The following is a 57,671-nucleotide window of genomic DNA, read 5'->3' on the forward strand; positions in this document are numbered from 1 at the left end:
CCGTGAAGTTGAAGAGATTCTTTATGAACATGAAGATGTACAGGAAGCCTGTGTAATTGGTGTTCCAGATCCTTACCGTGGGGAGACGGTTAAGGCATTTATTGTTCCTAAAGAAGGAAGAACGATCACTGAGGAAAATCTTGATGACTATGCCCGTAAGCATCTGGCTGCCTACAAAGTTCCTAAATTCTATGAATTCAGAGAGGAACTTCCGAAAACGATGGTAGGTAAAATTCTGAGAAGAGTATTAGTAGAAGAAGAAAAGAAAAAAGCACAAAAAGACTGATATAATAAATAAAAAAGAAGCACCTGCTTAAAGAGTGCAGGTGCTTCTTTTTAATGATTTTAATAGAAGAAAAACTAAAAGTATAAATTTTCCTAAAACTCTTCACAATTGTAACCGATTTCATTAAAATGGTAGTGAGAGAGGATGAATGTCTTAATTGAAAGGAGCCCAAAGGAGGACCTTACATGGATGCCGAATTGCAACGCCCATGGCTTGCGAATTACCCGGAAGACATTCCTGAACATATCGAATATGAGAAAAAGCCACTGCAAGATTACCTGCGTGATGGGGCTGAAGAAGAGCCTGATAAAACCTTGCTTCATTTCCTGGGGAAAGAAATGACATTTCGTGAGGTTTATGACTCATCTCTTCGTTTTGCCAATGCCCTGAAAGATCTCGGCATAACAAAAGGCGACCGTGTTGCTATTATGCTGGCTAACACGCCGCAATCCGTGATCAGCTACTACGGTATTCTTATGGCTGGAGGAGTGGTGGTACAAACGAACCCGCTTTATGTTGAACGGGAGCTGGAACACCAGATGGTAGATTCAGGGGCAAAAGCAATTATTTGCCTCGACCTCGTTTACCCGCGGGTGATGAATGTGCTGGGGAGAACGAATTTAGAAAATGTTATTGTTACACATATTAAAGATTATCTGCCGTTTCCTAAAAATTTGATTTACCCTTTTATACAGAAGAGAAACACAGGGCTTAAAGTAGAAGTGAACTACAGCAGTAAAGTCCATTCTTTTATGGAACTGTTAAAAGCCTCCGATACGGAGGAACTTCCTCTGGACATAGACCCTGAAAATGATTTGGCTTTGCTTCAGTATACGGGAGGAACTACGGGAGTAGCAAAGGGTGTGATGTTAAGCCATTACAACCTTGTGGCTAATACGACTCAATGTATTAGATGGATGCATAAGATAGATCACGGTAATGAAGTGATTCTCTGTGCTTTGCCTTTTTTCCATGTTTACGGTATGACAGTAGGAATGAATTTCTCTGTTATGGACCGTTCGAAAATGGTTATACTGCCAAAATTTGATACAAAACAGACACTGCAGGCGATTGAAAAGCAGAAAGTCTCTATTTTTCCAGGAGCACCAACGATGTACATTGGATTAATCAACGATCCAAAAGTTCAAAAATACGATCTCTCATCAATTGAAGTGTGCATCAGCGGTTCTGCTCCTTTACCACTTGAAGTCCAGCAGCGTTTTGAAGATTTAACAGGAGGTAAGTTATCTGAAGGGTTTGGCCTGACGGAAGCCTCACCTGTTACCCATTTTAACCTGATGTGGGGGAAACGGCCGAACGGAAGCATTGGTCTTCCGTGGCCTGATACAGATGTCGCTATTCTGTCTGCTGAAACTGGTGAACCTGCTGAACCAGGAGAAGTTGGAGAATTAATCATTAAAGGTCCTCAAGTAATGAAAGGATACTGGAATCGTCCGGAAGACACTGATGCCACATTTTATGACGGCTGGCTCCTTACAGGAGATATGGGTTATATGGATGAAGAAGGCTTCTTCTATATCGTAGACCGCAAAAAAGATATGATTATTGCAGGCGGTTTTAATATTTACCCGCGTGAGATTGAAGAGGTTTTGTACGAGCATGAAGCTGTCCAGGAGGCTGTGGCGGTCGGGGTTCCAGACCCTTACAGGGGAGAAACTGTTAAAGCATTTCTCGTGCTGAAAGAAGGCAAAAAAGTGACTGAACAGGAACTTAATGAATTTTGCCGTAAGCACCTTTCTGCCTATAAAGTTCCAAGGCTGTTTGAATTCCGTGATGAACTGCCAAAAACTATGGTTGGGAAAGTGTTGAGAAGAGCGCTGCTTGAAGAGGAAAAAGAAAAACAAAAAGAGAAAAAAACGAGTTAGTGTATGAAAGAGGCTGAGACAAAAGAAGAGTAACCCGTAAAACATCCGAAACAATATTTTTTGACGGAATATTGTTCGGATGTTTTTTTATAGAATTATTTAATTCGCCAGAAGCTTTGGGGGGTGTCTTCAACTAACTTTCCCGAAGAGGTACCCGGGATAGTGGTTACCTGCCGTTGCTCCTGCGTTTACTCGTCGCAGAGAAGAGATTGCTCCTGCGATATGTCAACTCAGCTTACATTTCTATTCAAAACCGCCTTTTGATACCGGCTCTTCTGATAAATACGCAGGTTCATGTCTTTTTAATGTGTCAATAACCGGCTGTATTTGGCTGTCCTTCGCTTCAACAGTAATGACTATTTTTCCTGACTTCACATGGCTTTCTATGTTTTCTGCTTCATGCTGATTAATTCCGAGGTCGGTCAGCCCTCCAATAAACCCGCCAGCAGTGAGCCCGGCAATGGCACCGTAAACCGGTCCGGCGGCCAGAAGGATTCCTAAACCCGGAAACATCAAGGTAGTCATTCCGAAAAGCGCCCCGCCAGCCCCGCCTATAGCCCCGCCGGTTAATATACCGTTTAGAGGATGGTCCATAGAAACATCTGCTGTATCTCCACTGCTGCCATCTTTTTTATGGACAAAAGAAATACTCTCCCTGGGAACGATTGTAAGCAAGTCATGAAAAGCCTCTTCCGCTTCGTGTAAATTGTTGAACACAGTTACAAGATGTTTTTCCAATTTTATCACTCCTTTCTAATTGATGTGGGGAGCTATAAGGTCTGTACATAGTCTTTTACAGCTTTTATCTGTTCTGTATTTAAGCCGAGTGCAGGTAATGAAGGCATTTCGCCGATTCCATTTACGAGAATTAACTGCAGTTCTTCTTCTGTATATTTAAGGTGCACATCCTCGAGTCCAGGGCCTACTTTAGGTTCATCCGTAATCGAGTGGCAGCCAAGGCAGCTCTGTTCAAATATTGCCTCCCCATCGGCGGCTGTTTCAGCTGTTTGGTTAAGAGGAACGGCCATCATTCCATAACCGAATGCCCAAATCGCCAACACTAGGTATGTAACAATAAGAAACGGCGGAACCTTTGCATTGCCGATTCTAAATCCTCCAGATCCTTCCACTACTGAATGGACAGGCGGCTCCTCTTCTTTAGTTTCTCCATCAGGTTCTACGGTAGAAGATTCATTGATTTTTTCATCGTCTCGACTCATGGTTTCACCTCACTTCTAGCCGCGTATAATCATTTATTCAACAGGTCTTCCCTCCGTTTGCGGAGAGGGTTTTAAACTCATCAGATAAGCAATTAAATCTTCCAGATCCTGGTCACTCAAATAATCATACCGGGGCATGATAGACCCGGGCAGAACCTTTTGCGGATTCAATAGATGTTCCCGGTGCCAATCTTCGTTCCAGCGGTTTCCTACCCACATTAAGTCTGCCCCGGTCCGTTTAGTCCCAAGCATAGCAGGCGCATCATAATAATAGTCCGCCGGCTGTGAAATAGGGCCAAGGCTGCTGTCTGCAAGAACAGGCCTTACAAACATGGTATGACACGTATGACAGCCTTCCCGGATATACACTTCTCTGCCCCGGTATTCAGAAGATTCCACTGATAAATGGCGTAATTCTGCGTTCTGGTTGGGAGCCTGCATCTGGTCATCATAAAAAGGGAGATATGTCGTGCCTGCCGTACCCACAAAGAATAAAATAACAGCTCCGATGATATATGGCAGCATCGATTTCTCATCTTCATACCCGCTCATTAGCGAACCTCCTTTTAATTACCCGGCACTTATTTCTTCATTTTGTGAGTTACGATTTGCTTTTATAATGGTCATTGCAAGGTTGTAAATAAATACGAAAGAGCTTATTAACATGGCAACACCAGCCACCGCCCGAATGGCAAAAAACGGACGCATGGAAATAAGCATTTCTACAAACTGCATGCCATACTGCGCACCTTCAATCCAGGCAAACCCTTCAAGTACTCCGGCAGACCAAGTAGAAAACGCAAATAAAAACATCCCGGTTACGGCCAGGTAGAAGTGCCATTCCATTAGTTTATTGGAATAGAGTTTCGTTTTAAGCATCTTGGGCAGAAACACATACATAAAAGAAAAGGCAACAAAAGAGAAAGCGCCAAACAATGGTAAGTGGGCATGGCCCGGTACCCAGTCGGTGAATTTAATGACTGAACTCGGACCTTGCAAAGAGTGAAAAGGACCTTGAAGACAAGTCACCAGATAAAAAACTGCCCCAACAATTAAAAATTTCAGCGGTGTATTTCTGGATAGCGCATGCCATTTTCCTTTTAATGTTCCAAAAACATTGGCGAGAACAGACCATACAGGAATAATCAGCAGAACTGAAGGGATGACTCCTGCTTTCATAAGCCACAGAGGTATTGGGCCGTTCTGAAGATGGTGAGGTCCATTCCAGACGTAAAACGTGGCAATGGTCCAAAAGCCGATCAGGGATAATTTATGGCTGTATAAAGGGTTTCTTGTTAAATACGGCAAAAGGTAATAAATCAGGCCTACTCCTACAGTGGTAAACCACAAACCGATGACGTTATGGCCGTAAAACCAGAAAATAAGAAATTGAGGGACGCCTGATAAAAGTTTATAAGGCAAATTTCCAATAATATAAAGGCCAATAAGCCATATAAGAGACCCCATAAAATACCATAAGCTGACATAGAGCTGTTTTTCCTTGCGGGTAGCGATAGTGGCAAAACATACAAGGGCCACAGCAGCCATTCCCAGGATAACCAGGACATCTATCCATAAAGGCCACTCCGCATACTCGGTAGTAGTGGTAAATCCCATAGTTAAAGCGACTGTACCTGCAAGAACAATAATATTCCACACAATTCCCGTGCCTGCTGCAATTTTTTCAAAAGACAGTTGATTCCTGCACAATTTAGGAATAACATAAAAGAGAGCACCTATATTGGCCATGGTAAGCCATCCGAAAAGAACAAGATTTGTATGTACGGGGCGGATTCTTCCATATTGGAAAAAGACCTGAAAAGGACCAAAAGCCAGAAAGTTAGGCCACAGAAACTTTAAGGACAGAATCAAGCCGTATATCATTCCGAGAGCTAACCAGAATAATGACGAATAAAGATAGATTTTAGAAGGCAAATAAGGGTCTTTTTTAGTTGAAGGCGACGGCATTTTATTCCTCCTTATATTGTTTTAGTCTGAATATTAAGGTGCCCGTTATATTTTTCCTTATTCTTCAAAATATTAGAAACTACATTGTGCAATTGACAGAAACGACAGAATACTCTAAAATAAGAACATGAATGAACAATCATTCAGTAAAAGAGGAAATGTTTGAGGAAGTGATTGAATGGGGAAAAAACGGGGACAAAAATACGAGCAGATAATTGATGCAGCTGTAAAAGTCATTGCGGAAAATGGTTACCATCACTCCCAGGTTTCTAAAATTGCCAAAGAAGCCGGAGTTGCAGACGGGACGATCTATCTCTACTTTAAAAATAAAGAAGACATTTTAATTTCTTTATTTGAAGAAAAAATGGGTAGCTTTGTTGACGCGATTTCAGAAAAGTTAAATGAGGAATCATCTGTCGAAAAAAAACTGCTTATTCTGATCGAAATGCATTTTATGCAACTGGAGATGGATCATGATTTAGCTATCGTTACGCAGCTTGAGCTTCGGCAATCGAACATTTCCATTCGTAATAAGGTAAATGAAGTACTAAAGGGGTATTTAGGATTGGTTGATTCCGTTCTGAAAGAAGGGGTGGAAAAAGGCATTTTTGAAGAAAACTTAGACCTCAGGATTGCCAGGCAGCTGATCTTCGGGGCTATTGATGAGGTAGTGACCAACTGGGTAATGAAGGACCACCGGTATGACCTGGCTCCGCTTGCAGAAACGGTTCACCGCATGTTATTAAAAGGTCTCTCTAAAAATTAGCCTCTGTTAATAGTTGTTGCTTTCTCCACCGGGGTCTTTCCCACCGCTGGCTCAAGTCACCCGGTCATCTTAAGCTCCAACGTGAAAGTCGGTGTTTTAAAAAAACTCAGCTTTTTAACAGAGCCAAATTAATAGACTTTTTGGAAAGGGGTGTAGCATTTGTCAGAATTTAAGCTTATTAATGTTCATACTGAAGAGCGGATAGGCATAGTAACTTTGTCTCATCCCCCGGCTAATACGCTGTCACAACAAATGATTCAGGAAGTTGAAACAGCTTTTGACAGATTCTCTGAAGATGCCAGTGTGAAAGTGATTCTTTTACATGGAGAAGGACGTTTCTTTGCAGCAGGGGCAGATATTAAAGAATTTACTTCTGTGAAGCACGGAGATCAGTTCAGAGAAATGTCGAGGGAAGGCCAAAGGGTTTTCAGAAAGATTGAACTCATGACCAAACCTGTCATAGCTGCTATTCACGGCGCGGCATTGGGAGGCGGACTTGAGCTTGCTATGGCCTGCCATATAAGACTTGCGGCTCCTGACGCAAAACTTGGGCTGCCTGAACTTCAGCTTGGTCTGGTCCCTGGATTTGCCGGGACTCAGAGGCTCCCTGAATTAGTTGGAAAAGCAAAAGCGACTGAAATGCTGTTAACTTCAGATCCAATTACAGGGGAAGAGGCGGTGGCAGCGGGACTCGTTAACCGGACGTTGTCTGGCGAAAACTTTATGGAAGAGGCAAAAAAGTTTGCAGAAAATATAAGCAATAAAGGCTCTCATTCCGTCTCTTATGTCCTTGAACTTATTGAGAAATCAGGAAATGAGCCGATTGAAAGAGGCCAGGAAATTGAAGCCGTCCGATTCGGTGATGTCTCAGAAACCTATGATGCGTCCGAGGGGATAAAGGCATTTATGGAGAAGAGAAAGCCGAAGTTTGAAGACCGTTGATTAAAGAAGGTTTATTTAGCACTTTTATGAAAGCGTTTTACTGTAAAAGACAGTAAATAATAAACTTTGGGAGGGACATAAATGAACATTTATGTAATCATGAAACGAACCTTTGACACAGAAGAAAAAATTCAAATTGATAGCGGGGAAATTGTAGAAGACGGGGCGGAATTCATCATCAATCCTTATGATGAATATGCCATTGAAGAAGCGATCCAGCTGCGCGATGAGCACGGCGGTGAAGTGACACTTGTTTCGGTTGGAGACGAAGAAGCAGAGAAACAAATTCGTACCGGACTCGCGATGGGAGCCGATAAAGCTGTTTTAATTGAAGATGAAGATGTAGAAAACGGGGACCAGTTCTCTACGGAAGCTATTCTGGCAGCTTACTTTAAGGACCAGGAAGCGGACATTATTCTGGGAGGAAACATTGCTGTTGATGGCGGATCAGGCCAGGTAGGCCCGCGACTTGCCGAGAATTTGGGAATTAACCATGTAACTTCTATTGTAAATATAGAAATCGAAGACGGGAAAGCCAAAATTGAACGCGATGTTGAAGGGGATCAGGAATTTATTGAAATATCACTCCCTCTGTTAGTTACTGCCCAACAAGGACTGAATGAACCGCGTTATCCTTCGTTACCTGGAATTATGAAAGCGAAGAAGAAACCTCTGGAAACGCTCGATCTTGATGATTTGGATTTAGACGAAGATGAAGTTGAAGGAAAAACTAATACGGTAGAGCGGTATCTTCCACCTGAAAAAGAAGCAGGAAAAATTCTTGAAGGTGAAATTGATGACCAGGTAAACGAATTAGTATCTTTACTGAAAAATGAAGCAAAAGTGATATAACAGGAGGAGAGGATAATTATGTCTAAGAAATTACTTGTTATAGCTGAGATAAGAGACGGCGAATTCAGAAATGTTTCCTATGAAGCGATTGCTGCGGCAAAAGAGATAGATAGTGAAGGTGAAATTGTAGGAGTTGTTTGTGGTGATAGTGTCGCAGACAAAGCAAATGAGCTTTTTAAATACGGTGCGGACCGTGTTATCGCAGTCGAACATGCTAATTTATCGCAGTATACTCCAGAAGGCTATGCCCAAGCTCTTCAAGCAGTGATAGAAAAAGAAGATCCGGACGCCATTCTGGCAGGACACACATCAATTGGCAGGGACATCACGCCAAAGCTTGCCAGCCGTTTGAAATCCGGTCTTGTATCTGATGCAACAGCTATTGAAAGTGCCGGTTCCGAAGTTATTTTTACAAGGCCTATATATTCAGGAAAAGCTTTTGAAAAAGTAGTCGTTAAAGATGGACTAATTTTTGCAACTATTCGTCCTAACAATATACCTGCCCTTGAAAAAGACGACAGCCGTTCAGGCGACGCTGAAAGTCTTGAGGTGGAGATTAAAGATCTGCAAACCATCATAACTGATGTAGTTAAAAACACAACTTCCGGTGTGGACCTTTCAGAAGCTTCCGTTATTGTTGCTGGAGGAAGAGGGATGAAAGGAAAGGAAAACTTCTCAATCCTTGACGAACTTGCAGAAGTGTTAGGCGCTGCAGTTGGAGCTTCACGTGGGGCTTGTGATGCGGAATATTGCGATTATGCAATGCAAATCGGACAAACAGGAAAAGTGGTAACTCCTGATTTGTATATTGCAGTAGGCCTGAGCGGGGCGATTCAGCACGTTGCTGGGATGTCTAACTCTAAAGTAATCGTTGCAATAAATAAAGACCCGGAAGCAGAAATATTTCAAATTGCCGATTATGGCATCGTGGGAGATTTATTTGACGTCGTCCCTAAATTAACAGAAGAATTTAAGAAAGTGCTTGTTTAAGAGACAGTAAATTAATACGCCCCTGCAATTATTTATTTGCAGGGGTTTTAAGCATTGTTTTTGCGTCATTTATTAAAATTAGTTATGATATGGGTAGTAAGTTTAAATTTGGTTAACCTACTAAGGTAGCTGAGCAAATTAATTTCCTGTTCATTAAGGATAGGGTATAATACCTTGGAGGGTAATAATTTAAATGTAATTGTATGATTAATTAGAGGAGGAATAGTGAATGGCTATTGTAAATGTTACAGACCAGAATTTTTCGAGTGAAACAAACCAGGGGGTTGTCCTTGCAGACTTTTGGGCACCGTGGTGCGGACCATGTAAAATGATCGCCCCAGTGCTTGAGGAGCTTGACAGCGATATGGGCGACAAAGTTAAAATCGTTAAGCTTGATGTAGATGAAAACCAGGAAACAGCAAGCAAATACGGTGTTATGAGCATTCCAACACTACTTGTACTCAAAGACGGAGAAGTTGTAGACCAGGTTGTTGGTTTTCAGCCTAAAGATGCTCTCGCTGATACGTTAAATAAACATCTCTAATAGTGCAAATGAATACTCATCTAAAGAAATCCGGGCAAATATCGTCTTACGATATTTGTCCGGATTTTTCGCTTTTGTACTTAAAGAAGATTAACTCTGACTACGTTAACACGTGTACGGCCGCCGCTGCTTCCTTATTTGTGGAAACAAGCCAAATGACCATGATATAGTGGTAGTATCAGCCAGTTAAAGGAGTCTCATTATGGAGGAATTAAAAAAGAAAATTGAGCTTGTGCCTTCTCAGCCAGGCTGCTATTTGATGAAAAATAAACATGATACCGTTATTTATGTGGGAAAAGCTAAAGTTCTTCGAAACCGCGTCAGATCGTATTTCCGCGGCTCACATGACAAAAAAACCCAACGGCTCGTAAGTGAAATTACCGATTTTGAATATATTGTGACCTCTTCCGACCTGGAAGCTCTTGTACTGGAACAAAATTTAATTAAAAAATATGAGCCAAGATATAATATTCTTTTAAAAGATGATAAAACCTATCCTTTTTTAAAAATTACAAAGGAAGAGCATCCCCGGCTGATTACTACAAGGAAAGTGAAAAAGGATGGGGCTAAGTATTTTGGGCCTTATCCAAATGCCCAGGCGGCCAACGAAACAAAAAAGCTGCTTGATCGTCTTTATCCTTTGCGGAAATGCCGGACACTGCCTGACCGTGTCTGTCTTTATTACCATATAGGCCAATGCCTTGCCCCGTGTGAGTTTACCGTAACTAAAGAAAAAAATGACCAGCTGGTTTCCGAAATTGCAAAATTTCTTAACGGCGGGCACCAGGAAGTGAAGCAGAACCTGACAGAAAAGATGCTTAAAGCTTCTGAAGATCTGAATTTTGAACGGGCAAAAGAGTTGAGAGACCAGGTTCAGCATATTGAAGCTGTAATGGAAAAGCAGAAAATGACTCTCACCGATCAGGTCAACAGAGATGTCTTTTCATATTACGTAGACAAAGGTTGGATGTGCATTCAAGTATTTTTTATCAGACAAGGTAAACTTATTGAGCGGGATGTCTCATTATTTCCAACTTACCAAGACCCGGAAGATGATTTTTACACGTTTTTAGGACAGTTTTACCTTGAAGCCCATCATAAAAAACCATCGGAAGTTTTTTTACCTGACGGGACCAATCCTGAGATTGTCTCGCAATTTTTAGATGTAAAAGCTCTTCAGCCGAAAAGAGGACAAAAAAAGGAATTGGTGGAGTTAGCGACGAAAAATGCCAGACTCGCCCTTAAAGAAAAGTTTGATTTAATTGAACGGAATGAACAAAAAACAATTCATGCAATTGAAAGGCTTGGCCAGGCAATGAATATCGATACGCCTCACAGGATTGAAGCATTCGATAACTCAAATATCCAAGGCGTAGATCCTGTGTCAGCGATGGTCTCATTTGTAGATGGAAAGCCAGATAAGAAAAATTACCGTAAATATAAAGTAAGGACGGTAAAGGGCCCTGATGATTATGAATCAATGAGAGAAGTGGTCCGGAGACGGTATCTCAGGCTATTAAAAGAAGAAATGCCGCTGCCGGACTTAATTGTCATCGATGGAGGTAAAGGGCAGATTTCCGCAGCACAAAGTGTACTGGAAGATGAGTTAAATCTCTCTATCCCCGTCTGCGGGTTAGTCAAAGACGAAAAACACCGGACGTCCCAATTGATGATAGGCGATCCTCCGCAAGTAGTGGCTCTTTCTAAAACAAGCCAGGAATTTTATTTGCTGCAGCGAATTCAGGATGAAGTTCACCGATTTGCAATCAGTTTCCACCGGAATGTTCGGAAAAAAACAATGTTTACCTCTATTTTAGATAAAGTTGAAGGAATTGGAGAAAAGCGAAAACGCTTGCTGTTAAAGGAATTTGGTTCTGTGAAGAGATTAAAAGAGGCGTCATTGGAAGAAATAGAGAGTGTAGGGATACCTCAGTCCGTTGCTGAAACCTTAAGAAGAGTCATCGACGATGAAGGGAATAAATGACGATAGATCCGTGTTGCCATCATTATAGCCGTTTGTTAATCTATTAAATGAGTTTGGCAGAATTTTTGAAAAAGATTCCATGCTCTGGACGTTAAAGTATGGCAATCACTTGGATGGCGGACTTTCTATCTCTACGGACGGCTTAAAGTACTTTTGTTACAAAAGCCGAACGCGGCAGAAAGACACGTCTTCTGCCGCTTTTTTATTAAAGGGGAGTCCTAATCATTTTTTACAAAACCATCATTCTGTCCTGAAAAATCGGAACATTCATTGAATTATGAGTTTTTGGAAGCTTTCATCTTTGAAGGTCTTCTCAAAAGTGAGTGGCAAAAAGCTTGGTAAAAAAACTAAAATGTTTGCAATAGGTTGAGGAGGCGTTCATATTGACAACGGTTGTTCAGAAATTTGGAGGAACATCTGTAGGGAATGTGACAAAAATTAAAAGAGTAGCCGAAAGAATTAAGCGGAAAATGGATGAAGGCAAAAAAGTAGTGACGGTCGTATCTGCCATGGGAAAGTCAACTGATAAACTGGTTGAATTGGCGAATGATATTACAGATTCGCCTGATCCGAGAGAAATGGATATGCTGCTGACAACAGGTGAACAAGTAACAATCTCACTTGTCGTCATGGCGTTGAAAGAAATGGGAGTAGACGCAGTCTCCTTAACAGGGTGGCAAGCTGGAATAGAAACGGAAGATGTTCATCAGGATGCACGCATAACGGATATAAAAACCGAAAATGTTCAGCAGCACTTGGATGAGGGGAAAGCTGTACTGGTAGCAGGATTTCAGGGAGTGAGTGAAACCGGTGATATCACAACTCTTGGACGCGGAGGGTCAGATACAACAGCAGTGGCCTTGGCAGCTGCACTAAAAGCGGAGAGCTGTTCCATTTATACGGATGTTACAGGAGTGTTTACCGCTGATCCCCGCTACGTTAAAAACGCTAGAAAATTAGACGGAATTTCTTATGATGAGATGCTTGAACTGGCAAACTTAGGAGCCGGAGTTTTGCACCCAAGAGCAGTTGAATTTGCTAAAAACTACAACGTTTCTCTTATTGTACGTTCAAGTATGGAGGACGTTGAAGGTACGATCGTTGAGGAGGAAGCACCAATGGAACAAAACTTAATTGTAAGAGGTCTGGCGTTTGAAGAAGATGTAACAAAGATTACGATAGAACGCTTGCCAAACCAGTATGATACGATGTCAAACCTTTTCTCTCTGCTTGCAGAGCAGGGAATCAGTGTAGATATTATTATTCAGCAAATGACCGCTGACCACGGGCTTAATGTCTCTTTCTCAATTGATACAGCAAGTCTTGGTAAAGCGCTTGATGTTTTGCATAACAATAAAGTCAACCTTTGCTACAGTACAATCCGCCATGAGAGTACTTTGGCCAAAGTTTCAATTGTGGGTTCAGGTATGGTGTCCAACCCAGGTGTAGCCGCAGACATGTTCACTGTACTGTCAGACGAGGAAGTGGCCATTAAAATGGTAAGTACGTCTGAAATTGCGGTGTCAGCTGTAGTGCCGGAGCAGGATATGGTGAAAGCGGTAGAGGCGCTTCATTCGTTCTTCGGATTAGATGCAAAAGAAAAAGCTAAAATTGAAGCAGTTAAAGCTTAATTAAGAGGCTTAGACAAAGAGAATAGTAACCATAAAGAACTCCGGACAAATACTTGTTCGGAGTTTCGTTTTTACAGTTAAAGAAGATAGCCTCTGAAAAAGAGTATAAGCAGTAATTTCAGTCCGCCAGGCGGGCGCTTGCCCAGGGGCTTGTCTTCAGCTAAATTCTACTCAGCTAGGAGCTTCGTTGAATTGGATCTTCAGCCTTAACCCTTCGGGCGTCGCCGCCTTCTGTCCTTCAATGAAAGAAGTTAAGGCTGTTAAATAACTTAATTGACCGAGGGAGGAAGGCCTGGAGGAGCAACACAGTCGAACCCCCTATATAAAAAGGAATGGATACCGTGAGGCCCATTCCTTTTTATATAAGTGTATCGCACCCTCGTTCGGTTAAACTCCGCCCTCTGGATTGGAAGGGTCTTTTTTATCCCATCTTACTGTAATGGCAGCAGTCAACGGTTTTTTTCGCTTAATTTCCCAGGATGCTTCAGAAACAACCCCTTTTTCCATTTCAAGGAGCTGAGCCAAAAAGCCTGCTTCCAGAGAAAATGGCCGTTCGCTATTTTGATGCGGAGCTTCCAATTCATAAATTCTTTCGTTTCTTTTTTCTTTGGCCGGCTGTACCTTTCCCCAGTTTGCCTCTTTAAAAAAATTCTCTATCCCTAACGATTCTATGGCAGACATTTTATTTCTGGCAATGGATTTTCCCGCCCAGTAAAGAATAACCGTTTCATCATTGCCTAACAGTTCCGGCAAAAGTTCATGCCTTAATAAATCATAGCTGTAAGCAGGGACTTGAGGTGTCCGTTCTTCTTCTTTAGAATGCTTGTTATCAGTCATTTTTCTCATCCTTCGTCTCTCGTTGTTTCATCTGAAAACTACATGATATTTATCTTATCATAAAAGAAAAAATCTGTTGGTTATTTTTATAAAAGACTGGTGAAAGACTTTTGCTAAGAAATAAAAATTGGAGAAGCATATGGAAACGGACTTTCGTGCGTGGTATACTAAAGCCCGTATTTATTGGGAGGTACTGGCTAATGAAAATGAAGATGGGAAAACTTTTAACCCCTTTTAGAATTATAGTAATTTCATACATAATAGCCATGTTTTTTTTCAGTGTCTTTCTGTTCTTACCGGTCTCCGCCCAGGAAGGAGTTTCGGTCAGCTACTCTGAAGCTTTATTTACGTCTGTCAGTGCTGTAAGTGTCACAGGACTCACAGTTGTCAACGTTTCAGAGACATACAGCAGTCTTGGGATCTTTTTCCTAGCTGCAGCTATCCAGCTCGGAGGTATAGGAGTCATGACGCTTGGGACCTTTGTATGGATGGTTCTTGGTAAGACAATCCCTTTATCCCAGCGAATGCTGATTATGGTGGACCAGAATCAGATTTCATTTGCCGGCCTCGTCAAACTGATGAGAGGTATTTTGCTGGTCGCCCTACTTATAGAAATTATCGGTGCGCTTATATTGGGGACTTATTATTTAAATTATTTTGACACTGTGGGAGAAGCGTATTACCAGGGGGCCTTTGGCGCCCTGTCAGCCTTTACAAACGCTGGATTTGATGTGACTGGGCAGTCGCTTATTCCTTTTGCTGATGACTATTTTGTCCAGCTTGTAAACATCCTGCTAATATTTGCGGGAGCAATCGGCTTTCCTGTTTTAATGGAGCTGAGGGCTTATTTTTCAAGTAAAGATCCTAATTTCAGATTCAGCCTGTTTACAAAGATTACAACAGCCACTTATTTTATAGTTTTTGTTGTAGGAATGGCTGTACTCTGGATTATTGAGCGTAACGAATTTTATGATGGTCTCAGCTGGCATCAGCAGCTTTTCTTCTCAATGTTCAATTCAGCAACAGCGAGGAGCGGCGGACTGGCGACGATGGATGTCTCCCAGCTCACGCTGGCAAGTTTACTATTCCTTTCTGCCTTGATGATTATCGGAGCAAGTCCATCGAGTGTAGGCGGCGGAATACGAACAACCACCCTTGCTGTTATGTTTTTGACTATCAGAAGTTTTGCCATGGGGAGAAGTGACGTGAAAGTTTTTGGGAGGGAAATCCATCAGGAAGACCGTCAGAAAGCTTTTATTGTACTTTCTGTGTTTATAGTAGGGCTTTTCTTATCAATTATACTCATCGCAGCTTTTGAAGGGAGCAGGGAACTGGAATTAATGGCGATTATATTTGAAGCCAGCTCAGCTTTCGGGACTTGCGGACTGTCAATGGGAATCACACCTGACCTGACGCTTCCGAGCCAGATCACTTTAATGGGTCTGATGCTTATAGGACGGGTGGGGCTTGTAGCGTTCCTGTTCTCGATCCGGGCACGTGAGAAGAAGACCCTTTATAAATATCCAACCGAAAGAATTATTATAGGTTAAACTGTCAGAAAAAATATTTTGGTAAAATACCATGCTAACGTCTGAACACAGGGAGTTAAATTAGCATTTAAATAAATGAAGGCGCCTCTTTCGCATGAAAGGGCGTCTCTCTTATAATTATGTTTTTTTTCTGGTAAAATACTATTATATTAATCAGAAAATTTGTAAGATTGTGCTGCTATGAACGCTTTTCTGTTAAAATAATAGGTGTATCCGCTTTCTTGACGAAGCTGGTCGAGAGGAGTAAAATGAAATTGTCATATTTTTTTCAAACTTGTGGCGATTTCGCCTGTTGACAGAGTACTAATTTAATAATTTTAGAAAAGGGGGCTCGCTTTTTTGTACGTGATAAATCTCCAGAAAACTATATTACAGGGGGAGAGTTAGATGTCCGTAAAACAAAACCGAGAATTTTTCTACAGAAGGTTGCACTCTTTATTAGGTGTTATTCCAGTAGGGGCTTTTTTGATTGTCCATTTATCAGTTAACTATTTTGCTGTAAGAGGTCCTGAAGCTTATAATCAGGCTACTCATTTTATGGAAAACCTTCCATTCCGATATTTCATGGAAATTACTCTTATCTTTTTACCGCTTATTTTTCACGCCGTTTACGGTCTTTATATTGCATTTGAGGCGAGGCATAATACCTCTACATATAGCTATTTCAGAAACTGGATGTTCAGGTTTCAAAGAGTTACAGGAGTTATTGTCCTGATTTTTGTAACATGGCATGTATGGGAAACAAGAGTGGCGGCAGCATTGGGGACAGAAGTAAACTTTAATATGATGGCTGAAATTGTTGAAAACCCACTCGCATTAATTCTGTATATTATCGGGATTACGGCAACAACGTTCCACTTTGCGAACGGACTTTGGTCATTTGCCGTCACTTGGGGCATTACAATTACCCCAAGATCACAGCGGATTTCAACTTTCGTTACTGCGGCAGTGTTCGTGGCATTAACGTTTGTTGGAATTCGTTCAATCTTAGCTTTTGTCGGATAGCTAAATAGAAGGAGTGTTAATAATGAGCAAAGGAAAAATTATCGTTGTTGGGGGAGGCCTGGCAGGTCTTATGGCAACGATTAAAGCAGCAGAAGCAGGAATGAATGTGGATTTATTTTCAGTTGTCCCTGTAAAACGGTCCCACTCCGTCTGTGCTCAGGGAGGAATTAACGGGGCTTTAAATACAATGGGTGAAGGAGACTCCACCTGGGAACACTTTGATGATTCGGTTTACGGCGGGGACTTTTTAGCAAATCAGCCGCCGGTAAAGGCGATGTGTGACGCAGCGCCGGGAATTATTCATCTGCTTGACCGGATGGGAGTTATGTTCAACAGGACAGCAGAGGGATTACTTGCTCTAAGAAGATTCGGAGGAACCCAGCATCACCGAACAGCTTATGCGGGGGCCACAACTGGCCAGCAGCTTCTTTACGCGTTAGACGAGCAGGTACGCCGCCACGAAGTCAGCGGGCTTGTAAATAAATATGAAGGCTGGGAGTTTCTTCACGCAGTCCTTGACGATGACGGCGTCTGCAGAGGAATAACCGCCCAGGACCTTAACTCTTCTGCGATTGAGTCTTTCCGCGGTGACGCCGTGATCCTGGCGACAGGCGGTCCGGGGATTATCTTCGGAAAATCAACTAACTCAATGATTAATACAGGATATGCAGCGGCAGCTGTTTACGAACAGGGAGCTTACTATGCAAACGGTGAATTTATTCAAATCCACCCGACAGCCATCCCGGGAGACGACAAACTTAGATTGATGAGTGAGTCTGCCCGCGGTGAAGGCGGCCGGGTATGGACTTATGATGAAGATGGAAAACCGTGGTACTTCCTTGAAGAAAAGTATCCAGCCTATGGAAACCTGGTGCCGCGTGATATAGCAACACGGGAAATCTTCCACGTCTGCGTGGACCTGAAACGCGGTATTAACGGTGAAAATATGGTTTATCTTGATCTCTCCCATAAGGATCCAAAAGAATTGGATATCAAACTCGGAGGGATTATGGAAATCTACGAAAAATTCATGGGTGACGATCCTCGTAAAGTACCTATGAAAATTTTCCCTGCAGTGCATTATTCTATGGGCGGCCTTTGGGTTGACTATAATCAGATGACCAATATACCAGGATTGTTTGCAGCTGGAGAGGTAGATTATTCTATTCATGGAGCTAATCGTCTCGGAGCAAATTCACTGCTCTCTTCTATTTTCGGCGGTATGGTTGCAGGCCCTAAAGCTGCAGAGTATATTGAGGGACTTGATAAGACAGCTGATGAGCTGTCCAGCGGGATTTACGACCGGCAGATAGAGAGAGACAAAGCACAATTTGATGAAATTCTTGGTATGAAAGGCGAGGAAAATGCCTTTAAACTTCATCAGGAACTCGGCGGCCTGATGACAGATAACGTAACCGTTGTGAGGGAAAATGATAAACTCAAAAATACTGATGACCAGATTGTTGAATTGCTTGAACGCTATAAAAATATCAGTATCGATGACACCGCACAATGGACTAACCAAAGTGCCGCGTTTATCAGACAGCTTCGCTCAATGATGAATCTGGCGCGAGTCATAACTATAGGAGCCTATAATCGAAATGAAAGCCGGGGAGCCCATTATAAACCTGAATTCCCTGATCGGAATGACGATGAATGGCTGAAAACAACAAAGGCGAAATTTAATCCGGAAACTCTCTCGCCTGATTTCGAATATGAAGATGTGGATGTTTCCTTAATCACTCCTCGTAAGAGAGACTATACTTCCAAGAAGAAGGCAGGTGAAAAGGCATGAGTGAAAAAACAATTCAACTCGTGATCAAACGCCAGGTGGATCAGAACAGTGAACCTTACGAAGAAAAATTTGATTTGCCTTATCGCCCAAATATGAACGTTATTTCCGCTTTAATGGAAATTCGCCGGAATCCGGTAAATGCTGAAGGGAAAGCGACTACTGCAGTAGCCTGGGATGCAAGCTGTCTTGAAGAAGTTTGCGGAGCATGTTCAATGATTATTAATGGTAAACCCCGGCAGTCCTGTACAGCATTAATTGATCAGTTAGAGCAGCCGATCAGACTGGAGCCCATGCATACTTTCCCGGTTTTGCGCGATCTGACTGTCGACAGAAGCAGAATGTTTGATTCCCTTAAACGTGTGAAAGCCTGGGTACCTATTGATGGCACATATGATTTGGGTCCAGGACCGCGAATGCCTGAAGCTAAAAGACAATGGGCTTATGAACTGTCTAAATGTATGACTTGCGGAGTCTGTCTGCAAGCTTGTCCGAATGTCAACAGTAAATCAGATTTTATTGGGCCTGCAGCAATCTCACAAGTCCGTTTGTTTAATGCTCATCCGACAGGTGCTATGCATAAAGCTGAAAGGCTGGAGACTCTTATTGACGGAGATGGCGGACTTGCCGCTTGCGGGAATTCGCAAAACTGTGTGGAGTCCTGTCCTAAAGGCATTCCATTGACAACTTCAATCGCTGCTATGAACCGTGCAACAACACTGCAATCTTTTAAAAACTTCTTTGGTTCAGACAATACAGCTTAAGTTTTAACGAAAGGGGCTTTCGGGCCCCTTATCTTTATATAACAAAATGAATGAACATTCATTCGTTTAATGGGAGTGATATTATGAAATTGCCTGAATATATTAAAGACTTTGAAGTGTGGGAGAATGATTTTCGCTATTATTATCCTGTCACTGTACGTTTTTCCGAAACTGATGCATTCGGCCATCTGAACAATACAGTTCCTTTCGTATATTTTGAACATGCCCGTATCCAGTTTTTTAAAGAATGCGGATTGATGGCCTACTGGATGGATAAGAGAGGTGAAACAATCCCTGTCACGGCAGACCTTCACTGTGATTATTTAAAACAGGTTTTCTTTGATGAACCTCTTCAAATAGGAATTAAAGTGTCTGAAATTGGGAGATCGTCTGTAGAAATCCACTATGCTATCAAAAATGAGGACGGGGAAGTGTGCGTAACGGGAAGAGGAAGAATCGTTCAAGTTTCCAAAGAAACCGGTAAGTCCGTTTCATGGGATATGCAAAGTGTGGAGTCATTAAAAAAGGGGGCGTCAGTCTGTTTACGTTAACTTAATATCCTTTTCACCAATTCCTGTCACAGGCGTGAAAGCCGCCACATACTATAGTCATGACTAAATATTCGCCGTAAATATAAAAAAACAGCCCATGCAAGAAAGGGTGAATGTATGAAAGATCATGATTTCAGGCCAAAACCGCTTTTGACAAAACGTGAAAGGGAAGTTTTTGAATTACTCGTACAAGACAAAACAACAAAAGAAATAGCTTCACACCTTTTCATAAGCGAAAAAACAGTTCGTAATCATATTTCCAATACAATGCAGAAGCTAGGGGTGAAGGGGCGGTCCCAGGCAGTTATTGAGTTGGTAAGACTAGGCGAACTGAAAATCTGATGTTACCCGGCTTCTTAAGTAAGGAGCCGGGTTTCAATCAGTCTTGTGCTGACTGTAAGATTGCATAGTATTTATGATATGATATCGTCAAATAGTGTTTAAAAGAAGAAGGTGTCAAACTATGCAAGGACCTTATAAATTTCAGAAAGCCTTAAATAATAACGTGGTAATTGCTGAATCAGAAAATGGGAAAGAAGTTGTTTTTATTGGAAAAGGAATAGGCTTTGGAAAAAAAAGCGGAGAGGTTTTTGAAGCTAAAACCTATGATAAGCTATATTCTCTTGTGGATGAAATAGAACAGGAAAAATACATGAAGCTGGTAACTAAAGAAACGGAAGAAACACTGCTGGTTATTCACGAAGCTATTGAAAAAATCCACGATGCAATCGGCTTCAGACTGATAGAGCGAATTCATTCAGCTTTAACACAGCATATGGTTCTTGCTTTACAAAGAACAAAAGATGAAACCGACATTAAAAACCCTTTCTTAACCGAAACGAAGTGGCTTTATCATCAGACATACCTGATTGCGGGGGATGTGGTGAATTTTATCTATGAAAAAACAGGGTACAAGCTTCCTGAGGCAGAAACAGGTTTTATTACTCTTCATATTCAAAGTGCCATTAGAGACAGCCATTCAGTAATTAATAAAGAATCGGATATCCTTACGCGCTGTGTCCGTTATGTGGAAGAGAAACTCGATTTGGAACTTAAAAAAGATATGCCTCAGTTCCGGCGTTTTGTGCGCCATTTAAAAAACATAATAGATGATCCATTAACCGGAAATACGACAAAGTTAGACAAAAGTATTATTTTTTCCTTGAAGGAGAAAGAAAGCCTATGTTATAATATTTCTCGGAACTTAGTACGGATGATTGAGAAATCAACAGGAGTGTCCATTAATGATTCAGAAGTGATACAGTTAACTTTGTATGTCAGAACATTAATGGAACAACATAATTAAACAAACCCGTTTACGTGTTACTGATATGATCAGGCATGAGTAAAGAGGCGAGTTTATGATTAGGAATGCAGCACATACGCGCATGGCCCGGCGGGCATGTTCTTTTCATAGACAAACTTTACTCATGCTTTTTTTATTGGAAAACAGGTAATTTAGCGTGAGAAGCTGGATTATTGGGTATGATTAATATTAGTGAACGAGTTTGTTTATAATCATCTGTAAAGTTAAATTATTATAATGAATCTAAGGAGTGTTTAACATGGCAGAAAAGACATTTACTATCACAGCAGAAACAGGTATCCACGCTCGTCCGGCTACGCAGCTTGTTAATAAAGCGGGGCAGTATGAGTCTGAAATCACACTTGAATATAACGGAAAGTCCGTTAACTTAAAATCTATTATGGGTGTTATGTCTCTTGGTGTCGGCCAGGGATCAGAAGTAACGATTAAAGCAGAAGGTCCAGATGAAGAAGAAGCTATCCAAGGTCTTGATGAAATTATGAAACAAGGGCTGTCTGAATAATGTCCAAAAATCTAAGCGGAATTGCTGCATCTGCCGGCATCGCGATCTCAAAGGTTTTCCGTCTTGAGACGCCCGATTTGACAGTGGAAAAGGAAACTATTGAAAACGTTCAAGAAGAAACAGACCGTCTGGATGCAGCTTTAGAAAAAGCAAAAGGCGAACTGCAGGTTATTAAAGAAAAGACAAAAAATGATCTTGGCGAAGAACATGCAGAGATTTTCTCTGCTCACCTTCTGGTCCTCAGTGATCCGGAATTAGTAGATCCTATCCGTCAGAAAGTTAAAGATGACAAAGTCAACGCTGCTTTCGCGTTAAAAGAAGTTTCAGACCAGTTCGTAACCATGTTTGAAACAATGGATAATGAATATATGAAAGAACGTGCAGCGGATATCCGCGATGTCTCTAAAAGAGTTCTTGCCCATATTTTAGGCAAGCCTATGGTCTCACTGGCGGAGTTAAATGAAGAAGTTGTTCTTGTAGCGGATGACTTAACGCCTTCTGATACGGCGCAGCTTAATAAGGATTTTGTCAAAGGTTTCGTAACAGATATTGGCGGGAGAACATCCCACTCAGCTATTATGGCGCGTTCAATGGAGATTCCGGCAGTAGTAGGCACGAAAACGGTTACACAGGAAGCTGAGGCCGGGGAAATGGTAATTATTGACGGTCTTGAAGGTAATGTCATTATCAACCCGTCAGAAGCTGAGCTTAATGAATATAAGCAAAAGCTGGAAGATTTTCAGGAAAAGAAAAAAGAATGGGCCAAGCTTAAAAATGAGCTTTCAAAATCTAAAGACGGGGTGCACGTTGAATTAGCTGCAAATATTGGAACGCCAAACGACCTTGAGGGCGTGAAGAATAACGGAGCTGAAGGGATCGGCCTTTACAGAACAGAATTTCTTTATATGGGAAGGGATGAGCTTCCTACAGAAGAGGAACAGTTTGAGGCCTATAAAAAAGTAGTGGAAGACATGGACGGGAAACCTGTCGTCATCCGTACTTTGGATATCGGGGGAGACAAAGAACTTCCTTATTTGGATCTGCCGAAAGAGATGAATCCTTTCCTTGGTTTCCGTGCAATCAGGCTGTGCCTGGAAAAGGATGATATTTTCCGTACCCAGCTGAGAGCGTTATTAAGAGCAAGCGCGTTTGGCAACCTTAAAATTATGTTCCCAATGATCGCCACTCTGGATGAATTCAGACAGGCGAAAGCCCTGCTTGAAGAAGAACAAGAGAAACTTACGAAGGAAGGCACAGAAGTAAGTGACTCTATCGAACTTGGTATAATGGTTGAAATACCTTCAACGGCAGTTATGGCTCCCCAATTTGCTAAAGAAGTAGATTTCTTCAGTATAGGAACAAATGATTTAATCCAGTATACAATGGCAGCGGACCGAATGAATGAACAGGTTTCTTATCTGTACCAGCCATATAATCCTGCGATCTTAAGACTGGTTAAAATGGTTATTGATGCCTCACATGCTGAAGGAAAATGGACAGGTATGTGCGGTGAAATGGCTGGAGATGAAACTGCTATTCCTCTGCTGCTTGGTCTTGGGTTAGACGAATTCAGTATGAGTGCAACCTCAGTGCTCCCTGCTCGAAGCCAAATCAGCCAGATAACTAAAGAGGAAGCTGAAAAGGCAGCAGAAAAAGCACTTCAGCTTAATACAGCAGAAGAAGTGAAACAATTGGTGGAGAAGACTTTTCTTTAAAATTGTCACCTGATTTTTAGCTGCTGAATACGCTGATTTACAGCATAAGTTTGCTGTGAATCAGCGTTTTCTTTACTTTAGCCTCTAATAATTATCACAGTTGGTTTTACTATAAATTCTGGAGGGAATTTAGGCTAATGCCAAGTTTTTCTTTGGTTTGTTTCCTAAGAGACTTGAAATTCACAGCAAAAAACGGGAAAATATAGGTGTTCAACATGTTTCGTTATACGAAAGGAGCAAGGAAATGCCTGAACAGGAAAAGCAGCAAACTCTAGAGCATACTCAAGTTGAAAACATCGAGAAATCGTTACGAATGATTGCAGATATTGTCAAACAAAAAGGAAGGGAAATCTTAAGTGACTTTCCTATAACTCCTCCTCAGTTTGTCGCACTTCAGTGGCTGCATGAATATGGTGATATGACTATCGGTGAATTATCTTCGAAAATGTATTTAGCATGCAGCACAACAACTGACCTTGTGGACCGCATGGAAAAAAATGACCTGGTTGAGCGGGTGAAAGACACGAATGACAGGAGGGTCGTCAGGATCCACTTATTGGATAAAGGGGCGACTATTATCCGGGAAGTTATAAATCAGCGGCAAGGATATTTGCAAGGAGTACTGGACGATTTTTCCAAACAGGACGTTGATTTTCTTGAAAGAAGCTTGAAATATCTTTTTGATGAAATGAAAAAAGATGCTAAAACCTGGAAGTCATTTTAAGGAAAGAAAGAGGACGTTTGACAGTGAAAAAACCTATTGGAGTAATAGATTCAGGTGTTGGGGGACTGACCGTCGTATCTGAACTTATCAGACAATTACCTAAAGAAGAGATCATATATATCGGTGACACGGCGAGATGCCCATATGGACCCAGATCCCAGGAAGAAGTCCGTTCATTTACCTGGGAGATGATTGATTATCTCCTCTCCCATGATATTAAGCTGTTAGTTATCGCCTGTAATACAGCTACGGCCGTGGTGCTGGAAGAAGCGAAGGAGAAGTTATCTATCCCCGTGCTAGGTGTCATCCATCCTGGAGCGACAGCCGCGTTAAAAACGACAAAGAATCAGCACGTAGGAGTGATCGGCACAGAGGGGACAATTTCGAGCGGGGCTTACCATCGTGAATTAACTGCCATTAATAATAAAGTAAAGGTAGTCAGTTTAGCTTGTCCTACGCTTGTTCCGCTGGTTGAAACAGGTAAGTTTAATACCCCTCATTCTAAGAAAGTAATTTCTGAAGCGTTGGCGCCTATTCTGGCCTATGACATAGACAGTCTTATTTTAGGCTGCACTCATTACCCGCTCATTGCTTCTCAGATCAGCGAAGAGGCAGGGGATAGGGTAAAGGTCATTTGTTCAGGGGACGAGACAGCGTTAGAAGTCAGTGCGCTGTTATACCATAAAGATTTACTTTATACAGGTGAAACAGAGCCGTCTCATCTTTTCTATACGACAGGCCCCATCGCCACCTTTAAAAAAGTAGCCGAAGACTGGCTGAAGTGCAGGGGCCTTAAAGTGAAGGAAACAAATTTAAGGCTGCCCGCTTATTTCCAAAACATAAAAGCGGCCGGCTGGAGGAATTAGCTAAGGCACAACGTGTAAAAAGCGTTGTGTTTTTTTATTTTAAAGTATTCTCCTGGTCTAAAAAAAGAAAAAGCTCGTATACATCATAGTACAAACAGTCAAGGAGGGAATGCGATGCTGCGCGGTTGGAAAATGAAAGGGGCGGCGGCTATTGGTTTTGGGGCAATAGTCGTCCTCTTTAGTGCATGTGGCTCAGAAACGACAGATGATGTTCTGGAAGAAATCGATCCGCCACAAATTGATTATATTGAGGATGAAGATGAACTTGAGGTGGAAGTGATAGAGAATTTGGATGAAGGCCAAATCAGTTCCATTACGGATGATCCGGACGCCAATGAGGAGCTGGACGATTTTGAGTGGGCTGAAGAAGACGAAGAAATGGCTGAGGAAAAGGGCGGTCCGGTGATGGAAGATGAGGATATAGCAGAGGAAAAAGGCGGCCCGGTGACGAATGATGAGGAGATGACAGAGGAAAAGGACGGACAAGTGGCTGCAGAAGAGGATATTCATGAAGTGTACCTGGTAGACCGTAACGGAATGGTTGCTCCTCAATCAATGAGTCTGATACTGGGAGACAACGAGGTTAAAAATTTAGTTGAAAGCCTGGTGCAGGACGGTCCTGTAACCGAACTCCTGCCAAACGGATTCCAGGCTGTATTGCCAGCAGGTACCGAAGTACTCGATACGAAACGCAGCAAAGATGGAACTGTAACTGTAGATTTCAATGATTCTTTCAGTGATTATCATCCATCGCAGGAAATGCAAGTTCTTCAGTCCCTCACCTGGACTCTTACAGAGCTGGAGGGGATAGACAGAGTACAACTAAAAATGAATGGGGAAGAGCTTGATGCAATGCCTCAAAATAACACGCCTTTAGGCCAAGGGTACACAAGGGATCACGGCATTAATTTAGAAATGAATGACCAGGCTGATCTGACAGCCACCGATTCTGTGATTGTCTATTTCCTGTCGCAGACAGAAGATGAGACTTATTATGTCCCTGTCACTCGAAGGATTTCGCAAAATGAGGATAAATACGAAGCGATCGTAAATGAACTGCTTGAAGGACCTGACTATATGTCCCGATTGCTGACAGACTTCCGGCAGGAGGCTGAACTTTTAGAGAAACCTGACTATACTGACGGGACTGTGACTCTGAATTTCAATGAAGCGTTATTAAGTCAGCTTGAAGGCACTGCTGTCTCTGAAAATGTGTTAAATATGATTGTTCTTTCTCTTACTGAGCAGGAGGGGGTCGAAAGAGTATCGCTTAAGGTTGATTCTGAACAGGAAATTCTGGTCAGCAACGGGCAGTCTGTATCAGAACCAATTGTTAGGCCTGAGCGTGTAAACACCGGCCGTTTTTAAGAAATACTTCTGTGGGGGTTTGAAATTAAGATAGGAAACACTTATCATAAGAGGGGTAGCTTTTCCGGCTGCTTCTCTTTTTATTTTTACTTAATCAGCTTTATTAACAGAGCAATTCTTTAAGAAAGTTTCACCTTCTCGATAAATGCAAATGAATACATAATTATAAGAGTGGGAGTGGTATGTTATGCGTCATGATGGCCGTGTACACAATCAGCTTAGAAAGGTAGAGATTATTCCCGGTTACATAAAGCATCCGGAAGGCTCGGTACTAATCTCTTTCGGCGATACGAAAGTTATTTGTTCGGCAAGTGTTGAAGACCGTGTGCCGCCTTTCATGAGAGGGCAGGGAAAAGGGTGGATTACAGCCGAATACGCGATGCTTCCGAGAGCAACAGAACAGAGGAATATTCGTGAGTCCTCTAAAGGAAAAATTACAGGCAGGACAATGGAAATTCAGCGTTTGATCGGACGTGCCCTCAGATCTGTAGTTAATTTGGAAGCAATAGGGGAAAAAACAGTATGGATAGATTGTGACGTTATTCAGGCAGATGGAGGAACGAGAACAGCCTCCATTACAGGCGCCTTTGTAGCCATGGGCTTAGCTTTTGACAAATTAATTAAGGAAGAAAAAATCAAAAAAAATCCGGTTAAAAACTGTCTTGCTGCCATTTCTGTCGGGGTAAATGAAGAGGAACGGGCAATTTTAGATCTCGATTACATTGAAGATTCCCAGGCAAATGTGGATATGAACGTAGTAATGACCGGCGAAGGCCAATTAGTAGAAGTACAGGGAACTGGAGAAGAAGCAACATTTTCGCGGAGCCAGCTGAATGACATGCTTGATTTAGCAGAAAAAGGAATAAACGAACTTTTTGATCTTCAAATAGAAGCTTTAGGGGACTTTGGTCTTAAGTTAGCGGATGATGCCAGTGGGTCTTATACCCGGGTTAGCAATAATGAGGAGCGGGAAAAGGATGTATAAAGAAATATTTATTGCTACACAAAACAAAGGTAAAGTAGCTGAGTTCGATGCTTTTTTTCAGAAAAAAGGGCTCAAAGTCAAATCTCTGCTAGATTTAGAAGAAGAAATTGATGTAGTCGAAGACGGAGATACGTTTGAAGAAAATGCGATAAAAAAAGCAAAAACTATCTCGGAAATAATAAACCGGCCTGTCTTAGCCGATGATTCAGGTCTCTCTGTTGATGCTCTCAATGGGGAACCGGGAATTTATTCAGCTCGTTATGCCGGGGCGGAAAAAGATGATGAAGCAAACAACAAAAAACTTCTAAAGGAACTTGAAGATGTTGAAAGTAAGGAAAGGTCAGCCAGGTTTATTTGTGTTCTTGCTGTCTGCTTTCCGGGAGGAGAAGTGAAAACAGTTACAGGAGAATGTAAAGGGAGAATAACGCAACAGCCTCAAGGCAGTCACGGGTTTGGATATGATCCGCTGTTTTATCTTCCTCAATTAAATAAAACAATGGCTGAGCTGACTAGAGAAGAAAAAAACAAGCTGAGCCACCGGGCTGATGCGCTGATACAACTCAATAAACTTTGGGATAAGTGGGTTGAGGATGAAACTGATCTGAAAAGGTGATACGTATGAAAGCATTAATTATGAGTGACAGTCACGGATGGGAAAAAGAAGTAAAAGAAGTTATTGACAGACATAAAGAAGAGGTGGATGCTGTCTTCCATTGTGGAGATTCAGAGCTTGAAAAGAGCTCTGAGGCCTTGCAGAATGTATATACAGTCAGGGGTAATTGTGATTTTGGATCTGATTTTCCGGAAGAAATCGTAGAAACGGTAAAGGGTACGACATTTTTTGTTGGCCACGGCCATTTATTAAATGTAAAAATGACTGAGATGAACCTTATATACAAAGGGGAAGAATCACAAGCAGAGGTCGTGTGCTACGGTCATACGCATGTCCCGGCAGCAGTGCAGGAAAAGAACCTTGTTATATTAAACCCCGGCAGTATGAGGCTGCCAAGGCAGTATCCCGTCGGCACTTATGTGCTCCTGGAAACAGAAGGGGAAGAGATAAGTGTAAATTTTTATTCTCTTGAAGGAAAAAAAATTGATGATTTAAGTAAAACTTTTCACAAAAACGGTTGACTTTTCATCTGGAATTGTATATATTAATTATTGTCGCTGTTAACGAGCGGCCTGACATAATAATTAATATTTACAATTTCTGCGGGTGTAGTTTAGTGGTAAAACCTCAGCCTTCCAAGCTGATGACGAGGGTTCGATTCCCTTCACCCGCTCCATTAATTTATTTGCTTGAGATACCGCTGGATAATTTTTATGAATAGACGTTAGACTAAGCGGCGAATCAAAATCAGCCTCTATAATCATGTCCCAGTAGCTCAGCAGGATAGAGCAACGGCCTTCTAAGCCGTCGGTCGGGAGTTCGAATCTCTCCTGGGACGCCATTACATAAATAACTAAAGGTGCCTTAATTAAGGCACCTTTTTTGTACTCATTATTTACTGGACTTTTTTCATTTCTCGTTCGCCGTTAAAATCATGGACTTTGATTTTTTCAAGTATCGCCGACATATCCTGATCATTAATCGAGTCTGAATAAAAAATAGTTTGCCAGCCTTTTAAATTTAAGTACAAAGACACTGTCATGTTTTTCATGAAACCGCGCTTCCGTTCGATTAGAGCAATTCGAAAGGGTACAAGTGCAAGCGGGAGAGAGACATTTTTTTCTTTAATTCCGCAAGTGACGTAATATCCTCGGTCCATTAAAGTGTCGTATATATATCGCTGGCTTCCGTTGAGATCGCTTGGTTCAGTTTTTTTAACGGTCGTAAAAGCAGGACGTTTTGGATGAGCGGGTTTTAGGCTGATGAGAGTTACCATGACGGCGGCTAAGGTCAATAGAGCAAGTTCTAGCATAGCAAACCCTCCTTTCGGGATAAAATAAAGTAGTCTTTATCTTCTTATAAACGTTTTTTATTAATTAAAAACATTTATTTTAAAATTATGACTTTTATTTGAATTCTATTTGTTTTTCCATTTCTTAATTGATAAACTAATGGAAAGTGGGAAAGTGCATTCATTCTAAAAGGTGGTGAGCGAATATGGGGAAGCAGACAAACGGGCACGATGATAATGTGATCCTTTTTCCAGGCCTTGTACCCAGGCTGGTGGAGAAAGGAATGGCCTCCTTAAAAGAGAAAAAATATTATGATGCTTTAACATACTTTAAGCAATCCACTGAACTGGAGTACGAACACCCCCAGGCCCGTTACGGACTTGTGATTACCAACATAGAGTTAAACCGGCTGGAGGAAGCAAAAAAACATTGCGAGTCGATGCTCCGCGAAGGAATTGGCGAGTATTATGATGTTCTTCAGGTTTATGTGTCACTTCTGGTTCAGTTGGGTGCTTACCAGGAAGTGGTTGATCTGCTGGAAGTTGTTATTGAAGAAGATAAACTGCCTCCTAAAATGGCAGAATCTTTTTATCATCTCCTCGAATTCTCCCGGCAAATGACAGATGGATTCGAAGAAATTGAGTTTGATGCGGATGTCTCTGATGAAGAGTCACTTGAAATAGGACCGTCAACAGAGGAATTAATCCAGGCGCTTGAAAAAGGAAACCCTGACCAGCAATGGGGAGCCATTCAGCAGTTGAGCCAGCATGAGTCACAAGAAGTAGAAGATGCGTACAGAACTTTTCTAAAAGGGGAAGAAAACAATCCGGTATTGAAAAGTTATTTATTACAGACGCTGAAAGAGATGAAGAGTCAGGAAGAATATGAAGTACATAAGTTCGGTGAAAATTTTAAAATCAGGATTCAGGATTTGGAAGATGTGTTTCATGAAAAATTCGGGACAAGAGTGGTAAGGAGACTTGAAGAAACTCTTGCCCAGAAGAATCCTTCTTTGTTTGAGATGATCCAGCAAGTCTGGTGGCATTATTTATTTGCCCTGTACCCTAAATCACCGCAGCCGCTGGATGCAAATATATGGGCTTGCGCTCTCCACTATATGGGTAAAGACCTCCTCGAAGGAGAAGCAGATTTTAAAGAGATAAAAAATTTATACAAGGTCTCTGATCTGGAAGCAAAGGAAGCGGTCAATCACCTTAAAAAAATTGAATCCCTTCTTTTTTCAATGGATAGTAAGAATACATAATTTTTAAGAAATACATAAAGGATTTCAGCAGCTCTTCTTAGAATCCGCCCGAAATCATTGAAATGCATAGGCCGTATGTTATAATATAAGGGTTGCAAAAACAGATGCTGAATAAAAACGATTTTTTTTTATGTTGGAGGGAAAGTATATATGTCTGCAAAATGGGAAAAAAAAGAAGGTAATTCCGGTGTTTTAACAGTAGAAGTCAACAGTGAACGAGTTGACAGCGCACTTGATGAAGCCTTTAAAAAAGTAGTAAAGAAAGTTAACGTGCCTGGATTCCGTAAAGGCCGTGTGCCGCGTCCGATTTTTGAACAGCGTTTCGGAGTTGAAGCTCTTTACCAGGATGCATTGGACATTCTGCTTCCGCAAGCTTATTCCGAAGCGGTTGAAGAGTCTGGAATCGAGCCGGTTGACCGTCCTGACATTGACATTGATGAAATGGAAAAAGGGAAACCGCTGGTGTTCACTGCTACAGTTACAGTCAAACCTGAAGTTAACTTAGGCGAGTATAAAGGCCTTGAGGTTGAAGACCAAAGCATCGAAGTAACAGACGAAGAGGTTGACGAAGAACTGACAAAGATGCAGGAAAAACATGCCGATCTTGTTGCTGTTGAAGACGGACAAGTAGAAAAAGGCGATACAGTTGTTTTTGACTTTGAAGGCTTCGTTGATGGAGAACCATTTGAAGGCGGAAAAGCTGAAAATTACTCATTAGAAATTGGCTCTGGCCAGTTTATCCCTGGTTTTGAAGATCAGTTAGTCGGAGTCAAATCAGGAGAGGAAGCTGAAGTTAACGTGGAATTCCCTGAAGATTATCATTCAGCGGAACTTGCCGGTAAACCAGCAAAATTCGAAGTGAAAGTCCACGATATTAAACGTAAAGACCTTCCTGAGCTTGATGATGAGTTCGCTAAAGATGTAAACGAAGAACTTGAGTCTTTTGAAGACCTGAAGAAGGATGTACGCACCAAGCTGGAAGAAGCGAAAAAGCAGGAAGCGGATACGGCGATGAAAGATACGCTTGTAGAAAAAGCTTCTGAAAATACCGAAATTGAAATTCCGGAAGCTATGGTTGATACAGAAGTTAACCGCATGCTTGAAGAGTTTGGCCAAAGATTGCAGGCTCAAGGCATGTCACTGGATATGTATTACCAGTTCGCGCAAACTGATGAAGAAGGTATGAAAGCGCAGTTCCAGGATGATGCTAAAAAGCGTGTTCGTATGAACTTAACTCTCGAAGCTATTGCGGAAACTGAAAACCTTGAGGCATCTGATGAAGACGTTGAAAAGGAAATTAACCAAATGGCTGAAATGTATCAGCGATCTGCCGATGAAATTAAACAGATCCTTGATATGCAAGGTGGAACTGATAACTTAAAAGGCGACTTAAAAGTGCGTAAAGCTATTGACTTCTTAGTTGATAACAGCAAGAAAATTTAATCAGTGCCGTGAACGGCGATAGCAAGGCGCGAGTCAATCGTGCCTTGTTTTATACATAAATTTAAAGGCGTTTAAGTTGACAACAGAATTCAACTTCCTTTATTCTAAACCGAACCATATCTTATATTAAAAAGCTGGAATCCGCTGCTGCTTTGCTTATCATATTTCAGCCAATTATGGTACAATTCAGTAAGAAGGAATGAGTTGGAAATTCCATTGCTTTAAGTTTTTATAATATCTTTATGATTAAAAAAAGATATGAAGACGTACAATGTAAACATAGAATCCTCAGGAGACCGAACTATCCTGGACCTTTCTGTATGGTTTAATCTTAACGTAAGGGGTGAAGACAATGTTCAAATTTAACGAAGAAAAAGGACAATTAAAGTGTTCTTTCTGTGGTAAAACACAGGACCAAGTAAGAAAATTAGTTGCCGGTCCGGGCGTCTATATATGCGATGAGTGTATTGAACTTTGCACTGAGATCGTGGAAGAAGAATTAGGAACGGAAGAAGAAGTGGAAATGGAAGATATTCCTAAACCACAGGAGATCCGTGAAATCCTGAACGATTATGTTATCGGCCAGGATCAGGCAAAGAAGACACTCTCGGTTGCCGTTTATAACCATTACAAACGGGTGAATTCAAGTTCCAAGAATGATGAAGTAGAACTCGCTAAGAGTAATATATGTCTTATAGGACCGACAGGAAGCGGTAAAACCTTACTGGCTCAGACATTAGCCCGAATTTTAAATGTGCCGTTTGCGATTGCCGATGCGACATCCCTCACCGAAGCCGGCTACGTAGGGGAAGACGTAGAAAATATTTTATTAAAACTTATTCAGGCTGCCGATTATGATGTTGAAAAGGCAGAACGCGGTATTATCTACATTGATGAAATTGATAAAGTTGCCAGAAAATCTGAAAACCCGTCTATTACCCGTGATGTATCCGGGGAAGGGGTTCAGCAGGCTCTTTTGAAAATTCTTGAAGGTACAACTGCCAGTGTGCCGCCTCAGGGAGGACGTAAACACCCGCATCAGGAATTCATCCAGATTGATACGACTAATGTTCTGTTCATTTGCGGCGGAGCATTTGATGGAATTGATCAGATCATTAAACGCCGTCTGGGTAAAAAGGTAATAGGGTTCGGTTCAGAGACTGAACAGGATGATTTACAGGAACACCAGTATTTATCGAAGATCTTACCTGAAGATTTATTGAGATACGGGCTTATTCCGGAATTTATCGGAAGACTTCCTGTAATTGCCAGCCTTGAACATTTGGATGAGGCGGCTTTAGTTGAAATCTTGACAAAGCCTAAGAACGCTCTAATCAAACAATACCAGAAGCTATTGGATCTTGATGAAGTAGAGCTTGAATTTACCGATGGCGCCCTTCGTGAAGTAGCAAACCAGGCTATTGAACGTAAAACAGGAGCTCGTGGTTTAAGGTCAATTATTGAGTCCATGATGCTTGATGTGATGTATGAATTGCCATCCCGTGAAGATATTGCTAAGTGCATTATTACTGATGAAACAGTCAGAGATAAAAAGCGCCCTACACTTCTTTCTGATGACGGTGAAGAAATTAAAGATCAGAAAGAGCCTAAAGAAAGTGCTTAATTATCAGACAAACGCCTCCTTTTTCTATTAAAGGGGGCGTTTTGTTTTGCCGATGCTAATTTCTGCCTCCTGCCGAAATTAAGTTTAACTGAATGGTCTTCGGAAACACTAAAGGGAACAAACGACCATCAGGAGGATATAAACATGACTTTTTCAGGAGCAGCAGTGCTAATTCAACTTTTATTTGGTGTTATAATTGGTCTCTATTTTTGGAACTTATTAAAAAACCAGCGCACTCAGAAGGTTTCTTTAGATAAAGAGTCGAGAAAAGAAATGCAGCAGTTAAAACGGCTTCGTCAGATAAAACTAAGCGAACCATTATCAGAAAGAGTCCGTCCGCAATCCTTTCAGGGAATTGTCGGCCAGAGCTACGGAATTAAGTCTCTTAAGGCTGCTATATGCGGATCTAACCCTCAGCATGTTATTATTTACGGTCCACCCGGAGTAGGAAAAACAGCAGCAGCCAGGCTTGTACTGGAAGAAGCAAAAAATAATGACCGCTCACCGTTCCAGTCTGATGCTGTTTTTGTAGAACTGGATGGAGCTACTGCCAGGTTTGACGAAAGAGGTATAGCTGATCCGCTTATAGGATCTGTTCATGACCCTATTTACCAGGGGGCCGGGGCCATGGGGCAGGCGGGAATTCCGCAGCCGAAACCTGGAGCAGTAACAAAAGCTCACGGCGGTATTTTATTTATCGATGAAATTGGGGAATTACATTCTATCCAGATTAATAAGCTGTTAAAAGTACTTGAAGAAAGAAAAGTTTATTTGGAAAGCGCCTACTATCACGAGGAGAACGAGCAAATTCCAGAGCACATCCATGACATTTTCAGCCGGGGTCTTCCGGCAGACTTCCGTTTAATAGCAGCTACCACAAGGAGACCTGAAGAAATACCGCCTGCCATCCGTTCACGGTGTGTTGAAGTTTATTTCAGAGGGCTTACCCGGGAAGAAGTAAAAACTGTAGCGAGAAAAGCAGTTAAGAAATTAAAAATGGACGTGGAAGAAGACGTGTTTGACTGGGTAGCCAATTATGCAACAAACGGACGGGAAGCAGTTAATATGGTGCAGTTATCAGCCGGTATTGCAATGAATGAAGGAAGACTGACACTGACATCTTCAGATTTGGAATATGTCATTCATGCCAGCCAGCAGTCGCCGAGAATGGAAAAAAAGATTATTCCTGTGGACAAAATAGGGTTTGTTAATGGTCTGGCTGTTATGGGGCCTGGAGCGGGTATAGTGCTGGATATTGAAGTGACTGCGATAGAGAAGATAAATAACGGAAGTCTTATTGTAACAGGAATTGCCGATGAAGAAAGCACCGGCGATCAAATGAGAACAGTTAAACGAAAGAGTATGGCAAGAAGTTCAGTTGAGAACGTTTTAACGGTTTTAAGAAAAATGGGTGTCAGAACACATGATTATGATTTACATGTGAATTTTCCAGGCGGTACGCCTATTGACGGCCCTTCAGCGGGTACAGCGATTGCTACAGCTATTTATTCAGCAATTTTCCAATTGCCTGTTTCCCATACAGTGACTATAACAGGAGAGCTGGGGATCCACGGCGATGTTCTTCCGGTAGGCGGAGTGATGGCTAAAGTAGAGGCGGCAAAACAAGCAGGTGCAGTCACTGCTCTTATTCCAAAAGATAATTTTCAGTCGTTATTAAAGAATATCGAAGGGATAGACGTTTACCCGGTGGAAAATTTAAAACAGGTTTTTGACAAAGTATTAAAGGTAAAAGACATTAATAAGGATGAAAAGCATGAAGCAGTGCTAAGTTCTTTTTCATTGTTAGACAAAGAAGGCACAATAGGATAAAATTGAACAAGAATCATTATGGTAAGCCCCAAGACGTGATCCTATGGGATGACGTCGTTTTTGGCTCACTGGTTTATCGTTGAGTTTGTTCACAGAACGTAACCGGTAAGGTCTGATAAATAAAGTATTTATCTGTCTAAAAAATCTACTAAACGGAGGTGTTACATATGAGTGAAAATGTACGAAGAAGCATTCCATTACTTCCACTGAGGGGTTTGCTTGTCTATCCGACTATGGTCCTTCACCTGGATGTAGGAAGGAAAAAATCTGTTCAAGCTCTAGAAAAGGCCATGGTTGATGATCATGAAATATTCCTTACCACTCAGCGGGAGATTTCAACCGATGAGCCCGATCAAAGCGATATTTATACCGTTGGGACGCTGGCTAAAGTCAACCAGATGCTGAAGCTTCCTAATGGAACGATTCGTGTACTCGTAGAAGGTCTGCAACGGGGACAAATAGAGGATTATACGGATAAAGAGGAGTATGCGGAAGTAGAAGTTGAACTTGTTGAAGAACGCCAGGAAGCGACTGTAGAAGAACAAGCTCTGATGAGAAATGTCCTGGAACAGTTCGAACAGTATATTCAGTTATCAAAAAAAATATCCCAGGAAACCCTTGCTTCTGTATCCGATATTATTGAGCCAGGCAGGCTGGCGGATATCGTAGCTTCCCATCTACCGCTTAAAATTGTACAAAAGCAGCAAATTTTAGAAACAATCTCGGTTAAAGACCGGTTAGGCCAGATCTTAAAAGTGTTAAGCAATGAAAAAGAAGTACTCGGTCTCGAGAAAAAAATCGGCCAGCGTGTTAAAAAATCCATGGAAAAAACACAGAAAGAGTACTATTTACGTGAGCAGATGAAAGCCATCCAAAAGGAACTTGGCGACCGTGAAGGCAAAGAAGGCGAAATAGAAGAGCTGAAAGAAAAAATAGCCAAGGCCAATATGCCTGAATCCGTTGAGGAAAAGGCTTATAAGGAAATGAGCCGTTATGAAAAAATGCCTGCCAGTTCAGCAGAAAGCTCCGTAATCAGGAATTATATTGAATGGCTTGTGCAGATTCCGTGGAACGAAGAAACAGAAGACCTGCTTGATATTCACCGTTCTGAAAAGATTCTTGATGAAGACCATTATGGATTGGAAAAGGTAAAAGAGCGTGTCCTTGAGTACTTAGCTGTTCAGCAGCTGACTCAAGAGCTTAAGGGGCCTATTCTTTGTCTGGCGGGGCCTCCCGGAGTCGGGAAAACCTCATTAGCCAGGTCGATTGCACGATCACTTGACCGGAATTTTGTTCGTATGTCTCTCGGCGGCGTAAGGGATGAAGCTGAAATCAGGGGCCATCGCCGGACTTATGTCGGTTCAATGCCGGGCCGTATCATACAAGGTATGAAAAAAGCAGGAAGTATCAACCCGGTGTTTTTACTGGATGAAGTCGATAAAATGGCTAATGACTTCAGGGGAGATCCGTCAGCAGCGCTTCTCGAAGTGCTGGATCCTGAACAGAATAATACTTTCAGTGACCACTTCATTGAAGAGCCTTATGATTTATCTAAAGTCATGTTTGTAACTACGGCGAATAACATTGGAGCAATTCCAGCCCCGTTAAAAGACAGGATGGAAGTTATTCATATTCCAGGTTATACCGAAGTGGAAAAACTGGAAATTGCAAAAGGATATTTGCTGCCAAAACAAGTTAAAGAGCATGGTTTGTCCAAAGGTAAAATTCAGGTCAGAGACGATGCTTTGCTTAAAGTAATCCGTTATTATACCCGCGAAGCCGGTGTAAGGAACCTGGAACGCCAAATGGCAACCATATGCCGTAAAGCGGCCAAAATGATTGTTTCGAATGAGAAGAAAAAAGTCGTTGTAACGGAAAATACAATTGAAAGCATGCTTGGAAAACCAAAGTTCAGATATGGAAAAGCCGAATCAGAGGACCAGATAGGAGCGGCTACCGGTCTCGCTTACACAGCAGCAGGAGGGGACACGTTAACTATAGAGGTGTCTGTTTCTCCCGGTAAAGGTAAGTTAACCTTAACTGGAAAGCTGGGCGATGTGATGAAGGAGTCTGCTCAGGCAGCCTTCAGTTATATCCGTTCTAAATCTAAAGAATTATCTATTGACCCCGGGTTCAATGAAAAGAATGATATTCATATTCATGTACCGGAAGGCGCAGTTCCTAAAGATGGTCCTTCTGCAGGGATTACAATGGCCACAGCACTCATCTCTGCTTTGACAAACCGTCCTGTAAAGCGGGAAGTTGGGATGACCGGGGAAATCACTTTAAGAGGACGAGTGCTTCCAATTGGCGGTTTAAAAGAAAAGTCAATGAGTGCCCACCGTGCCGGATTAACGCATATTATCATGCCGAAGGATAATGAAAAAGATCTTGAAGATATTCCGAAAAGTGTGAGAGAAGACCTTACATTTATCCCGGTATCTCATTTGGATGACGTCCTCAAGCATGCATTGGCAGGGGAGAAGTAATGAAAATAGCAAATGCAGAATTAATCATAAGCGCGGCTAAAGAGCACCAGTTTCCCGGGGGCGTTTTCCCTGAACTGGCGCTTTCCGGCCGTTCGAATGTGGGAAAATCTTCGTTTATTAATACAGTACTCTCGAGAAAAGGACTTGCAAGAACAAGTCAGAGACCGGGAAAAACACAAACACTTAACTTTTACTTTATTAATGACCGGTTTCACTTTGTAGACGTACCAGGATACGGCTATGCGAAAGTTTCCAAAAAAGAAAGGGAAGCATGGGGCCGGGTTATGGAAGCCTACTTTCAGAAAAGGGAACAGTTAAAGGGAGTTGTGCAGCTGATCGATGCCCGCCATAAGCCGACTGAAGATGATGTTATGATGTATGACTGGCTTAAATTTCACCAATTGCCTGTATTGATTATAGCCACTAAAGCGGACAAGGTTCCTAAAGGAAAATGGTCCAAACATATTCAGCAAATAAAGGATGTCCTTCAGGCAGAAGAGGAAGATCCGGTCATGCTTTTCTCTTCAGAAACGGCTTATGGAAAAGACCGGGCCTGGAAGGAAATGACGAAATTGCTATATTCCAAAGAAACCCGTGAAATAAAACAAGACTCCGGGGAGTAAAAGACCTTCAGGTGAAAACTCAGAAAGAATGGGAACAATTCCCTTCTCTTCTGAGTTTTTTATTTTATTTATATATTGATTTAATAGGGGACTTTCAATATGATAGTAATATAAGTTTATTTGTCAGAAAATTATTAAAATTATTAAAAGAATAAGTATTTAAAAGGGGGAAGAATTATGAACTGCTTTAAGAAAAAAATTTTGCCTGTCATGATTGCTGCGGGAACTATATTAGTTATTTCAGCATGTGGCGATGGAAATGATCAGGCACAAGGAGAGAATTCAAGTGATGGACAGGCCGATCTGACTTTAGACGGTGAAACATTTGTTTATGCCTTGTCAGGGGAATACAGGCCATTCAGTTATGTCGATGAGAATGGTGAACTAACCGGGTTCGACGTCGATATTGGCATGGCTATTGCTGAAGAACTCGGATATGAAGGTGAACCTTACCGTATTTCCTTCTCAGGCATCATCCCGGGCCTTCAGGATGAACGATACGACGCGATTATCGGAAGTATGGGTATTACAGAAGAAAGACAAGAGACGGTTGACTTCTCAGACCCTTACTATATCTCAGGCGCGCAAGTTTATGTGAGACCGGATAGCGACATAGCTTCTATAGACGATATTACAGAGGATACGAATGTGGCAGTAGCGCTCGCTACTACTTACGAAGACATGATTGCAGATTATACGACAGATGTATCCACTTATGACTCAGATGTGGTTGCTCTTCAGTCTCTTGATCAGGGCAGGCATGATGCCGTTGTGACAGACCGTCTGATCGGTCTTATAAATATTGAAGAGCAAGGTCTTAACCTGGAAATGGCCGGAGACCTGATCGACGTAGATCAAATGGGTATAGCTGTTAAAAAAGGCAACGAAGATTTACTGGAGGCAATTAACGAGGCGCTTGCTGCTATTAAGGAAGACGGAACATATTTAGAAATCAGTGAAAAATATTTTGATGAGGATATCAGCCAGGAATAACAGTTACCGACTTTAATGACAAAACACGAATCACATGTGCATAGCAGAGTGTACATGTGATTCTCTATTTGAGGTGAATGATGTGATAGTAGGAAGTGTATTTGACTTTGGCACGTTTATTAGTGAACTTCAGCGGACTTATCCTTTTTTCATTGAAGCCGGCCTTGTAACAATTCAGCTGACAATAGCTTCTGTTTTGATAGGTACAGTGATTGGCATTCTTTTTGCCTTATTAAAACTTTCCCCGCTGAAGATATTCAGGATCATTGCGGGAACTTATATTACTATCATCCGGGGGACCCCGCTGATTGTTCAGATATTTGCTTTATTTTACGGTTTTTCCCAGATCATTATGCTTTCCGCATTCTGGTCAGCTGCTTTGGCCTTGGCTGTACACAATTCTGCTTATATTGCCGAAATTTTCCGTGGCGCCACTCAGTCTATCGATAAAGGACAAACTGAAGCCGGCCGCTCATTAGGCATGTCAGGAATTATGACAATGCGGCGAATCGTTATGCCTCAAGCTATGCGAAGAGCAGTACCTCCGCTGGGAAACCAGTTTATTATTGGTTTAAAAGATTCATCACTGGCTGCTTTCGTTGCAGTAGATGAATTGTTCAGGACAGCCCAGGGAATTGCCGCTGGAACATTAAATACTATGGAAACCTTTATTATAGTTGGTATATACTATTTACTGCTGGTAATGATATTCACCGTGATAGTTAACGCGGTGGAACAGAGGATGGCCAAGAGTGAGAAATAGGAGGAGCAATATGAAAGAAATGATTCGTGTTGAAAAGTTAAATAAGTCTTTTGGTGATTTGCATGTATTGAAAGATATAGATTTGACAGTTAATGAGAGTGACGTGCTCTGTTTAGTGGGGGCGAGCGGATCAGGTAAAAGTACCTTGCTCCGCTGTCTCAACTTCCTGGAAATCAGGGACAACGGAAAGATTATTTTTGACGGAGAGGAAATAGATCCTAAAACGCATAATTTAAACCAAGTCCGACAGAAAGTAGGTATGGTTTTCCAGCATTTTAATTTATTTCCTCATAAAACAGTTCTTGAAAATGTAATTGAAGCTCCCCTCATGGTAAAGAAGACAAATAAGGTAACCGCGGTTAAAGAAGGAAAAGAATTGCTTGAAAAAGTAGGGCTGGCTGATAAGTTCGATGTCTATCCTTCTAAACTTTCCGGGGGACAAAAACAGCGTGTCGCTATCGCACGTGCTCTGGCTATGAAACCGGATATTATGCTGTTTGACGAACCTACATCAGCGCTTGATCCTGAACTTGTAGGTGAAGTGCTTGAAACTATGAAAGATTTAGCTAAAGAGGGAATGACGATGATTATCGTCACCCATGAAATGGGATTTGCTAAAGAAGTGGCAGACTATACTGTTTATATGCATGATGGGAAAATAGTGGAAAGAGGCCTCTCGAAAGATTTATTTAACAATCCTAAAGAAGAGCGGACTAAGGAGTTTCTAAGCAAAGTTCTGTAATGTAGGATGAAACAATTAATACTGAGACAAAAGGTAAAAAGAACTCCGGACAAATAGTTTTCGATATTTGCCCGGAGTTTTGTTTTTTAAAAAAGGTAATTTTAGTCCTCCAGGCGGGCGCTTGCCCAGCGGCTTGTACTTTTAAACTGTTGTTCACTCCCGGCGAAGGCTTACACCACAGGCATAAGTGCAGCATAGGTCATTAGGAGCTTCGGCTAACCCCTTCACGTCCTGTGAAAACGCCAAAGTCACCACATCCGTGTGGAAGTTCACTGTGTTTTCTTTACCCGAGGGCTTGTCTTCAACTAACTTTCCCGAAGTACTGCTTCGGGAAAGTGGATTTTCAGACTGCGCCGATCCTCTGGGTGTCCTCGCCTTTGTTCACCGTAAGTAGTAGGGAGGTTTATACTGCCTGACTAGCTAAACATAACTCAGCCTGAAGCTGCGTTGAATTGGATCTTCAAAGCATAAGCTGTTGATAAATAAAGACAAGCTCCCGGGTAAGGGGATAGACCGGCAGATTAAAAAAGAGAAGTATAACTTCAAACTTTATTCAAAAAGAAAGTGATAAATCTCACTTTCTTTTATGGAGTAACCTTGTAAACTTAAGTTAATCAGTTAACGTTTTCTGAAAAAGAGCAGATAAACACCTATAAGGATCAGCAAGCCGGGCCATATTGTTTCAACACTCGAGTGCAGAGAATAAGCCCACTCTGTAATAGTAGAATAAAACAGAGCTGCTGCTGAAATGATCAGTAATATAATTCCTGGACCGGCTCCATCACGTTTGTTCACAGCGTATTTCAATAAAAAGGCCAATGCGATAATAAGGGTGAAATATGGCCACTCATAAGTCCAGTAATTAAATGAATAAATGCCGTGAAACAAAACGCCTAAGCCTAAAAGGACGATTCCTGAGAACATTTTATGGTCATCACGGTTAGAAAAGCCCTGCCAGGATAAAACAAATCCGATAATAATCAATATTGAGGGCCATTGAAATAACAAGTTACCGTAAGGAAAAGTAAAATTAAATTGCCGGGTCAAAAAAAAGATGCCAGTGGCTATCAGAATAATTCCGGGTAACGCTTGGTTTGATTTCATACTGAATATCGCTCCTTCTGTAAATTAGCAGATAGATGAGTAAAAAAAAGGGAATTGGATAGTATAACGTTATACATAAATTATTTTCTTCAAAAGGAAGTGATTCCCAATGATGTCACAAATTTTTCACATTCTATAAGCTCAAAATTATTCTATCTTAATTAAAAATGTTATAATATAAGACGAGTTATTCAAAGGGAATTATCATAATATACGTAAAAGATTTGTCAAAATTAGTTTTTCCGTGTAAAATGGATGTCGGTTTAAAGTCAGGGGGGATGACGGTAATGCACATCCTGGTTGTCAGTTTGAATTATAAAACAACTCCAGTAGAAATTCGAGAGAAATTTTCTTTTCAGGATGATTTGGATCAAGCGCTGACTAAATTGCGCCAGTCTAAAAGTATTTTAGAAAACGTAATTGTTTCAACTTGTAACCGGACTGAAATTTATGTTGTAGCAGACCAGCTTCATACAGGCAGATATTATACAAAGGTTTTCCTTTCTGACTGGTTCGGTATCCCTAAAGAGGATTTCAGTCATTATTTGCAAATCCGGGAAGATGAGCATGCGATCGAACATCTTTTCCGCGTGACCTGTGGGCTGGATTCTATGGTATTAGGGGAGACCCAGATACTTGGCCAGGTCAGAGGAGGTTTTCTGGCCGCTCAGAACCAGAAAACGACAGGTACAATTTTTAACCATTTATTTAAACAGGCGATTACCCTGGCTAAACGGGCTCATTCGGAGACGGCTATAGGGGAAAGTGCCGTATCTGTCAGTTACGCTGCGGTCGAATTAGGTAAAAAGATATTCGGCGATTTCTCAGATAAAAAAGTACTCATCATGGGTGCTGGCAAAATGAGTGAATTGACTGCTAAACATTTAACTTCCAGCGGAGTTAATGATATAACTGTTATCAATAGAACTAAGCAAAAAGCAGAAGAACTGGCTGCAAAATTTTTCGGCCGCTCAGAAGATATGACACAATTGAGCCGGTCTCTTGAAAATACTGATATTTTAATCAGTTCAACAGGTTCAAAAGACTATGTTATTAAAAAAGATGAAGTACTAAAACTCGTCAAAAAGAGAAACGGCCGCCCATTGTTTCTAGTGGATATTGCCGTACCAAGGGATTTGGACCCTGAGTTGTCCGACCTTGATAACGTTTATCTTTATGATATAGATGATTTGCAGGGAATAGTGGCTGCAAACCTTGAAGAACGGAAACAGGAAGCAGAGAAAATTGAACTGATGGTAGAAGAAGAACTGGTGGATTTCAGTGCCTGGCTTGACACTTTAGGAGTCGTCCCTGTTATCACAGCTCTTCGGGAGAAGGCTACTTCTATACAGTCAGAGACAATGGAAAGTCTCGAAAGAAAGCTTTCCAGCTTGTCAGACCGCGAGAAAAAAGTGATCAGAAAACATATGAAGAGTATTATTAACCAGATTCTCAGAGATCCTATTACAGCCTTAAAGGAAGTACCCGAAGAGGAAAACTCAGATGAACTTCTTGCTTATATGACTAAGGTTTTTGGTTTGGAAGAGCAATTAAAGAACCAGTCAAACACGTTGGCGTGTAATATTCAAATCAACAAGATTGAGCGAGAGTGGAATATTGAAAAAAGAAAGTCAAAACTGGCTGCCCAAAGCGGGACAGTTGCCCGCTCTCTCTAGAGAAGGGAAATGAGTATGGTAGGACTGCACATATTATATATACTCATTATCGTATTTTACTGTCTGAGTGTTCTCGGATATTTTATTGACTTTATACAAAACAACCAGAAGGTGAATCGGATTGCCTTCTGGTTGCTTTCTATTGTATGGGTATTACAACTCACCTTTTTATTATTAAGAGCCCTGGAGTTCAGCCGCCTCCCTATCATGACTATTTTTGAAGGGATGTTTTTTTATTCCTGGATTCTGGTAACTTTTTCTTTAGTTATTAACCGGCTGCACAGAATGGATTTTCTCGTCTTTGTTGTGAATCTGGTTGGATTTACTATTCTAACTGTAAGCCTGTTTGCACCGGCAGGAGATGTATCATCAGAGTTAGCTGATTTATTTATATTGGAAATGCTGATTATTCACGTAGTTATACTGCTTTTATCTTATGGCACTTTTACTTTAAGCTTCGCCTTTTCTATGCTTTATTTTTATCAGCATCGTATGCTGAAGAAAAAAAGGTGGGGTGATAAAATGGTGAGGGCAGGAAATTTATCTTTACTTGAAAAACGTTCTTACCTTTGTACTCTGGTTGGCTTCCCCCTTATGCTTATCGGGCTGATTCTCGGGGTGAGCTGGGCCTGGGTAAAGTTCGAGGCTGTACCATGGCATGATGTTAAAGTATTCAGTTCGTTCATCGTTCTTACAGTGTATGGATTTTATCTCTTCCAATATAAAGTAAAGAAAAAACGGGGATATAACCTTGCTTTACTTAACATAGCCGCATTTCTCGTCCTGCTTATCAACTACTTTCTGTCAAGTTCGTTTTCACAATTTCATATTTGGTAAAAAATACAGCGGCTAGTTATTACAGTATAAACGGAGGTTTAGAATGAGAAAAATTGTTATCGGTTCAAGAAGAAGTAATTTAGCAATGACCCAGACAAGATGGGTTATTGAACAGCTGGAAAAGTTTAATCTTCCGTATGAATTTGAAATTAAAGAAATTGTTACTAAAGGTGATAAAATTCTTGATGTGACGTTATCGAAAGTGGGCGGAAAAGGCCTGTTCGTTAAGGAAATAGAACAAGCGATGTACGATGGGGAAATTGATATGGCTGTTCACAGTATGAAGGATCTGCCTTCAGAAATGGCTGAAGGGATGGTTATTGGAGCTGTGCCTGAACGGGTCGATCCTCGGGACGCCTTTATTTCCAACAGCGGCCAAACACTTATGGAACTGCCTGCCGGTTCTATTGTTGGCACAAGCAGCCTCCGCCGAAGCGCACAAGTTCTCGCCAAACGTCCTGATTTAAAAATTCAGTGGATCAGGGGTAATATTGACACACGTCTTAGAAAGTGCCGGGAAGAAGAATTTGATGCCATTATTCTCGCTGCAGCAGGTCTTCAGCGGGTTGGATGGACAGAGGACATCGTTACCGAGTTTCTAGACCCGGAAATTTCACTTCCGGCCGTTGGCCAGGGAGCGTTAGGCATTGAATGCCGTGAGGAAGATAAAGACCTTCTTCAACTTTTGGATCGCATAAATCACCCTGACACCGCTAAAACAGTATCAGCGGAGCGTGCTTTTCTTCATACGGTGGAGGGAGGCTGTCAAGTTCCTATCGCCGGTTACGCTACCCTTAATGAAGACAGACAAGTGACATTGACAGCTTTAGTGGCTTCTCCTGATGGAAAGAAAGTTTTTAAAGAAACCATCACCGGAAATGATCCGGTTGCTATCGGAAAGCAGGCTGCTGAAAAAATGCTGAATGAAGGGGCCAAAGAAGTTCTTGACCAAGTGAAAGAAGATTACGATCTGTAAAGAGGGGATCACAGGATGGGGACACTTCAAGGACTCCGTATTATAAATACTCGAGCTGAACACCAGGCGGCTTCGTTAACCGAAGCTATTCGGCAACGCGGGGGAATTTCTATAGAAATTCCCCTTATTGCCATCCGTCCACCGAACGACAGATCTCAGATAAAGAAAGAGATTGCCAGTATACATAAAAGCGACTGGGTTATATTTACAAGTGTTAACAGTTACCGTTTTACTTGTGAATTTCTTGAAGAGGCAGGGTATAACCCCGGAGAGCTGTTATCAACTAAGAAAATTGCAGCGGTAGGAAGAAAAACGAAAGATGTCCTTCAAATTGAAGGGGTGAAGGTGGACGTTTGTCCGGAAGTATTTGATGCGGACCATTTAGCAGAAGCACTTATAAATCGTGCTTCCCCCGAAGAAATATTTTTTTATCCGCGAAGCAGTTTGTCCCGTGCCGCATTAATGGATAAAATAAAGGCAGCCAACAGGTCCATTTTTGATATAACTGTTTATGAAACGGTTACAGACAGGAAGAATAGGAAGAAACTGAATTCCCTGATTAAAAATGGGGAAGTGGATGTCGTCATATTGACGAGTCCGTCAGCTGTTGAATCGTTCTTCGGCCAGGTGGATGAGCAGGATGCTGCTGAATGGTCTTTCACATTCGCTGTAATTGGACGTGTGACACACGAAGCACTTTCACGTTATGATGTAACTAACGTTCTGGTTCCTGAAGAATTCACACTGGATGCTGTTTTAGATAAAATAGAAAATGATAGAAAAGCCTTTTAAAGGAGGATTACGTTTTATGTCTAACCTTGAATTCAGACGCCACCGACGGTTGCGGCAAACTCCCGGCCTCCGTTCAATCGTCAGGGAAACACATCTTCATACAGAAGACCTTATTTACCCATTATTTGTTGTAGAGGGCGATAATATAAAAAATGAAGTTCCTTCAATGCCGGGAGTTTTTCAATGGTCTCTCGACCGTCTTGGAAAAGAAGTGGAGGAGGCAGTCAACGCAGGGCTGCAGACTATTATTCTGTTTGGCGTCCCTTCGGAAAAAGATGAGACAGGCTCATGCGCCTATGACCATCAGGGAATTGTACAGAAAGCCACCCGTCAGATTAAAGAACACTATCCTCACTTAACGGTCATAGCAGATACGTGTTTATGCCAGTTTACTGACCATGGCCACTGCGGCGTAGTGGAAGACGGGGAAATATTGAATGATGAGTCTTTGGAGCTGCTTGCGAAAACAGCTGTATCCCAGGCAGAGGCAGGAGCAGATATTATCGCTCCGTCAAATATGATGGACGGCTTTGTAGCGGCTATACGGCAAGGTTTAGATGAGGCTGGGTTTCAGAATGTCCCGATTATGAGTTACGCTGTTAAATATGCTTCAGCGTTTTATGGGCCATTTCGTGACGCAGCCCACAGTTCCCCGAAATCAGGTGACCGTAAAACCTACCAGATGGATCCGGCGAACCGCCGTGAGGCTTTTCGTGAAGCGCAGTCAGATGCAGAGGAAGGAGCTGACTTTCTTATTATTAAACCGGCCCTTTCCTATCTTGATATTATCCGGGATGTGAGAAACAGCCATAACCTTCCTATTGTTGCTTATAATGTGAGCGGGGAATACTCAATGATTAAAGCTGCTGCCCAAAATGGCTGGATTAACGAAAAAGAAGTCGTATTGGAAAAGATAACGAGTATGAAGCGTGCCGGCGCGGATTTGGTTTTAACTTATTTTGCAAAAGATATTGCCGGATGGCTTAATGACAGCAAATAGAAAGGTGGATAATTTATGAATTGGAATAAGTCTGTTGAAGCATTTAATGAGGCTAAACCTTTAATGCCAGGCGGGGTAAACAGCCCGGTCCGTGCCTTTAACTCTGTTGAGATGGATCCTGTTTATATGGATTACGGAAAAGGGTCGCGTATTTGGGATATAGACGGAAATGAGTATATCGATTACGTTTTGTCCTGGGGCCCTCTTATCCACGGCCATGCGGATGAAGAGGTCGTAAAAGCTTTAAAGGCTACTGCTGAAAAAGGGACAAGCTTTGGAGCTCCGCACACAATGGAAACTAAGCTTGCCCAGCTCGTCATTGAACGGGTTCCATCTATTGATGTTGTTCGTATGGTTAATTCGGGAACTGAAGCGACCATGAGTGCGCTGCGTCTTGCCCGCGGTTATACAGGCAGACATAAAATCATTAAATTTGAAGGGTGTTACCATGGTCATGGGGATTCTCTTCTTATAAAAGCGGGTTCAGGGGTGGCGACACTCGGCCTGCCTGACAGCCCAGGTGTACCTGAAGCCGTGGCAGCAAATACGTTAACAGTGCCTTACAATGATTTGGAAAGCTTAAAGCTTGCGTTTGAAAATTTTGGGGATGATATTGCAGCTGTTATTCTGGAGCCTGTAGCAGGAAATATGGGCGTTGTCCGCCCTGAGCCCGGTTTCCTTGAAGGTGTCCGTTCAATAACAGAAGAGCACGGCAGCCTGATGATTTTAGATGAAGTAATGACTGGTTTCCGTGTCGGTTATGAGTGTGCCCAGGGAGAACTGGGAGTAACACCTGATCTGACGTGCCTAGGCAAAGTCATTGGCGGAGGCCTGCCAGTAGGCGCGTTCGGTGGAAAACGTGAAATCATGGAACGTATTGCCCCGGCAGGAGATATTTATCAGGCGGGCACACTATCGGGTAACCCGCTGGCTATGACAGCAGGCTACGAAACCATCCGGCAGCTCACTCCTGAAAGCTATGAGCATTTTGACCGGCTGGGAGAAAGACTGGCAGAAGGCTTAGCTGCAGCCGCAAAGAAATATGATATTCCTCATTATGTCACAAGAGCCGGCTCCATGGTCGGGTTTTTCCTGACTAACGAAAAAGTAGTGAATTTTGAAACTGCTTCTTCATCCGATCTGGATATGTTCAAGAAGTATTTCCGCCATATGCTTGAAAATGGCGTGTCTATTCCACCTTCGCAATTTGAAGGAATGTTCCTGTCGACAAAACATACTGAAAAAGATATTGATGAGACTGTAAAAGCTGCAGAAAAAGCTTTCGCTGCTATCAGAGGTGAATAACCAGTCTTCATCATAACTCTGCTGCACCTTCAAATTAGGAAACCCCTAAATTTGGAGGTGTATTTATTTTGGCTATCATGACTAATTATTACAGACTGCCCAGAAGGGAACCGTATTTTATGCTGGTTATTGTACTTTACTTATAAAAGGACGTATTGTTAATTATTCACAAATTTGATATACACTAAAATGAAGTTACTGGGTAAAATAAAGATGTGTTTAATTTTAATTAAGGGGGGCTTTCTATGCCTAAAACCACGTTTAAATCTACTGCCCATCTGCAAGACGGAATGAAAGTTATTGCGAAAGCGCGCAACTTTGAAATGACAATTGATGAACCGGAGAGTTTAGGCGGGACAGATACAGGAATGAACCCTGTTGAGGTGCTTCTTGCCGCACTCGGCGCCTGCCAGTCTATTGTAGCCCGAGCGTATGCACAAAAATTTGATATCCAATTTGATGATTTTTGGGTGGAGGTTGAAGGTGATCTGGATACAGACGGATTTATGAACCTTTCGGATGTTCGTCCTGGTTATTCAGAAATCAGGTACAATATTCATATTTCCACCAATGCTCCCCGGGAAAAAGTAGATGAGTTTATAGCATTTGTAGAAAAGACATGCCCTGTCGGTGATACAATTGAAAATCATGTGAATATGAAACTAAACCAGATTGTTCTTGAACCGTCTAAAGTGTAATAATGATATAAGACCATGCCTTTTATATGGACATGGTCTTTTAATTTGCATAACACTTTTTAAACAAGGCGCTGTTAATAACTTTAAAGGGTGTAAAAACCTTTCCATACTCGGCTTTTCTTCAGCGGGTACACGTGAGGTTTTCGCGGACTCCAAGGAACCCGCTGCACTATGTGATCCCCGCTAATTCCGGGCTATTATTACGCGTGATTCAATTTGTAAAGTTTTATTTATAAGAATGGAGTGTCTAAAAATGAGCTATTACAAAAAGTTAAGAAAATATGCAGGTAAAGAAACCTTAATTCTTCCAGGTGCAGCTGTCATTATTTTTCAAAAGGAAAACGTGCTCCTCCAAAAGCGTGAAGATGGAGACTGGGGGCTGCCAGGCGGGTTAATGGAAGTGGGAGAAAGCTTTGAAGAGACAGCTTTAAGAGAAGTAAAAGAAGAAACAGGACTCATCCTGAAAATTAGCCATTTACATAAATTTGATGTTTTTTCAGGAGAAAGATATTACGTTGAAGCGCCGAATGGAGATCCATATTATGCGGTTACTGTACTTTTTTACACGGACGAGTTTACCGGAGAGCTAAATGCTGCTGATGAAGAAACATTAGCTTTGGAATATTTTCCGTTTACCGGTCTTCCCGAAAATATAAGAAGCTCTCACAAATATTTTCTGGAGTTGTTTACAGGAAGTACAGACTTTCAAAAGCTTTGAAAAAGTCATTAAGTGAGGATGAATTTTTGCAGAACCAGCTAGTTATTACATCAGTGCAACGACAAGGTTTTTCGGTTCAAAATTACATTTTAAACAGCTCTTCTCCCCAATGAAAATCTCCCTTACAGGCATAATTATTCTGTTTTTTTCATACAAGTGTATCGTATGAGTCTCTGTACGTTTAACAGTGGACAACGGAAGAATATGATGGACGATAATGAATGAGATTGGCGAGAAGAGGAGGAATCACATTGACTAATGAAGGATCTTCACTGTCTTTTTCCATGAAAGAAGGCATTTGGCTTGAACGGGGAAACGAGGTGGATGAATTAATATCCTTATCTCTTGAACCTGATATTTCTGTAAATGAGAGCGAAAATGAAGTGGTTGTTAAAGGGGCTCTCCATTTAACCGGAGAATACAGAATGGAACCGGAAGAAGGGACAGAAGAAGAGAATGAAGATGAGAACCAGTTAAATCAAATGGTTTTCCGGTCAGTTGAAGAAGTCTCTTTATCAGAGAACGGAATTGGAGAAATCAGGCACCAGTTTCCGTTAGACATAACGATACCGAAAGAACGGGTGGACAATCTGGAGGATATTTATCTCACTGTGGAAGGCTTTGACTACGACGTCCCTGAAAACGGATATTTGGAAATAAGTGCTGATCTCTCAATTTTAGGTATCCGGTCAGGAGAAGAGCAGGCTGACCAGGAAGATAATTATAAAGAAGATTTAACAGACAGAACGTTTTCTTTTGAGCAGGTAAGGGCTGAAGAATATGAGGACAATGAAGAAACTGAAAAAGAGGCTGAAACAGTCACCGATTTATATGAAGAAGAAAGAGAAGAGGAATATGAAACGGAAGCTGTTACACCTGAAGAATATGATCCTGTGCACGGCGGAGAAGAATGTCCGCCCGCTTATACTTTAAAAGCAGGACCGTCTGATGATAACAATAATTGGAATTCATATGAAGGCAGCAGCAAGGTGAATAATGAAGAAGACTATTTGGAAGAAAACAGACCAGAAGCTGAAAGCGCCGGAGATTATAATGAGAAAGCTTACGAGTATGAGGCCTATGAGGAAAGGCCAGCGGAAGCTATGCCTGAAGAACAGGAAGAAACAGAAGTTGAACAAGTAAAAGCAGCAGAGGAGCAGGAGAAAGAAAGAGATCAATCGGACTCTTCTGAATCGGAAAATGCTTTGTATTTAACAAAAATGCTTTCTGGAGATAAGGAAGAGGCATATTCAAAATTACGGATGTGTATCGTGCAGAATGGGGAGTCTTTAAATACGATTGCAGACCGTTATGACATGCAAGTCAGTCAATTAATGAGAATGAACCGGCTTAAGGATGAACAAGTGGGCGAAGGACAAATCCTGTATATCCCTGTAAGGAAGCCATCCTCCGATTAAAGAAAGGGGGAAGAGAAATGATCCAGTTAGCGTTTATCGAAAACCATTATCCTTTTTGTGAATTTAAGTGGATTGAAGAAGGAAAAATCATTGAAACTGAAAAGGGCAAAAAGCGGGTGGAAATATGGACGGATAAGGAGACACTGGATGCACACATTGAATGGCGGGAGAAGCTCGCTAAAGAAACGGATAGTTTAACTGACAGAATGATTCAGACTGCTAATGGAGATAAAGCGGTAGAAACAGATACAGGATGGTTAACCCTGCATGATTATGTTGACCATCCTTATCCTGTTACCAGTAATGTTAAACAAACCGGCCACTTTATAGGCATGTATGCATCTGTGAAAATGGACAACAGTATGGGACGCTTAAACCTTGCAAATTGGCAGGAGGATGCACTATTTTTAAGTAAATCTATCAAATTAAAGTTGAAACAGAAAGGCTTAATCGAAAGATTGAGAGTAGAGGCAGAGGACCGGGTAAAAAAAGCTGAAGTTTTATTTAAAGAAGAATCCGCAGAGGAAGCGGCATCTGTGCTGAGTATTGAGTCGCCAAGCCAAGCCAAAATGATATATGGACGGATGTATTGGGAAAATCAGGGGAAAAGTTTTCAAAATAAGTACCTGGTGCTTAGGTCTTTCCTTAAAGAATGGGTGGAGGCAAACGGGACCGGGGAATTAACGCACCTTTTTGATGGATTGGATGAGACATTTCCTTTAAGAGAACAAAAAGGAAGGCAGTTGTTAGCTGCCATTGTTTATCCCCACGAGTATATCTCCTTTATGAAATGGTTAAATGAAGCTGGGGAATCCACCGAAATTGAGGAGCGCGTGAACAGCTTAATGAAAGAGTGGGATATTATGAAGACACTCACAGAACATGTAGCCGAATGGATAAGGGAGCCGGAGAGAAGGTTGTCCAATGTCTAAAACACTCGTTGATCAAATCATAAGTCAAGTCCTTTTTCAGTATGATTTAAGACCAAAGAATGTCCACCTTTATGGTAAAGTACTGAAAGTTGAAACAGATTATGGAGTTTTCGCCCTTAAAAAAACGACTATGAACAAAGAACAGACCGACTGGTTTATTCATGTAATGAGGAGACTGGACAGAATAGGCTTTCCATTTTTTGTCCCTGTTCTGCCTACTAAATATGGGGATTACAGTGTGTTTGATGGGAATTATACGTATTATTTAATGCCGTGGCACGAAGATCACCGCAACTTCAGGCATCAGGTTCAGCCGGAGGAAACGATGGTTGAAGAGGTAGCGAAATTACACAGTTTAACAGAAAGAACACAGGATTACGGAGAAGATTCTCTGGATGAATCGTTCCGGCTGCTTAAAGAGAGATGGGATTTAAGAAAGCTTGAAGTTGAAAAATATGTGGATGAGATTGAAAAAAACATCTATTACTCTCCTTTTGAACTGACTATACTCACTCACTTTGAAAGGACGAAACAGCTGGCTGGTCAGGCTGAGTGGCATCTCGAGCAGTGGCTGGATTTATCCAAGGAAAAGAAAAAATACAGAAGTGTGCTTTGCCATGGCAGGCTTAACAGGAGCCATGCATGCTTTGATGAGTACGGTACGGCTTATTTTATTAACTTTGAAAAGGCAGTGCTGGATACACCGGCAAGAGATCTGGCCATCCTTTTCAGACATTATTTTCAATCCAGACCTTGGGATGAGCAGGAAGGCCAGCATTGGCTGAATATTTACGAGAAACATTTCACTTTCTTTGATGAAGAGCGCCATTTATTAATGAGTTATCTTCTGTTCCCGGAGAATATTTTTCAAATGATTGACCAATACCGCTCTCCTGAAAGGTCTAAGGCAGAAATACAAATGGTTATGAAACTGGAACGGCGGCTTTTAACGATGAACAGAGTTCACCGGTTTGTTAATCAAGTCCAGAACGCATAAATAAAGGAGGAAAACGGTTCACAAAGGTGATCCGTTTTTTTTATTTACGGCAGCCAGTAAAGGAGATAAAGGAAAACAAAAATTGAAAGCAGAATAACGTCAAAGGTTGTCGGGAGAAGAAGTGTACGGATAAGCTGGAAAATAATTAAAGGCAGCAGGAGCTGAAAAAATAAATCCATCAGTCTACGGAGGCGCCAATGAATTTTTGGCTTGCCTGCTCTGCGTTTCATTGCTCTTGCAAGTTTATGGTGGGTAAACCGGCGCATACGTCTGCTCCTTTCACAGAAGTTATATTAATCTATGCGCCTCATGAAAATAAGTGTATAACAACCATAATGACAGGTACATCCTACACTTAAGGGAGATGATGGAAATGCTGAGTATGCCATTTATTATTTATGAAGTGCTGTGGGGGCTTTGCCTCATTTGGCTTCTCCAAAAAGTCATAAGAGTACTCTTAATGAAAGAGCAGGATTAAAAGATGATCAAGAAACCTATTGATATTGTTAAGAAGAATATTGTCCGGTTTCCCCGAAGGACATTATTGCTGCTTAGCAGTTTTATGCTTACCGGATTTGTCCTCTTTTCCAGTATATATATGTTCCAGTCTGTGAGTAACGGAGCGGAACTGCTTGAAGGTCGAGCCGGAGCGGATTTGATTATTTCTTCCGGGAAATTTAACCCTTACAGCTTAACAGGCGAAAAAGATACTTATTTCAATGGCAAGCAGCTGCTGGAGTTTCTCGGTAAAAACGAACACATAACAGCTGTTGCGCCGCAGCTTTATCTTGAAACAATTTCTACTGTATGCTGTGGGACTGAAGGGAACTTCCCTGTAGTAGCTATTGATCCGAAAAATGATTTTACTTTAAAGCCATTCCAGGTTCTGAGTGAACCTTTAGGGGATAAAGAAGTTGTAATCGGTGCGAAAGCCGGGGGAGACAGGTTTATTTTCCATGCCGGTGATGAGCAGATACAGGAAAAAGTCCTTTTGTTTTATGAAACCTATACAGTTAAGGACAGTCTGTTCCAGACGGGTTCAGGAATCGATGACACCATTTATATGAGTTTGCATGAGGCAGAAAATATAATTACCAGTCCTTTTTACATAAAAGAATTGCCGGAAAACCCGTTGTCTGCTGTTTTTGTGCAAGTAGATGAAGGTGAAACAGACACAGCGGCAAATGAGATAGAAGAAAAATTTCCTCACTTGCATTTACAATTTGGAAACGAGCTTAAAGGAAACCTGCAGCAGTTTCTGCAGCCTATGAAAGTCTTATCGTTCGGGGTGGTCATCCTTGTATTAGGTATGAATATTCTGCAGGTTTTAACCCAGTTTATCGGCATCGTAAATGAGAGAAAACAGGAGCTGGGAATGCTGCGTGTTATGGGAGCTTCAAAATGGCAGGTGGGGAAACTTATGTTACTTGAAGCCTGGCTCGCCGGGGCCGGCGGGGGAGCTTTAGGCATTATTTTATCTTTTGCCGTATTCTATGACCAGAAAGATCTTATTTTAATAGTTATTGAACTCCCCCTCATTTTTCCTGTGTGGAGGGAGGCCATACTTTATGGAGGAGGCACAGCAGTTTTTCTCGGTTTGTGGGCTGCTGTCGGCGCGGGGCTAGCCATCCGGTCACTCTTAAAGTCACCGCCGTTCTATTTAGTACAGGAAGGAGAATCTGTATGATTGAATGTGTCGGGCTCTCAAAAATTTATCGTGTAACGAGAACAAAAAGATTGTCTGCTGTGAAAAGCGTCGATGTTGTAATCAAAGAGAACACATTTTTATCACTTACAGGACGATCGGGAAGCGGTAAATCAACCTTAATCGCTCTTATCACAGGAATGTTGCCTCCGACAGCAGGTGAGGTCATAGTTAACGGCCAAAGACTTTCAGATTTGGGAGAACGTGGTCTGACAAAATTAAGAAGAGGATATTTTGGCAGTATCAGGCAGTATCCAGCGCTCCATCCATCGTTAACAGTACTGGAAAATGTCATTTTACCTTTAGTCGTGACTTCACTTTTTATAAAAGAGAAAAAGTGTGCAGCCGAACGCTATTTATCGCAAGTCGGATTAGGAAACCGGATGGATCATTATCCTAAACAGCTGAGCGGGGGAGAGGTCAGAAGGGCTGCCATCGCCAGAGCGTTAATTATGGAGCCTGAGGTGCTGATTGCTGATGAGCCTACGGCTTCCCTGGACAGGGAGTCCGCTGTGCAAGTATTAAGACTTTTAAACGCTCTGCATAAGGCAGGTAAAACGGTCGTGGTAGCAAGCCACGATTCCCTGGTAGATAACTATGCGACGGAACAAGCCAGGATGGAAAGCGGTAAATTAGCATACGTTAGTTTGACGAAGTTTACTTCTGGACAGAATAGGATAAAGGAAGCCGCTGAATCTCCAGTTTTAGATCAAATCTCTATTGATTCTGAACAGAAGTCACGGTAAAATACGGATAGATAATATATATATGTATATAAACTGAATGTAGAAAGGGAGGAGTACATCTCGAACCCACCAGAGAGGAAAGCCAGTGTGTCTTCACACTGCTGAGAGGTTTTCCTGGATGTAAAGATGGAAGGTCGCCCTGGAGTTGCAGCTATGAACGGCGGAGACGTTTAGTAGTGGCTGCCGGATCAGCCCCGTTAAAAGCTTAGAGTGTTCAGGGTTTGATTAAGATGGGTTTTTGAACCTGTAAAGATCCTGTAAACAAAGGTGGTACCGCGAGGAATTCAGCTCCCTTCGTCCTTTGACGAACGGGAGCTTTTTGTGTGGATTTTTCCAGCAATTATAAGTGAATAGATATGAGGAGGTAATGTAAATGGAGGACAAACAACAGCAAGTATCAATGCCGCCGAAATACGATCCGCAGGCGACAGAAGCTAAGTGGTATCCTTACTGGGTAAATGGAAAATATTTTGAAGCAACAGGTGATAAGGATAAAGAGCCTTATACAATTGTTATCCCGCCGCCAAACGTGACGGGAAAGCTCCACCTGGGTCATGCATGGGACACGACGCTGCAGGATATTTTGATCCGTGTGAAACGAATGCAAGGCTATGATGCTCTTTGGCTGCCTGGAATGGACCATGCCGGCATAGCGACGCAGGCTAAAGTTGAAGGGAAGTTGAGGGAACAAGGTATTTCCCGTTATGACTTGGGACGTGAAAAGTTTCTTGAAAAATCCTGGGAGTGGAAAGAGGAATATGCAGAATTTATCCGCGAACAGTGGGCTAAGCTGGGCCTTTCCCTCGATTATTCCCGTGAGCGGTTTACACTTGATGAAGGGCTGTCAAAAGCTGTACGTGAAGTGTTTGTCCGTCTTTATGAAGAAGGGCTTATTTACCGCGGCGAATATATTATTAACTGGGATCCTGAAACTAAGACAGCCTTATCCGATATTGAAGTTATCTATAAAGACGTCCAAGGCGGATTTTATCATATGAAATATCCTCTTACAGACGGTTCCGGCCATATAGAGGTAGCAACCACACGTCCTGAGACAATGCTTGGAGATACGGCTGTAGCAGTTCATCCGGAAGATGAGCGCTATAAAGACCTGATCGGTAAGAAAGTCACGTTACCGGTAATCGGAAGAGAAATAGAAATTGTGGCAGATGATTATGTGGATATGGAATTCGGCTCGGGTGCCGTTAAAATTACGCCGGCTCACGACCCGAATGATTTTGAAATTGGCAACCGTCATGATCTGGAACGTGTCCTTGTTATGGACGAAGGCGGAAAAATGAATAAAAATGCCGGCAAGTACCAGGGAATGGACCGGTTTGAGTGCCGGAAACAAATAGTCAAAGATCTTCAGGATCAGGGTGTCCTGTTTAAAATTGAAGATCACCTTCACAGTGTCGGCCACTCCGAGCGAAGCGGAGCTGTCGTTGAACCTTATTTATCTACCCAATGGTTTGTTAAAATGGGCCCTCTGGCTGAAGAAGCAATCAAATTGCAGCAAAGCGGGGATAAAGTTAATTTCGTTCCTGACCGTTTTGAAAAAACATATATGCACTGGATAGAAAATATTCGTGACTGGTGTATTTCCAGACAGCTTTGGTGGGGGCACAGAATTCCAGCTTGGTTCCATAAAGAAACTGGCGAGATTTATGTCGGCCGGACAGAGCCTGAAGATATTGAAAACTGGGAACAGGATGAGGATGTTCTGGATACATGGTTCAGTTCTGCTTTATGGCCATTTTCCACAATGGGCTGGCCTGATGAAAACGCGGGAGATTTCCGCCGCTACTATTCTACAGACGCTTTAGTCACAGGGTACGATATTATTTATTTCTGGGTTGCCCGAATGATTTTCCAAGGGAAGCATTTTACAGGAGAGCGTCCGTTTAAAGACGTTCTGATTCATGGGCTGGTCCGTGATGCTGAAGGAAGAAAGATGAGTAAATCTCTAGGTAATGGTGTAGACTCTATGGAAGTTATTGACAAATATGGTGCAGATGCGCTTCGTTTCTTCTTAA

General features: G+C 41.8%; 55 protein-coding genes, 2 tRNA genes and 1 other annotated feature (2 of these 58 cut by a window edge). Of the genes, 49 read left to right on the plus strand and 8 right to left on the minus strand.

Going from position 1 to position 57,671, the window contains the following annotated elements; all coding sequences use genetic code 11:
* Together BMW59_RS07360 and BMW59_RS07365 are read left to right on the plus strand one after the other, a co-directional pair.
* Positions 1-286, plus strand: the final stretch of a protein-coding gene (locus BMW59_RS07360) for a long-chain-fatty-acid--CoA ligase (RefSeq protein ID WP_093049611.1). Its footprint begins 1,406 nt before the window's first position; 286 of the gene's 1,692 nt are visible here — the last part of the coding sequence; its start codon lies beyond the left edge, outside the window; it ends in the stop codon at positions 284-286.
* 185 nt (positions 287-471) lie between these two features.
* Positions 472-2,172 (plus strand): AMP-binding protein, encoded by a 1,701-nt coding sequence (locus BMW59_RS07365; RefSeq protein ID WP_093049614.1) that lies wholly within the window; start codon positions 472-474, stop codon positions 2,170-2,172.
* Between the two features lie 243 nt (positions 2,173-2,415).
* On the opposite strand, the gene BMW59_RS07370 is transcribed toward BMW59_RS07365, so the two are convergent.
* Genes BMW59_RS07370 through BMW59_RS07385 form a run of 4 tightly spaced genes read right to left on the minus strand, consistent with a single transcriptional unit; the run spans position 2,416 to position 5,360 of the window.
* A complete protein-coding gene (locus BMW59_RS07370) occupies positions 2,416-2,910 on the minus strand; it encodes a DUF1269 domain-containing protein (protein ID WP_093049617.1) in 495 nt (164 codons plus the stop codon).
* Between the two features lie 32 nt (positions 2,911-2,942).
* On the minus strand, positions 2,943-3,392 hold the full coding sequence (locus tag BMW59_RS07375) for a c-type cytochrome (protein ID WP_093049620.1): 450 nt from the start codon (positions 3,390-3,392) through the stop codon (positions 2,943-2,945).
* 33 nt (positions 3,393-3,425) lie between these two features.
* On the minus strand, positions 3,426-3,944 hold the full coding sequence (locus BMW59_RS07380) for a cbb3-type cytochrome c oxidase subunit II (protein WP_093049623.1): 519 nt from the start codon (positions 3,942-3,944) through the stop codon (positions 3,426-3,428).
* Between the two features lie 18 nt (positions 3,945-3,962).
* Complete coding sequence (locus BMW59_RS07385; RefSeq protein WP_093049626.1) at positions 3,963-5,360, minus strand: cbb3-type cytochrome c oxidase subunit I; 1,398 nt, start codon at positions 5,358-5,360, stop codon at positions 3,963-3,965.
* 178 nt (positions 5,361-5,538) lie between these two features.
* Here BMW59_RS07385 and BMW59_RS07390 point away from each other — a divergent pair, with 178 nt between their 5' ends.
* The 7 genes from BMW59_RS07390 to BMW59_RS07420 all read left to right on the plus strand — a co-directional run bounded on the left by BMW59_RS07390 (position 5,539) and on the right by BMW59_RS07420 (position 13,069).
* A complete protein-coding gene (locus BMW59_RS07390) occupies positions 5,539-6,126 on the plus strand; it encodes a fatty acid metabolism transcriptional regulator FadR (protein ID WP_093049629.1) in 588 nt (195 codons plus the stop codon).
* A 159-nt stretch (positions 6,127-6,285) separates the two neighbouring features.
* A complete protein-coding gene (locus tag BMW59_RS07395; RefSeq protein ID WP_093049632.1) occupies positions 6,286-7,068 on the plus strand; it encodes an enoyl-CoA hydratase in 783 nt (260 codons plus the stop codon).
* Positions 7,069-7,149: 81 nt separating this feature from the next.
* Positions 7,150-7,920: an electron transfer flavoprotein subunit beta/FixA family protein gene (locus BMW59_RS07400; RefSeq protein WP_093049635.1), complete on the plus strand. Its 771-nt coding sequence runs from the start codon at positions 7,150-7,152 to the stop codon at positions 7,918-7,920.
* Positions 7,921-7,938: 18 nt separating this feature from the next.
* Positions 7,939-8,910, plus strand: coding sequence for an electron transfer flavoprotein subunit alpha/FixB family protein (locus BMW59_RS07405; protein ID WP_093049638.1), 972 nt, complete (start codon positions 7,939-7,941; stop codon positions 8,908-8,910).
* A 229-nt stretch (positions 8,911-9,139) separates the two neighbouring features.
* Positions 9,140-9,454, plus strand: a complete 315-nt coding sequence (trxA, locus tag BMW59_RS07410) for a thioredoxin (protein ID WP_093049641.1) — start codon at positions 9,140-9,142, stop codon at positions 9,452-9,454.
* A 202-nt stretch (positions 9,455-9,656) separates the two neighbouring features.
* Complete coding sequence (gene uvrC / locus BMW59_RS07415; RefSeq protein WP_425441260.1) at positions 9,657-11,438, plus strand: excinuclease ABC subunit UvrC; 1,782 nt, start codon at positions 9,657-9,659, stop codon at positions 11,436-11,438.
* A gap of 383 nt (positions 11,439-11,821) precedes the next feature.
* Complete coding sequence (locus BMW59_RS07420) at positions 11,822-13,069, plus strand: aspartate kinase (RefSeq protein ID WP_093049648.1); 1,248 nt, start codon at positions 11,822-11,824, stop codon at positions 13,067-13,069.
* A 387-nt stretch (positions 13,070-13,456) separates the two neighbouring features.
* On the opposite strand, the gene BMW59_RS07425 is transcribed toward BMW59_RS07420, so the two are convergent.
* Positions 13,457-13,906, minus strand: coding sequence for a DUF2507 domain-containing protein (locus tag BMW59_RS07425; protein WP_177174227.1), 450 nt, complete (start codon positions 13,904-13,906; stop codon positions 13,457-13,459).
* A 200-nt stretch (positions 13,907-14,106) separates the two neighbouring features.
* Between BMW59_RS07425 and BMW59_RS07430 the strand changes: the two genes are divergently transcribed.
* The 17 genes from BMW59_RS07430 (at position 14,107) to BMW59_RS07510 (ending at position 28,509) form a co-directional block, all read left to right on the plus strand.
* Positions 14,107-15,456 (plus strand): TrkH family potassium uptake protein, encoded by a 1,350-nt coding sequence (locus BMW59_RS07430; RefSeq protein ID WP_093049654.1) that lies wholly within the window; start codon positions 14,107-14,109, stop codon positions 15,454-15,456.
* A gap of 387 nt (positions 15,457-15,843) precedes the next feature.
* The gene (locus tag BMW59_RS07435; protein ID WP_093049657.1) at positions 15,844-16,461 is read left to right on the plus strand and encodes a succinate dehydrogenase cytochrome b558 subunit; all 618 of its coding nucleotides are present in this window, start codon (positions 15,844-15,846) and stop codon (positions 16,459-16,461) included.
* A gap of 22 nt (positions 16,462-16,483) precedes the next feature.
* Positions 16,484-18,256: a succinate dehydrogenase flavoprotein subunit gene (sdhA, locus tag BMW59_RS07440; RefSeq protein ID WP_093049660.1), complete on the plus strand. Its 1,773-nt coding sequence runs from the start codon at positions 16,484-16,486 to the stop codon at positions 18,254-18,256.
* Positions 18,253-19,017 (plus strand): succinate dehydrogenase iron-sulfur subunit, encoded by a 765-nt coding sequence (gene sdhB, locus BMW59_RS07445; RefSeq protein ID WP_093049663.1) that lies wholly within the window; start codon positions 18,253-18,255, stop codon positions 19,015-19,017. The genes sdhA and sdhB overlap by 4 nt, the downstream gene beginning before the upstream one ends.
* Before the next feature lie 83 nt (positions 19,018-19,100).
* Entirely contained in the window at positions 19,101-19,568 is a 468-nt protein-coding gene (locus BMW59_RS07450; RefSeq protein ID WP_093049666.1) for an acyl-CoA thioesterase, read from the plus strand.
* A gap of 117 nt (positions 19,569-19,685) precedes the next feature.
* On the plus strand, positions 19,686-19,910 hold the full coding sequence (locus BMW59_RS07455) for a helix-turn-helix domain-containing protein (RefSeq protein ID WP_093049668.1): 225 nt from the start codon (positions 19,686-19,688) through the stop codon (positions 19,908-19,910).
* 121 nt (positions 19,911-20,031) lie between these two features.
* Positions 20,032-20,874: a PRD domain-containing protein gene (locus tag BMW59_RS07460; RefSeq protein WP_093049671.1), complete on the plus strand. Its 843-nt coding sequence runs from the start codon at positions 20,032-20,034 to the stop codon at positions 20,872-20,874.
* Positions 20,875-21,133: 259 nt separating this feature from the next.
* Positions 21,134-21,397 (plus strand): phosphocarrier protein HPr, encoded by a 264-nt coding sequence (locus BMW59_RS07465; protein WP_093049674.1) that lies wholly within the window; start codon positions 21,134-21,136, stop codon positions 21,395-21,397.
* Positions 21,397-23,112: a phosphoenolpyruvate--protein phosphotransferase gene (gene ptsP / locus BMW59_RS07470; protein WP_093049677.1), complete on the plus strand. Its 1,716-nt coding sequence runs from the start codon at positions 21,397-21,399 to the stop codon at positions 23,110-23,112. Before BMW59_RS07465 ends, ptsP begins: the two co-directional genes overlap by 1 nt.
* 244 nt (positions 23,113-23,356) lie before the next feature.
* On the plus strand, positions 23,357-23,836 hold the full coding sequence (locus BMW59_RS07475) for a MarR family winged helix-turn-helix transcriptional regulator (protein ID WP_093049681.1): 480 nt from the start codon (positions 23,357-23,359) through the stop codon (positions 23,834-23,836).
* Positions 23,837-23,859: 23 nt separating this feature from the next.
* Entirely contained in the window at positions 23,860-24,702 is an 843-nt protein-coding gene (gene racE, locus BMW59_RS07480; protein ID WP_093049683.1) for a glutamate racemase, read from the plus strand.
* A gap of 114 nt (positions 24,703-24,816) precedes the next feature.
* The gene (locus tag BMW59_RS07485) at positions 24,817-26,070 is read left to right on the plus strand and encodes a GerMN domain-containing protein (protein WP_093049686.1); all 1,254 of its coding nucleotides are present in this window, start codon (positions 24,817-24,819) and stop codon (positions 26,068-26,070) included.
* Between the two features lie 187 nt (positions 26,071-26,257).
* Positions 26,258-27,055 carry a ribonuclease PH gene (gene rph, locus BMW59_RS07490; RefSeq protein ID WP_093049689.1) on the plus strand — a complete coding sequence of 266 codons (798 nt, stop codon included), beginning with the start codon at positions 26,258-26,260 and terminating at the stop codon, positions 27,053-27,055.
* Positions 27,048-27,668, plus strand: a complete 621-nt coding sequence (locus tag BMW59_RS07495; RefSeq protein ID WP_093049692.1) for an XTP/dITP diphosphatase — start codon at positions 27,048-27,050, stop codon at positions 27,666-27,668. The genes rph and BMW59_RS07495 overlap by 8 nt, the downstream gene beginning before the upstream one ends.
* Positions 27,669-27,673: 5 nt before the next feature.
* Complete coding sequence (locus BMW59_RS07500; protein WP_093049695.1) at positions 27,674-28,189, plus strand: metallophosphoesterase family protein; 516 nt, start codon at positions 27,674-27,676, stop codon at positions 28,187-28,189.
* Positions 28,190-28,270: 81 nt separating this feature from the next.
* A tRNA-Gly gene (locus tag BMW59_RS07505) sits at positions 28,271-28,344 on the plus strand.
* An 88-nt stretch (positions 28,345-28,432) separates the two neighbouring features.
* Positions 28,433-28,509 (plus strand) — tRNA-Arg (locus BMW59_RS07510).
* A gap of 54 nt (positions 28,510-28,563) precedes the next feature.
* On the opposite strand, the gene BMW59_RS07515 is transcribed toward BMW59_RS07510, so the two are convergent.
* The gene (locus BMW59_RS07515) at positions 28,564-28,980 is read right to left on the minus strand and encodes a hypothetical protein (protein ID WP_093049698.1); all 417 of its coding nucleotides are present in this window, start codon (positions 28,978-28,980) and stop codon (positions 28,564-28,566) included.
* A gap of 185 nt (positions 28,981-29,165) precedes the next feature.
* Between BMW59_RS07515 and BMW59_RS07520 the strand changes: the two genes are divergently transcribed.
* The 9 genes from BMW59_RS07520 to BMW59_RS07560 all read left to right on the plus strand — a co-directional run bounded on the left by BMW59_RS07520 (position 29,166) and on the right by BMW59_RS07560 (position 40,731).
* Complete coding sequence (locus BMW59_RS07520) at positions 29,166-30,224, plus strand: tetratricopeptide repeat protein (protein ID WP_093049701.1); 1,059 nt, start codon at positions 29,166-29,168, stop codon at positions 30,222-30,224.
* 150 nt (positions 30,225-30,374) lie between these two features.
* Positions 30,375-31,667 (plus strand): trigger factor, encoded by a 1,293-nt coding sequence (gene tig / locus BMW59_RS07525; RefSeq protein WP_093049704.1) that lies wholly within the window; start codon positions 30,375-30,377, stop codon positions 31,665-31,667.
* Positions 31,668-32,019: 352 nt separating this feature from the next.
* Positions 32,020-33,291, plus strand: coding sequence for an ATP-dependent protease ATP-binding subunit ClpX (clpX, locus tag BMW59_RS07530; protein WP_093049708.1), 1,272 nt, complete (start codon positions 32,020-32,022; stop codon positions 33,289-33,291).
* Positions 33,292-33,435: 144 nt separating this feature from the next.
* Positions 33,436-35,121: an ATP-dependent protease LonB gene (lonB, locus tag BMW59_RS07535; protein ID WP_093049711.1), complete on the plus strand. Its 1,686-nt coding sequence runs from the start codon at positions 33,436-33,438 to the stop codon at positions 35,119-35,121.
* Between the two features lie 167 nt (positions 35,122-35,288).
* A complete protein-coding gene (lon, locus tag BMW59_RS07540; RefSeq protein ID WP_093049714.1) occupies positions 35,289-37,610 on the plus strand; it encodes an endopeptidase La in 2,322 nt (773 codons plus the stop codon).
* Positions 37,610-38,233, plus strand: a complete 624-nt coding sequence (gene yihA / locus BMW59_RS07545; RefSeq protein WP_093049716.1) for a ribosome biogenesis GTP-binding protein YihA/YsxC — start codon at positions 37,610-37,612, stop codon at positions 38,231-38,233. The genes lon and yihA overlap by 1 nt, the downstream gene beginning before the upstream one ends.
* Before the next feature lie 177 nt (positions 38,234-38,410).
* Positions 38,411-39,226 carry a transporter substrate-binding domain-containing protein gene (locus BMW59_RS07550; protein ID WP_245732993.1) on the plus strand — a complete coding sequence of 272 codons (816 nt, stop codon included), beginning with the start codon at positions 38,411-38,413 and terminating at the stop codon, positions 39,224-39,226.
* 82 nt (positions 39,227-39,308) lie between these two features.
* The gene (locus BMW59_RS07555; protein WP_245732995.1) at positions 39,309-39,989 is read left to right on the plus strand and encodes an amino acid ABC transporter permease; all 681 of its coding nucleotides are present in this window, start codon (positions 39,309-39,311) and stop codon (positions 39,987-39,989) included.
* Positions 39,990-39,999: 10 nt separating this feature from the next.
* Positions 40,000-40,731 carry an amino acid ABC transporter ATP-binding protein gene (locus BMW59_RS07560; protein WP_281244238.1) on the plus strand — a complete coding sequence of 244 codons (732 nt, stop codon included), beginning with the start codon at positions 40,000-40,002 and terminating at the stop codon, positions 40,729-40,731.
* A gap of 618 nt (positions 40,732-41,349) precedes the next feature.
* On the opposite strand, the gene BMW59_RS07565 is transcribed toward BMW59_RS07560, so the two are convergent.
* A complete protein-coding gene (locus BMW59_RS07565) occupies positions 41,350-41,835 on the minus strand; it encodes a LiaI-LiaF-like domain-containing protein (protein WP_093049721.1) in 486 nt (161 codons plus the stop codon).
* Positions 41,836-42,122: 287 nt separating this feature from the next.
* Between BMW59_RS07565 and hemA the strand changes: the two genes are divergently transcribed.
* The 11 genes from hemA (at position 42,123) to ysxE (ending at position 53,184) form a co-directional block, all read left to right on the plus strand.
* Positions 42,123-43,511, plus strand: a complete 1,389-nt coding sequence (hemA, locus tag BMW59_RS07570; RefSeq protein WP_093049724.1) for a glutamyl-tRNA reductase — start codon at positions 42,123-42,125, stop codon at positions 43,509-43,511.
* 9 nt (positions 43,512-43,520) lie between these two features.
* Entirely contained in the window at positions 43,521-44,348 is an 828-nt protein-coding gene (locus tag BMW59_RS07575) for a cytochrome C assembly family protein (RefSeq protein WP_342739809.1), read from the plus strand.
* Between the two features lie 43 nt (positions 44,349-44,391).
* The gene (hemC, locus tag BMW59_RS07580; protein ID WP_093049730.1) at positions 44,392-45,324 is read left to right on the plus strand and encodes a hydroxymethylbilane synthase; all 933 of its coding nucleotides are present in this window, start codon (positions 44,392-44,394) and stop codon (positions 45,322-45,324) included.
* A 15-nt stretch (positions 45,325-45,339) separates the two neighbouring features.
* Positions 45,340-46,116 (plus strand): uroporphyrinogen-III synthase, encoded by a 777-nt coding sequence (locus BMW59_RS07585; RefSeq protein ID WP_093049733.1) that lies wholly within the window; start codon positions 45,340-45,342, stop codon positions 46,114-46,116.
* A 16-nt stretch (positions 46,117-46,132) separates the two neighbouring features.
* A complete protein-coding gene (hemB, locus tag BMW59_RS07590) occupies positions 46,133-47,116 on the plus strand; it encodes a porphobilinogen synthase (RefSeq protein WP_093049736.1) in 984 nt (327 codons plus the stop codon).
* A 15-nt stretch (positions 47,117-47,131) separates the two neighbouring features.
* Positions 47,132-48,421, plus strand: coding sequence for a glutamate-1-semialdehyde 2,1-aminomutase (hemL, locus tag BMW59_RS07595; RefSeq protein ID WP_093049739.1), 1,290 nt, complete (start codon positions 47,132-47,134; stop codon positions 48,419-48,421).
* Between the two features lie 245 nt (positions 48,422-48,666).
* Positions 48,667-49,119: an OsmC family protein gene (locus BMW59_RS07600; protein ID WP_093049742.1), complete on the plus strand. Its 453-nt coding sequence runs from the start codon at positions 48,667-48,669 to the stop codon at positions 49,117-49,119.
* A gap of 253 nt (positions 49,120-49,372) precedes the next feature.
* Positions 49,373-49,837: an NUDIX hydrolase gene (locus BMW59_RS07605; protein ID WP_093049745.1), complete on the plus strand. Its 465-nt coding sequence runs from the start codon at positions 49,373-49,375 to the stop codon at positions 49,835-49,837.
* 251 nt (positions 49,838-50,088) lie between these two features.
* The gene (spoVID, locus tag BMW59_RS07610) at positions 50,089-51,255 is read left to right on the plus strand and encodes a stage VI sporulation protein D (protein ID WP_177174229.1); all 1,167 of its coding nucleotides are present in this window, start codon (positions 50,089-50,091) and stop codon (positions 51,253-51,255) included.
* A gap of 17 nt (positions 51,256-51,272) precedes the next feature.
* Positions 51,273-52,187, plus strand: a complete 915-nt coding sequence (locus tag BMW59_RS07615; protein ID WP_093049751.1) for a hypothetical protein — start codon at positions 51,273-51,275, stop codon at positions 52,185-52,187.
* Positions 52,180-53,184, plus strand: coding sequence for a spore coat protein YsxE (ysxE, locus tag BMW59_RS07620; RefSeq protein WP_093049754.1), 1,005 nt, complete (start codon positions 52,180-52,182; stop codon positions 53,182-53,184). The genes BMW59_RS07615 and ysxE overlap by 8 nt, the downstream gene beginning before the upstream one ends.
* Before the next feature lie 44 nt (positions 53,185-53,228).
* On the opposite strand, the gene BMW59_RS07625 is transcribed toward ysxE, so the two are convergent.
* Positions 53,229-53,450 carry a hypothetical protein gene (locus BMW59_RS07625; protein WP_093049756.1) on the minus strand — a complete coding sequence of 74 codons (222 nt, stop codon included), beginning with the start codon at positions 53,448-53,450 and terminating at the stop codon, positions 53,229-53,231.
* Positions 53,451-53,665: 215 nt separating this feature from the next.
* Between BMW59_RS07625 and BMW59_RS07630 the strand changes: the two genes are divergently transcribed.
* The 3 genes from BMW59_RS07630 to BMW59_RS07640 all read left to right on the plus strand — a co-directional run.
* Complete coding sequence (locus BMW59_RS07630; protein ID WP_093049759.1) at positions 53,666-54,871, plus strand: ABC transporter permease; 1,206 nt, start codon at positions 53,666-53,668, stop codon at positions 54,869-54,871.
* Complete coding sequence (locus BMW59_RS07635; protein WP_093049762.1) at positions 54,868-55,635, plus strand: ABC transporter ATP-binding protein; 768 nt, start codon at positions 54,868-54,870, stop codon at positions 55,633-55,635. Before BMW59_RS07630 ends, BMW59_RS07635 begins: the two co-directional genes overlap by 4 nt.
* Before the next feature lie 31 nt (positions 55,636-55,666).
* Positions 55,667-55,940: a binding site (T-box leader), on the plus strand.
* Between the two features lie 68 nt (positions 55,941-56,008).
* Positions 56,009-57,671 carry the 5' portion of a valine--tRNA ligase gene (locus BMW59_RS07640; protein ID WP_093049765.1) on the plus strand. It continues 986 nt past the right edge of the window, so 1,663 of the gene's 2,649 nt are visible here — the first part of the coding sequence; its start codon is at positions 56,009-56,011; its stop codon lies off the right edge, out of view.

It is taken from the genome of Salipaludibacillus aurantiacus (assembly GCF_900111295.1).
GTDB lineage: Bacteria > Bacillota > Bacilli > Bacillales > Salisediminibacteriaceae > Salipaludibacillus > Salipaludibacillus aurantiacus.

Bases quoted from the DNA above. Each gene is read 5' to 3' on its own strand.
- BMW59_RS07390 (WP_093049629.1), top strand. From the start codon at position 5,539: ATGGGGAAAAAACGGGGACAAAAATACGAGCAGATAATTGATGCAGCT.
- BMW59_RS07585 (WP_093049733.1), top strand. From the start codon at position 45,340: ATGGGGACACTTCAAGGACTCCGTATTATAAATACTCGAGCTGAACAC.
- BMW59_RS07605 (WP_093049745.1), top strand. From the start codon at position 49,373: ATGAGCTATTACAAAAAGTTAAGAAAATATGCAGGTAAAGAAACCTTA.
- BMW59_RS07635 (WP_093049762.1), top strand. From the start codon at position 54,868: ATGATTGAATGTGTCGGGCTCTCAAAAATTTATCGTGTAACGAGAACA.
- BMW59_RS07405 (WP_093049638.1), top strand. From the start codon at position 7,939: ATGTCTAAGAAATTACTTGTTATAGCTGAGATAAGAGACGGCGAATTC.
- ysxE (WP_093049754.1), top strand. From the start codon at position 52,180: ATGTCTAAAACACTCGTTGATCAAATCATAAGTCAAGTCCTTTTTCAG.
- BMW59_RS07465 (WP_093049674.1), top strand. From the start codon at position 21,134: ATGGCAGAAAAGACATTTACTATCACAGCAGAAACAGGTATCCACGCT.
- BMW59_RS07375 (WP_093049620.1), bottom strand. From the start codon at position 3,392: ATGAGTCGAGACGATGAAAAAATCAATGAATCTTCTACCGTAGAACCT.
- BMW59_RS07365 (WP_093049614.1), top strand. From the start codon at position 472: ATGGATGCCGAATTGCAACGCCCATGGCTTGCGAATTACCCGGAAGAC.
- BMW59_RS07565 (WP_093049721.1), bottom strand. From the start codon at position 41,835: ATGAAATCAAACCAAGCGTTACCCGGAATTATTCTGATAGCCACTGGC.
- BMW59_RS07385 (WP_093049626.1), bottom strand. From the start codon at position 5,360: ATGCCGTCGCCTTCAACTAAAAAAGACCCTTATTTGCCTTCTAAAATC.
- rph (WP_093049689.1), top strand. From the start codon at position 26,258: ATGCGTCATGATGGCCGTGTACACAATCAGCTTAGAAAGGTAGAGATT.
- BMW59_RS07430 (WP_093049654.1), top strand. From the start codon at position 14,107: ATGAAAATGAAGATGGGAAAACTTTTAACCCCTTTTAGAATTATAGTA.
- BMW59_RS07500 (WP_093049695.1), top strand. From the start codon at position 27,674: ATGAAAGCATTAATTATGAGTGACAGTCACGGATGGGAAAAAGAAGTA.
- BMW59_RS07380 (WP_093049623.1), bottom strand. From the start codon at position 3,944: ATGAGCGGGTATGAAGATGAGAAATCGATGCTGCCATATATCATCGGA.
- trxA (WP_093049641.1), top strand. From the start codon at position 9,140: ATGGCTATTGTAAATGTTACAGACCAGAATTTTTCGAGTGAAACAAAC.
- ptsP (WP_093049677.1), top strand. From the start codon at position 21,397: ATGTCCAAAAATCTAAGCGGAATTGCTGCATCTGCCGGCATCGCGATC.
- BMW59_RS07485 (WP_093049686.1), top strand. From the start codon at position 24,817: ATGCTGCGCGGTTGGAAAATGAAAGGGGCGGCGGCTATTGGTTTTGGG.
- yihA (WP_093049716.1), top strand. From the start codon at position 37,610: ATGAAAATAGCAAATGCAGAATTAATCATAAGCGCGGCTAAAGAGCAC.
- BMW59_RS07450 (WP_093049666.1), top strand. From the start codon at position 19,101: ATGAAATTGCCTGAATATATTAAAGACTTTGAAGTGTGGGAGAATGAT.
- BMW59_RS07425 (WP_177174227.1), bottom strand. From the start codon at position 13,906: ATGACTGATAACAAGCATTCTAAAGAAGAAGAACGGACACCTCAAGTC.
- hemC (WP_093049730.1), top strand. From the start codon at position 44,392: ATGAGAAAAATTGTTATCGGTTCAAGAAGAAGTAATTTAGCAATGACC.
- BMW59_RS07625 (WP_093049756.1), bottom strand. From the start codon at position 53,450: ATGCGCCGGTTTACCCACCATAAACTTGCAAGAGCAATGAAACGCAGA.
- BMW59_RS07475 (WP_093049681.1), top strand. From the start codon at position 23,357: ATGCCTGAACAGGAAAAGCAGCAAACTCTAGAGCATACTCAAGTTGAA.
- BMW59_RS07435 (WP_093049657.1), top strand. From the start codon at position 15,844: ATGTCCGTAAAACAAAACCGAGAATTTTTCTACAGAAGGTTGCACTCT.
- BMW59_RS07550 (WP_245732993.1), top strand. From the start codon at position 38,411: ATGAACTGCTTTAAGAAAAAAATTTTGCCTGTCATGATTGCTGCGGGA.
- tig (WP_093049704.1), top strand. From the start codon at position 30,375: ATGTCTGCAAAATGGGAAAAAAAAGAAGGTAATTCCGGTGTTTTAACA.
- BMW59_RS07630 (WP_093049759.1), top strand. From the start codon at position 53,666: ATGATCAAGAAACCTATTGATATTGTTAAGAAGAATATTGTCCGGTTT.
- BMW59_RS07455 (WP_093049668.1), top strand. From the start codon at position 19,686: ATGAAAGATCATGATTTCAGGCCAAAACCGCTTTTGACAAAACGTGAA.
- BMW59_RS07520 (WP_093049701.1), top strand. From the start codon at position 29,166: ATGGGGAAGCAGACAAACGGGCACGATGATAATGTGATCCTTTTTCCA.
- BMW59_RS07615 (WP_093049751.1), top strand. From the start codon at position 51,273: ATGATCCAGTTAGCGTTTATCGAAAACCATTATCCTTTTTGTGAATTT.
- BMW59_RS07495 (WP_093049692.1), top strand. From the start codon at position 27,048: ATGTATAAAGAAATATTTATTGCTACACAAAACAAAGGTAAAGTAGCT.
- hemL (WP_093049739.1), top strand. From the start codon at position 47,132: ATGAATTGGAATAAGTCTGTTGAAGCATTTAATGAGGCTAAACCTTTA.
- BMW59_RS07515 (WP_093049698.1), bottom strand. From the start codon at position 28,980: ATGCTAGAACTTGCTCTATTGACCTTAGCCGCCGTCATGGTAACTCTC.
- lon (WP_093049714.1), top strand. From the start codon at position 35,289: ATGAGTGAAAATGTACGAAGAAGCATTCCATTACTTCCACTGAGGGGT.
- BMW59_RS07400 (WP_093049635.1), top strand. From the start codon at position 7,150: ATGAACATTTATGTAATCATGAAACGAACCTTTGACACAGAAGAAAAA.
- hemA (WP_093049724.1), top strand. From the start codon at position 42,123: ATGCACATCCTGGTTGTCAGTTTGAATTATAAAACAACTCCAGTAGAA.
- lonB (WP_093049711.1), top strand. From the start codon at position 33,436: ATGACTTTTTCAGGAGCAGCAGTGCTAATTCAACTTTTATTTGGTGTT.
- clpX (WP_093049708.1), top strand. From the start codon at position 32,020: ATGTTCAAATTTAACGAAGAAAAAGGACAATTAAAGTGTTCTTTCTGT.
- sdhA (WP_093049660.1), top strand. From the start codon at position 16,484: ATGAGCAAAGGAAAAATTATCGTTGTTGGGGGAGGCCTGGCAGGTCTT.
- BMW59_RS07560 (WP_281244238.1), top strand. From the start codon at position 40,000: ATGAAAGAAATGATTCGTGTTGAAAAGTTAAATAAGTCTTTTGGTGAT.
- BMW59_RS07575 (WP_342739809.1), top strand. From the start codon at position 43,521: ATGAGTATGGTAGGACTGCACATATTATATATACTCATTATCGTATTT.
- hemB (WP_093049736.1), top strand. From the start codon at position 46,133: ATGTCTAACCTTGAATTCAGACGCCACCGACGGTTGCGGCAAACTCCC.
- BMW59_RS07600 (WP_093049742.1), top strand. From the start codon at position 48,667: ATGCCTAAAACCACGTTTAAATCTACTGCCCATCTGCAAGACGGAATG.
- sdhB (WP_093049663.1), top strand. From the start codon at position 18,253: ATGAGTGAAAAAACAATTCAACTCGTGATCAAACGCCAGGTGGATCAG.
- BMW59_RS07460 (WP_093049671.1), top strand. From the start codon at position 20,032: ATGCAAGGACCTTATAAATTTCAGAAAGCCTTAAATAATAACGTGGTA.
- uvrC (WP_425441260.1), top strand. From the start codon at position 9,657: ATGGAGGAATTAAAAAAGAAAATTGAGCTTGTGCCTTCTCAGCCAGGC.